The 55615-nt window shown below is 56.1% G+C and carries 60 protein-coding genes (2 of these 60 cut by a window edge); 21 read left to right on the forward strand and 39 right to left on the reverse strand.

The window, feature by feature from the left end:
- The 4 genes from G411_RS0108710 to G411_RS0108730 all read right to left on the reverse strand — a co-directional run.
- A protein-coding gene (locus G411_RS0108710) for an efflux RND transporter permease subunit (RefSeq protein WP_022958808.1) crosses the window boundary here: on the reverse strand, positions 1–94 show its 5' end (the start). 2375 nt of this gene lie to the left of the window's left edge; the window shows 94 of its 2469 coding nt (coding positions 1–94); its start codon is at positions 92–94; its stop codon lies beyond the left edge, outside the window.
- Positions 95–472: 378 nt separating this feature from the next.
- The gene (locus tag G411_RS0108720; RefSeq protein WP_022958810.1) at positions 473–2074 is read right to left on the reverse strand and encodes an AMP-binding protein; all 1602 of its coding nucleotides are present in this window, start codon (positions 2072–2074) and stop codon (positions 473–475) included.
- Positions 2075–2089: 15 nt separating this feature from the next.
- Positions 2090–3325 carry a thiolase family protein gene (locus G411_RS0108725; RefSeq protein ID WP_022958811.1) on the reverse strand — a complete coding sequence of 412 codons (1236 nt, stop codon included), beginning with the start codon at positions 3323–3325 and terminating at the stop codon, positions 2090–2092.
- 13 nt (positions 3326–3338) lie between these two features.
- Positions 3339–4667 (reverse strand): acyl-CoA dehydrogenase family protein, encoded by a 1329-nt coding sequence (locus tag G411_RS0108730; protein ID WP_022958812.1) that lies wholly within the window; start codon positions 4665–4667, stop codon positions 3339–3341.
- A 146-nt stretch (positions 4668–4813) separates the two neighbouring features.
- Here G411_RS0108730 and G411_RS21410 point away from each other — a divergent pair, with 146 nt between their 5' ends.
- Positions 4814–5863 (forward strand): AraC family transcriptional regulator, encoded by a 1050-nt coding sequence (locus G411_RS21410; RefSeq protein WP_084495390.1) that lies wholly within the window; start codon positions 4814–4816, stop codon positions 5861–5863.
- On the opposite strand, the gene G411_RS0108740 is transcribed toward G411_RS21410, so the two are convergent.
- Entirely contained in the window at positions 5833–6771 is a 939-nt protein-coding gene (locus tag G411_RS0108740) for an AraC family transcriptional regulator (RefSeq protein WP_169530648.1), read from the reverse strand. The genes G411_RS21410 and G411_RS0108740 overlap by 31 nt on opposite strands.
- Positions 6772–7013: 242 nt before the next feature.
- Here G411_RS0108740 and G411_RS0108745 point away from each other — a divergent pair, with 242 nt between their 5' ends.
- A complete protein-coding gene (locus G411_RS0108745; protein WP_022958815.1) occupies positions 7014–8126 on the forward strand; it encodes a saccharopine dehydrogenase family protein in 1113 nt (370 codons plus the stop codon).
- 499 nt (positions 8127–8625) lie between these two features.
- Here G411_RS0108745 and G411_RS0108755 read toward each other — a convergent pair whose 3' ends face one another.
- The 4 genes from G411_RS0108755 to G411_RS0108770 form a co-directional block, all read right to left on the reverse strand.
- Entirely contained in the window at positions 8626–9117 is a 492-nt protein-coding gene (locus tag G411_RS0108755; RefSeq protein WP_022958817.1) for a hypothetical protein, read from the reverse strand.
- 123 nt (positions 9118–9240) lie between these two features.
- Positions 9241–10065: a hypothetical protein gene (locus G411_RS0108760; RefSeq protein WP_022958818.1), complete on the reverse strand. Its 825-nt coding sequence runs from the start codon at positions 10063–10065 to the stop codon at positions 9241–9243.
- A 117-nt stretch (positions 10066–10182) separates the two neighbouring features.
- A complete protein-coding gene (locus G411_RS0108765; RefSeq protein ID WP_022958819.1) occupies positions 10183–10602 on the reverse strand; it encodes a hypothetical protein in 420 nt (139 codons plus the stop codon).
- Positions 10603–10657: 55 nt separating this feature from the next.
- Positions 10658–11104, reverse strand: coding sequence for a hypothetical protein (locus tag G411_RS0108770; protein ID WP_022958820.1), 447 nt, complete (start codon positions 11102–11104; stop codon positions 10658–10660).
- Positions 11105–11421: 317 nt separating this feature from the next.
- Between G411_RS0108770 and G411_RS0108775 the strand changes: the two genes are divergently transcribed.
- Entirely contained in the window at positions 11422–11829 is a 408-nt protein-coding gene (locus G411_RS0108775) for a DUF805 domain-containing protein (protein ID WP_022958821.1), read from the forward strand.
- Between the two features lie 23 nt (positions 11830–11852).
- Here the strand turns inward: G411_RS0108775 and G411_RS0108780 are convergent, their stop codons facing one another.
- The 3 genes from G411_RS0108780 to G411_RS0108790 all read right to left on the reverse strand — a co-directional run bounded on the left by G411_RS0108780 (position 11853) and on the right by G411_RS0108790 (position 13261).
- Positions 11853–12257, reverse strand: coding sequence for a putative signal transducing protein (locus tag G411_RS0108780; RefSeq protein ID WP_022958822.1), 405 nt, complete (start codon positions 12255–12257; stop codon positions 11853–11855).
- A gap of 21 nt (positions 12258–12278) precedes the next feature.
- The gene (locus G411_RS0108785; RefSeq protein WP_022958823.1) at positions 12279–12944 is read right to left on the reverse strand and encodes a nitroreductase; all 666 of its coding nucleotides are present in this window, start codon (positions 12942–12944) and stop codon (positions 12279–12281) included.
- Between the two features lie 74 nt (positions 12945–13018).
- On the reverse strand, positions 13019–13261 hold the full coding sequence (locus G411_RS0108790; protein WP_022958824.1) for a DUF2164 domain-containing protein: 243 nt from the start codon (positions 13259–13261) through the stop codon (positions 13019–13021).
- Positions 13262–13364: 103 nt separating this feature from the next.
- Between G411_RS0108790 and G411_RS0108795 the strand changes: the two genes are divergently transcribed.
- Positions 13365–14138, forward strand: a complete 774-nt coding sequence (locus tag G411_RS0108795) for a sulfite exporter TauE/SafE family protein (protein WP_022958825.1) — start codon at positions 13365–13367, stop codon at positions 14136–14138.
- 36 nt (positions 14139–14174) lie between these two features.
- Here G411_RS0108795 and G411_RS0108800 read toward each other — a convergent pair whose 3' ends face one another.
- A complete protein-coding gene (locus G411_RS0108800) occupies positions 14175–15113 on the reverse strand; it encodes a hydrogen peroxide-inducible genes activator (protein WP_022958826.1) in 939 nt (312 codons plus the stop codon).
- A gap of 134 nt (positions 15114–15247) precedes the next feature.
- On the opposite strand from G411_RS0108800, the gene G411_RS0108805 reads away from it, so the two are divergent.
- Both G411_RS0108805 and G411_RS0108810 read left to right on the forward strand, forming a co-directional pair.
- On the forward strand, positions 15248–15907 hold the full coding sequence (locus tag G411_RS0108805) for a carbonic anhydrase (RefSeq protein ID WP_022958827.1): 660 nt from the start codon (positions 15248–15250) through the stop codon (positions 15905–15907).
- Positions 15908–15919: 12 nt separating this feature from the next.
- Entirely contained in the window at positions 15920–17467 is a 1548-nt protein-coding gene (locus G411_RS0108810) for a SulP family inorganic anion transporter (protein ID WP_022958828.1), read from the forward strand.
- A 57-nt stretch (positions 17468–17524) separates the two neighbouring features.
- On the opposite strand, the gene G411_RS0108815 is transcribed toward G411_RS0108810, so the two are convergent.
- The 10 genes from G411_RS0108815 to ectA form a co-directional block, all read right to left on the reverse strand.
- On the reverse strand, positions 17525–18292 hold the full coding sequence (locus G411_RS0108815) for an SDR family NAD(P)-dependent oxidoreductase (RefSeq protein ID WP_022958829.1): 768 nt from the start codon (positions 18290–18292) through the stop codon (positions 17525–17527).
- Complete coding sequence (locus tag G411_RS19900) at positions 18276–19121, reverse strand: SDR family NAD(P)-dependent oxidoreductase (RefSeq protein WP_022958830.1); 846 nt, start codon at positions 19119–19121, stop codon at positions 18276–18278. Before G411_RS19900 ends, G411_RS0108815 begins: the two co-directional genes overlap by 17 nt.
- The gene (locus G411_RS21415) at positions 19118–19531 is read right to left on the reverse strand and encodes a nuclear transport factor 2 family protein (RefSeq protein WP_022958831.1); all 414 of its coding nucleotides are present in this window, start codon (positions 19529–19531) and stop codon (positions 19118–19120) included. The genes G411_RS19900 and G411_RS21415 overlap by 4 nt, the downstream gene beginning before the upstream one ends.
- 30 nt (positions 19532–19561) lie before the next feature.
- Positions 19562–20464, reverse strand: coding sequence for a TIGR03619 family F420-dependent LLM class oxidoreductase (locus G411_RS0108830; protein ID WP_022958832.1), 903 nt, complete (start codon positions 20462–20464; stop codon positions 19562–19564).
- Between the two features lie 45 nt (positions 20465–20509).
- Positions 20510–21175 (reverse strand): TetR/AcrR family transcriptional regulator, encoded by a 666-nt coding sequence (locus tag G411_RS21420; RefSeq protein WP_157581193.1) that lies wholly within the window; start codon positions 21173–21175, stop codon positions 20510–20512.
- Positions 21176–21327: 152 nt separating this feature from the next.
- Positions 21328–22215: a TPR end-of-group domain-containing protein gene (locus tag G411_RS0108840; RefSeq protein WP_022958834.1), complete on the reverse strand. Its 888-nt coding sequence runs from the start codon at positions 22213–22215 to the stop codon at positions 21328–21330.
- A complete protein-coding gene (locus G411_RS0108845; RefSeq protein ID WP_022958835.1) occupies positions 22203–23642 on the reverse strand; it encodes an aspartate kinase in 1440 nt (479 codons plus the stop codon). The genes G411_RS0108840 and G411_RS0108845 overlap by 13 nt, the downstream gene beginning before the upstream one ends.
- 58 nt (positions 23643–23700) lie before the next feature.
- Positions 23701–24084 carry an ectoine synthase gene (locus G411_RS0108850; RefSeq protein ID WP_022958836.1) on the reverse strand — a complete coding sequence of 128 codons (384 nt, stop codon included), beginning with the start codon at positions 24082–24084 and terminating at the stop codon, positions 23701–23703.
- Positions 24085–24174: 90 nt separating this feature from the next.
- Positions 24175–25446, reverse strand: coding sequence for a diaminobutyrate--2-oxoglutarate transaminase (gene ectB / locus G411_RS0108855; protein WP_022958837.1), 1272 nt, complete (start codon positions 25444–25446; stop codon positions 24175–24177).
- A gap of 52 nt (positions 25447–25498) precedes the next feature.
- Complete coding sequence (gene ectA, locus G411_RS19915; RefSeq protein ID WP_037509050.1) at positions 25499–26026, reverse strand: diaminobutyrate acetyltransferase; 528 nt, start codon at positions 26024–26026, stop codon at positions 25499–25501.
- 232 nt (positions 26027–26258) lie between these two features.
- Between ectA and G411_RS0108865 the strand changes: the two genes are divergently transcribed.
- The 6 genes from G411_RS0108865 (at position 26259) to G411_RS19925 (ending at position 32627) form a co-directional block, all read left to right on the forward strand.
- A complete protein-coding gene (locus tag G411_RS0108865) occupies positions 26259–26789 on the forward strand; it encodes a MarR family winged helix-turn-helix transcriptional regulator (protein WP_022958839.1) in 531 nt (176 codons plus the stop codon).
- Between the two features lie 173 nt (positions 26790–26962).
- Positions 26963–27922, forward strand: coding sequence for a YbgA family protein (locus G411_RS0108870; RefSeq protein WP_022958840.1), 960 nt, complete (start codon positions 26963–26965; stop codon positions 27920–27922).
- Positions 27919–29289, forward strand: coding sequence for a deoxyribodipyrimidine photo-lyase (gene phrB / locus G411_RS0108875; RefSeq protein WP_022958841.1), 1371 nt, complete (start codon positions 27919–27921; stop codon positions 29287–29289). Before G411_RS0108870 ends, phrB begins: the two co-directional genes overlap by 4 nt.
- 112 nt (positions 29290–29401) lie before the next feature.
- The gene (locus G411_RS19920) at positions 29402–29986 is read left to right on the forward strand and encodes an ATP-dependent zinc protease family protein (protein ID WP_051151266.1); all 585 of its coding nucleotides are present in this window, start codon (positions 29402–29404) and stop codon (positions 29984–29986) included.
- Positions 29983–31518 carry an inactive transglutaminase family protein gene (locus tag G411_RS0108885; protein WP_028968286.1) on the forward strand — a complete coding sequence of 512 codons (1536 nt, stop codon included), beginning with the start codon at positions 29983–29985 and terminating at the stop codon, positions 31516–31518. The genes G411_RS19920 and G411_RS0108885 overlap by 4 nt, the downstream gene beginning before the upstream one ends.
- Positions 31515–32627 (forward strand): alpha-L-glutamate ligase-like protein, encoded by a 1113-nt coding sequence (locus G411_RS19925; protein ID WP_022958843.1) that lies wholly within the window; start codon positions 31515–31517, stop codon positions 32625–32627. The genes G411_RS0108885 and G411_RS19925 overlap by 4 nt, the downstream gene beginning before the upstream one ends.
- Position 32628: 1 nt before the next feature.
- Here the strand turns inward: G411_RS19925 and G411_RS0108895 are convergent, their stop codons facing one another.
- Positions 32629–33777, reverse strand: coding sequence for an iron-containing alcohol dehydrogenase (locus G411_RS0108895; RefSeq protein ID WP_022958844.1), 1149 nt, complete (start codon positions 33775–33777; stop codon positions 32629–32631).
- 132 nt (positions 33778–33909) lie between these two features.
- Between G411_RS0108895 and G411_RS19930 the strand changes: the two genes are divergently transcribed.
- Positions 33910–34860 carry an AraC family transcriptional regulator gene (locus G411_RS19930; RefSeq protein WP_022958845.1) on the forward strand — a complete coding sequence of 317 codons (951 nt, stop codon included), beginning with the start codon at positions 33910–33912 and terminating at the stop codon, positions 34858–34860.
- Here G411_RS19930 and G411_RS0108905 read toward each other — a convergent pair.
- The 4 genes from G411_RS0108905 to G411_RS0108920 all read right to left on the reverse strand — a co-directional run bounded on the left by G411_RS0108905 (position 34814) and on the right by G411_RS0108920 (position 37616).
- Positions 34814–35719: a DMT family transporter gene (locus tag G411_RS0108905; protein WP_022958846.1), complete on the reverse strand. Its 906-nt coding sequence runs from the start codon at positions 35717–35719 to the stop codon at positions 34814–34816. The genes G411_RS19930 and G411_RS0108905 overlap by 47 nt on opposite strands.
- 135 nt (positions 35720–35854) lie before the next feature.
- Positions 35855–36526, reverse strand: coding sequence for a thiol:disulfide interchange protein DsbA/DsbL (locus G411_RS0108910; protein ID WP_028968287.1), 672 nt, complete (start codon positions 36524–36526; stop codon positions 35855–35857).
- 128 nt (positions 36527–36654) lie between these two features.
- Positions 36655–37281 (reverse strand): c-type cytochrome, encoded by a 627-nt coding sequence (locus G411_RS0108915; RefSeq protein WP_022958848.1) that lies wholly within the window; start codon positions 37279–37281, stop codon positions 36655–36657.
- Positions 37282–37319: 38 nt separating this feature from the next.
- Complete coding sequence (locus G411_RS0108920) at positions 37320–37616, reverse strand: c-type cytochrome (protein WP_022958849.1); 297 nt, start codon at positions 37614–37616, stop codon at positions 37320–37322.
- A 202-nt stretch (positions 37617–37818) separates the two neighbouring features.
- Here G411_RS0108920 and yihA point away from each other — a divergent pair, with 202 nt between their 5' ends.
- Positions 37819–38427: a ribosome biogenesis GTP-binding protein YihA/YsxC gene (gene yihA, locus G411_RS0108925; protein ID WP_022958850.1), complete on the forward strand. Its 609-nt coding sequence runs from the start codon at positions 37819–37821 to the stop codon at positions 38425–38427.
- A 14-nt stretch (positions 38428–38441) separates the two neighbouring features.
- On the opposite strand, the gene polA is transcribed toward yihA, so the two are convergent.
- On the reverse strand, positions 38442–41171 hold the full coding sequence (gene polA, locus G411_RS0108930; protein WP_028968289.1) for a DNA polymerase I: 2730 nt from the start codon (positions 41169–41171) through the stop codon (positions 38442–38444).
- Between the two features lie 260 nt (positions 41172–41431).
- On the opposite strand from polA, the gene G411_RS0108935 reads away from it, so the two are divergent.
- A complete protein-coding gene (locus tag G411_RS0108935; RefSeq protein WP_022958852.1) occupies positions 41432–41698 on the forward strand; it encodes a hypothetical protein in 267 nt (88 codons plus the stop codon).
- 24 nt (positions 41699–41722) lie between these two features.
- Here the strand turns inward: G411_RS0108935 and G411_RS0108940 are convergent, their stop codons facing one another.
- Complete coding sequence (locus tag G411_RS0108940; RefSeq protein ID WP_169530651.1) at positions 41723–42490, reverse strand: metal ABC transporter solute-binding protein, Zn/Mn family; 768 nt, start codon at positions 42488–42490, stop codon at positions 41723–41725.
- A gap of 172 nt (positions 42491–42662) precedes the next feature.
- On the opposite strand from G411_RS0108940, the gene G411_RS0108945 reads away from it, so the two are divergent.
- Genes G411_RS0108945 through G411_RS0108955 form a run of 3 tightly spaced genes read left to right on the forward strand, consistent with a single transcriptional unit; the run spans position 42663 to position 44698 of the window.
- Positions 42663–43151 (forward strand): Fur family transcriptional regulator, encoded by a 489-nt coding sequence (locus tag G411_RS0108945; RefSeq protein WP_022958854.1) that lies wholly within the window; start codon positions 42663–42665, stop codon positions 43149–43151.
- Positions 43144–43914, forward strand: a complete 771-nt coding sequence (znuC, locus tag G411_RS0108950) for a zinc ABC transporter ATP-binding protein ZnuC (RefSeq protein WP_022958855.1) — start codon at positions 43144–43146, stop codon at positions 43912–43914. The genes G411_RS0108945 and znuC overlap by 8 nt, the downstream gene beginning before the upstream one ends.
- Entirely contained in the window at positions 43877–44698 is an 822-nt protein-coding gene (locus G411_RS0108955; RefSeq protein ID WP_342664309.1) for a metal ABC transporter permease, read from the forward strand. The genes znuC and G411_RS0108955 overlap by 38 nt, the downstream gene beginning before the upstream one ends.
- A gap of 44 nt (positions 44699–44742) precedes the next feature.
- Here the strand turns inward: G411_RS0108955 and G411_RS0108960 are convergent, their stop codons facing one another.
- The 5 genes from G411_RS0108960 to G411_RS0108980 are packed head-to-tail and all read right to left on the reverse strand — an operon-like array spanning position 44743 to position 48785.
- Entirely contained in the window at positions 44743–45411 is a 669-nt protein-coding gene (locus G411_RS0108960) for an SCO family protein (protein ID WP_022958857.1), read from the reverse strand.
- Positions 45411–46343 carry a heme o synthase gene (gene cyoE, locus G411_RS0108965; RefSeq protein WP_022958858.1) on the reverse strand — a complete coding sequence of 311 codons (933 nt, stop codon included), beginning with the start codon at positions 46341–46343 and terminating at the stop codon, positions 45411–45413. The genes G411_RS0108960 and cyoE overlap by 1 nt, the downstream gene beginning before the upstream one ends.
- The gene (locus G411_RS0108970) at positions 46340–47392 is read right to left on the reverse strand and encodes a COX15/CtaA family protein (RefSeq protein ID WP_022958859.1); all 1053 of its coding nucleotides are present in this window, start codon (positions 47390–47392) and stop codon (positions 46340–46342) included. The genes cyoE and G411_RS0108970 overlap by 4 nt, the downstream gene beginning before the upstream one ends.
- Positions 47393–47427: 35 nt before the next feature.
- On the reverse strand, positions 47428–48045 hold the full coding sequence (locus tag G411_RS0108975; protein WP_022958860.1) for a hypothetical protein: 618 nt from the start codon (positions 48043–48045) through the stop codon (positions 47428–47430).
- A gap of 11 nt (positions 48046–48056) precedes the next feature.
- Entirely contained in the window at positions 48057–48785 is a 729-nt protein-coding gene (locus G411_RS0108980) for an SURF1 family protein (RefSeq protein ID WP_022958861.1), read from the reverse strand.
- Between the two features lie 50 nt (positions 48786–48835).
- Here G411_RS0108980 and G411_RS0108985 point away from each other — a divergent pair, with 50 nt between their 5' ends.
- On the forward strand, positions 48836–49093 hold the full coding sequence (locus G411_RS0108985) for a DUF2909 domain-containing protein (protein ID WP_022958862.1): 258 nt from the start codon (positions 48836–48838) through the stop codon (positions 49091–49093).
- Positions 49094–49166: 73 nt separating this feature from the next.
- On the opposite strand, the gene G411_RS0108990 is transcribed toward G411_RS0108985, so the two are convergent.
- Genes G411_RS0108990 through coxB form a run of 4 tightly spaced genes read right to left on the reverse strand, consistent with a single transcriptional unit; the run spans position 49167 to position 53503 of the window.
- A complete protein-coding gene (locus G411_RS0108990; RefSeq protein ID WP_022958863.1) occupies positions 49167–50150 on the reverse strand; it encodes a cytochrome c oxidase subunit 3 in 984 nt (327 codons plus the stop codon).
- Positions 50151–50192: 42 nt separating this feature from the next.
- Positions 50193–50759: a cytochrome c oxidase assembly protein gene (locus tag G411_RS0108995; RefSeq protein WP_022958864.1), complete on the reverse strand. Its 567-nt coding sequence runs from the start codon at positions 50757–50759 to the stop codon at positions 50193–50195.
- Positions 50760–50771: 12 nt separating this feature from the next.
- On the reverse strand, positions 50772–52328 hold the full coding sequence (ctaD, locus tag G411_RS0109000; protein WP_022958865.1) for a cytochrome c oxidase subunit I: 1557 nt from the start codon (positions 52326–52328) through the stop codon (positions 50772–50774).
- Between the two features lie 11 nt (positions 52329–52339).
- On the reverse strand, positions 52340–53503 hold the full coding sequence (coxB, locus tag G411_RS0109005) for a cytochrome c oxidase subunit II (RefSeq protein WP_022958866.1): 1164 nt from the start codon (positions 53501–53503) through the stop codon (positions 52340–52342).
- Positions 53504–53969: 466 nt separating this feature from the next.
- On the opposite strand from coxB, the gene G411_RS0109010 reads away from it, so the two are divergent.
- Together G411_RS0109010 and G411_RS0109015 are read left to right on the forward strand one after the other, a co-directional pair.
- Positions 53970–55292 (forward strand): MATE family efflux transporter, encoded by a 1323-nt coding sequence (locus tag G411_RS0109010; RefSeq protein ID WP_022958867.1) that lies wholly within the window; start codon positions 53970–53972, stop codon positions 55290–55292.
- Positions 55293–55465: 173 nt separating this feature from the next.
- On the forward strand, positions 55466–55615 hold the 5' end (the start) of the coding sequence (locus G411_RS0109015; protein ID WP_022958868.1) for a hypothetical protein. 165 nt of this gene lie beyond the right edge of the window; only the first 150 of its 315 coding nucleotides appear in the window; the start codon lies at positions 55466–55468; its stop codon lies off the right edge, out of view.

Genomic DNA, 55615 nt, shown 5'->3' on the forward strand with positions numbered 1-55615 from the left:
CGGCAAAGAACAGAGTTACTGCCAGGAATAACAGCGACGCAATAACGCGATGCTGTAATACGGCCATGGCAATTCGGCCTCGAATATTATTCATTTCGCCAGTCCTTCAACACCGTAAAGCAGGCAATGCTCTACGTATTATTTTTTTAGTTCATGCAAACCGGATGCATTCAGATTAGTCACTTCTTCACAAGTCGGTAATGCGCGTTCCCGACCCTTTTCCTGTTAATTTACGACAGGCCAAAAAGTGCTTATGAAATAAATGCTTGTGATGATTTTCACGCCGATTCTCTTCTTATATTTGTTATTCTTTTTAATCATTTTCGGGGCATTCTCCAGCCGCCAAAAACCCACAGCAAAGCCGCCGTTTTGGAAAATAGAGAAGTCCTTTTCGAAAAAAAAGTATGCGCCGCCTCAAGCGGAGCTAACACTACCCGTTAGGGTAGTCGTCAACTCTGCTCGACGTTCGCCGTCAGGAGGCGAAGTCATACACGTGGTTTTTCTGCTCTTTAAATAATTCAAAGCAAAAACGTGCCTGGGGCTTTTCCGATGCCGTTTTGGGAATTTCCGACAGCACCTGAATAAAGCTTGGCAACTCGGTGCGCCCCAACGACTGACGACAGTGCTGCAGCAGCTTTTCCGGCTGGAAAAGGCAGGCATCAACCGGCACCACCGCGGCAATCACATCTTTCTCACCCGGCACACCGCTCAGCGCGGGAATACCGTAGACAAAGACATCGGCCACATCGTCGTACTCGGCAATGGTTTTTTCGATTTTCGCGGTATCGATAAACTCGCCATTGCGACGAATTTCATCGCCTTTGCGGCTATCGAAATAGAACCAGCCATCTTGATCACGATGACCGATATCGCCCGTGAAAAATACACCGCTTTGCACTTTTTTCGCAGAGGCTTCGGGATTTTTGAAGTAGGTCACGGCCAGCTCCGGCAAGCCGGGAGCCGCTTCAAAAACAATTTCACCGCGCTCACCCGGCGCACATTCACGGCCATCCTCGTCAATCACCCGTGCAATCAGGTTTGCCGGTGGCTTACCGATACTGCCGACCGGGCCGCCCGGAGGATTGAAAATCATGCCGCCTTCGGCAGCGCCGTAGAACTCGAACAGCTCAACATCGAAGCGCTTTTTGAAATCTTCCCAGATCGCTGCGGGCATACCCGCGCTGAGGATATAGCGCACCGGATTGTCGGCGTCATCGGGACGTCGCGGCTCACTGTAAATGGCCGTGGTCATACCGCCCAGCAGATTGAACATGGTGCAGCCGTAGTGACGACAGATATCCCACAGTCGCGACTTGGAGAAACGACGGCTGATAACCCCGCGCATTTCCATTTTCAGTACATTGCCCAAGGTAATGAGCTGCGCATTGGCGTGGGTCAGCGACAGGCCCGTGTAGGGACGATCATCCTCACGCATATCAATCATCGGACCGATGGAGGCCACATTGTCGAAGCGCAGATACGGAGCGCGAATGGCTTTCGGATCGCCCGTCGTCCCCGAGGTGTAGAGCATCTGCATGACTTCTTCCGGGCTGTCTACCCGACATTCACGCTCGGTGTAATCACCGGCAATCACCTGCTCGTAGGCTTCAACGCGAGGGTCGCTGGGCAGCGTCACTTTTTCGCCGGTATCCATGACCCAGATCCAACGGATCTGCGGCATGTTTTTGCACACCTCGTACACGCGGTTAAAGCAGTAGTCGGCACAGAACACGCCGGAACATTCCGCCCAGTCGAGCATGTAGTGAAGACGATCCCCGCCGGTGCGTGGATCGATGGGAACGAATACCGTGCCCGCCAGTGAGCTGCCTACCATGGCGTCGATAAACTCGGGGTGGTTCTGCATTACCAGCGCAAAACTGCTGCCTTTTTCCATGTCTCGCTCGAGCAACGCCTGATTGATTCGCTGCCCTTGCTCCCACAACTGGCGATAGCTGCGGATTTCGTCTTCGAAATCACCGGCGGGATTGATATTGACGAAGGTCAATACATCCAAGTCCGGGTTTTTCTGCATCTTGGCTTCAATTAAGTTCGCCAGAATCGCTTGATCTTTCATTGCTTCCCCCCGCTTTTATTCTTTTGACAGAACGCTCAACACCAGCGCGGCGGCATCACTGCCGATATAACCACCGCCGTTCTCTGCCAGCGCATGTCGAGCACCATCGACCTGACGGTCTCCGGCCTCACCGCGCAATTGGGTGACCAGTTCAACAATCTGTGCAGCGCCGGTGGCACCAATCGGGTGCCCTTTGCGCATCAGGCCACCGGAGGTATTTACCGGCACCTTGCCGCCCAGCGTGGAATCTCCGCGAGCGACGAAATCGCCGCCCTCGCCATCGCCGCACAGGCCCAGATACTCGTAATATTTGATTTCAGAAATAGCGGAAGCGTCGTGCAGCTCCACGCAGTCAATATCGTCGGCGCCGACACCCGCCTGCTCGTAGATCGCGGCAGCGGCTTGCGGCACCATTTCATCTTCGCCTTCGGCACGGTCCCAGCCGCTGTGCAGGCTAGATGCCTTAACACGCACGCAACGCGACATGCCCAATTCTTTGGCTTTCTTCTCACTGACCAGCACAACCGCCGCCGCGCCATCGCCGATGGGCGCGCACATGGGCAAGGTCAGTGGCGAGACAATTTCCCGCGCCGCCAGTACCTGCTCAATTGAGACGCGATCACGGAATTGCGACAGGGGGTTGAGGCTGCCGTGGAAGGAGTTTTTGGCAGAAACCGCCGCCAACTGCTCGGGGCTGGTGCCGTAGCGGTGCATATGCTCCCGCGCCCAAGTGGCATAGATATCGATAAAGATGGAGCGCGTGATGCCTGCCTGACTCATGTCCAGTTCAGCACCAATCGCCTCGTTGCGGGTTTTCAAACCCGCTTTGATGGCGTCGATCTGGTCGACATCAATCGCACCGGTAAAAACCGAGAACGTCTTTTCTTTATCTTTGTGGTACAGCTTTTCATAGCCGCACACCAGCACCACGTCGTACACCCCGAGGGTGACCATCGTAGCCGCCTGTTGAAAGGCCGTTGCCGACGTGGCGCAGGCGTTTTCCACATTGATGACGGGAATACGGCCAATGCCCATGTTGCGCAGCACCACCTGACCCGGCACACACACTTGGCCGGTGATGACACCTGCAGCGGCATTGCCCATATAGGCGGCGCCGAGATCCTTGGCGCCGATACCGGCATCTTTTAATGCTTCATTAATCGCCGTAGTAGCCAGCTGGCTCAGACTTTGATCAATAGCATTCCCAAAGGGCGTCATACCGACGCCCGCAATATAGGCTTTCTGTTTCAAGGGAAACTCCGCGTTACTTACCCAGCTTCTCATCGTCGATCAGATAGCTTCCGCCCTTGATCGCGAGTACTTCGTTGCAGCCGTCCTCAATCAATGAGGCACGGGCATCACGCAGCATTTTTTCCATCGGGTATTCTTTGGTCAGGCCATTGCCGCCAAAAATCTGCAGCGCGTCGCTGCACACCTCGAAGGAGTTTTGAGTACCGGTGGTTTTGGAGAACATGGCCGCACACAATGAGGGGACGGCTGTCTCCGGATCATTGTTGTAGTCCAGCCCACGACGGGTTATCGCCCGTGAGGCTTCAACTTTGCGGAACATGTGGAACAGGCGGGATTTGACCGACTGGTGATTGATAATCTGCGTACCGCCCGCGATACGCTCGTGAGCGTAGTCCAGCGCCATATCGGCGGCGGCCTGAGCCAGACCGGTGAAGGTGGCGCCCATCAGAGCATTGGCTTCAGCATGAATGCAGTACACGGCACGCTGATAATCTTCCGGACCGGCCAGCAGGTACTTGCGCGGCAGCCGAACGTTATCGAAGAAAATTTCGCCCTGGTTCAGCGCGCGCTGACCCATTTTATCCAGCGGCTTGCCGCGGGAAATGCCGGGCAGGTTCATCGGGAACACCAGCACACAGCCGTTTTGCGGGTCCGGGCCATTACCGCTGTCGGCAGCGCAGTAAAGAATGCAGACATCGGCGATAACGCCGTTAGAAACCCACGCCGCTTTCTGACCATTCAGAATAATATCGTCGCCGCGCAGGTCGGCCACGATATTCGGGCGACCGTATTTGCCCCCGGGCTGGGCAGCACTCAGACTGGGGTCGAGCATGTCTGAGCCGTGGTCGGGCTCGGTGATACCCCAGCAGCCCAGCATGGTATCGGGGAATTCTTCCAGCAGGTCAGCGCGGCCAAATTTGGCGCTCAGCCACTGAGGCAGAATGCCGGCACCCACAGAAATCGCCAGGCCGGCGTCGCCGTAACCCAGCTCTTCAAATAGAATGCCGAACAGCAGTGCCGCCTCACGGGGGGGCATTTGGCTCAGCGCTTCAATGGTGACGCCAAGCTCGAGATATTTTTGACGGAATTCCCAAAATCGCGAATCTTTGGCAATTACCTCTTCGGGGCTCAGGCGGTCCAGTTCAATGCCGATGGGGCGCACCACGTTCACGGCAAAGTCGCGCAGGGTTTTCTGGAATTCAGCAATATCCTCTGGCAGCGTGGCTTCAGCGCCAGACGGGGTCAGCTTGCTCTTAGGCGTAGCAGGCCAGCTGTACGGGGGAGCATCCAGATTGCGGTAATCGAATTCTGTGGTGTTTTCGGCAAGGGCGTGATCAGTCATGACGTTTCCTCTACATCGTTATGTTTGTTATTGGCGAGCAATCGCGTTGATAGGATATTAGCCATCGCGGCCGAAAAGGCAGATGTTTACAGCAGACATTCTGATTGTTAATTTACGACAGCCTTAAATTATGTGTGTCGTGACCCATGGAGATCCGCTCTTCACTGTCAGTGCCACCGGCCCGTCATCTGGGCTATGGCCTGAACCCGCTGATTACTCTGCTGAAAGAGCACGGTATCGACCCCCTGTTGGTCATGGAAAAGGCCTCCATTCCAGAGGAGGCGCTGGATAGCCCCACCTATCAGCTAACGCCGCAGCAGGAGCTGAGCTTCACGTCTGAAGTCATTCGCGCGCTGAATAAGCCCGAGCTGGGCCTGATTGTGGGCAGCCGTTACCACCTGTCGGCCTACGGCCTGCTGGGGCTGGCGGTGATGACCAGCGAAAACCTGATTGCCGGCATGCAGGTGCTATACAAAAACATCCTGATGACCTGGACCTACATGCAGTGGATCACCGCGATTTGCGACGAGCGTGCCTATGTCAGCCTGGAGCCGTTGCGGGATTTGGGGGACAGTCACCAGTACATGATCGACCGCGGGCTGGTCGCGTCGCATATTATTTTCAAGGAAGCACTGGGGCGGGATATTCCCGTGCAGGAAGTCTTCTTGCGCCAGCCCGAGCCGGTGTACGCCGACGAGTACCGCCGCTACTTCAACTGCCCGGTACACTTCAACGCGGTGGAAAACTGCTACGTCTTTGACAGCAGCCTGCTTTACGAGCCCCTGTTGCAGGCCGAGCCGGAAACCGCCCGCATTTACGACAGCCAGTGCGAGAAAATTTGCGCGCAACTGGCGCGCAACTACACCTTCTCGGATGTTGTCCGCAATCAGATCCTGTCTTCACCGCGAGAGATTTTCACGCTGGAAACTATCGCCGATCAGCTCGGCATGACGGCCCGCACCGTGCAGCGCAAGCTCAGTCAGGAAGACAGCAGTTACAAGAGCATTCTCGAAGACGTGCGCAAGAATCTGGCCGTGGAATACCTGCAAACCACCTCGTTTACCCTCGAGGAAATTGCCGTGCGCCTCGGCTATGCCGACTCATCCAGCTTCTGCCACGCCTACAAGCGCTGGACCGGCGTGAATCCGGGCGAGCTGCGAAACGCTCAAGCCAGCGACAAGCCGTCGCGGAACTGAGAAGGCGCACATCCCGACCAGCGCCGAAAGGCATGGCAGAAATGCGCGGGATCGCTGTAGCCCAGCAGCGAGGCGATCTGCTCAATACGCATATTGGTACCCTGCAAATACTCTCTGGCCAGCGCAAACCGCAGGTCGTCGACGATCTTCTGATAGCCGATACCGTGCTCACGCAGGCGCCGCCGCAGGGTTCGCCCAGACATATTCAGCTTTTCCGCCACCACCTCAATGCCCGGAAAGTAACCGGGGCGCAGCAACAGCATTTCCCGCACTTCATCCACAATGCTGTTTTCCTCCGACAACCGCGCCTTGATGCGCTCGCCGCGCTCAATGCACAACGCCGCGGTGTCGCTGTCGCACTGCAACATGGGCACATCGAGAATATCCATCGGCAGACTGATGGCGTGGCGACTGGAGGAGAATACCGGCAGGCGCCCGAATACCTCCACATAACGCGATTCGGCAACCTGACGGGGATGTTTGAACTCCACACGGGAAGGCACAAAATCGTCCCCCAGCAGACCGCGTAGAATCATAAACGTCGCCACCATCTCCCGCTCACTGAGCATCGGCACATCGTCGCGATGGTAGTCGTCGGCATCCATCAGCATCACCACCTCGCCGTGTTCAACGCGCATATCGTGCTCGTAGAACGCAAAGCTGAGTTCGACGAAGTGATAGGCCAGCTTCAGCGCCTCGCGCATGGTCGAGGCGCTCATCAAGGCGTAGCCGTACAGGCCAAACAGGCTGAGCGGGTAACAGCTTCCCACGTACAGACCAATACCGGGATCGCCACAGACCTGGCGAAGATTGCGCAGAAAAATCAGCTCCTGACTCAGGCTGACATGCTGCTCGGGGCGCTCCAGAATCGACAGCGACAGTCCGGTGCCCGCCAGGGCCTGAGCCACGGTTATGCCCTCGCTTCGCAACCGCTGCAACGGTGCCAAAACGGTTTTTGCGGAATGATATTTCGGTTTCATAAGCGTCTTTATATTTACTTCACACTCACGCTGATGTCCACTTTTCGCAATTACCTGTCCGTTTTTCGCATTCCCGAAACTTTCCCACAGGATTACTTTTTGTCTCGACGTTCAGCGCTGTGCTCGCAGCGTCGGCCAAGCCTCACAAAAAAAATTATAGGAGCAAGACCATGTCAGACACACCGAAAATCCTTATCTATGGCGCCAGCGGTTACACCGGCAAACTCGTTGCCGAGTGTCTAGCTCAGCGCAATCTGCCGTTCTACTTCGTCGGTCGCAACCAGCAAAAACTGGAAGATGCGCTGGCCATTGTCGAAGAGCGACTGGGCCACAAAGCCCCAGCCACCATCGTTCGCGCCAACAACGACAAAGCCGAACTGGCTCCCCTGTTTGAAAAAGTCGAAGTCGTGATCAACGTTGCCGGCCCCTTCATGCAGCTCGCCTGGCCAGTTGTCGAAGCCTGCCTGGAAAACAACTGTCACTACCTCGACACCACCGGCGAGCAAGACTTTGTTATCGCGGTACGCGACAAGTACGGCAAAGCCTTTGCCGAGAAAAACCTGCTGTTGAACCCCGCCAACTCCTACATGTGGGCAGCGGGTGCGCTGGCGGCTGAAGTCGTGCTGGAAACTGAAGGCGTCGACACCCTGGACATCACCTACCAGATCAACAACGCACTGCCTTCACAAGCCTCAACCAAATCCTTCCTGCGCATGGTAAACAACCCGCAGTACATGATTAAAGACGGCGAAATGGTGGAATGGCAGGGCGACCGTCACTTTACCGTGAGCGTTCCCCACCTGTCGCAGCCCGTGCTGGCATTGCCGTGGAGCGGAGGCTGTGAACCCGCTTGGTACGAACACGACGACCGCGTGCGCAACTGCCGTGTACTGACCGCCTTCGGTGACGAAATCATCGAAAACGTGGTAGCGGTTATCCACCGCTTCCAAGAAGAATCCAAGGGCATGACCCAGGAGCAGAAAGAAGAGCTGACCAACCGCTACGGCGACGAAATGACCCCCGCCGAACCGCCGAAAGACTGCCGCGATCTGCACCGCACCGTCATCACCTGTATCGGTCAGGGTCGTCAGGTCACTACCGTGTTCCCGCTGTCGCTGAACGCGCCCTACACCTTCACCGGCGAAATCTGCGCCGAAGGTGCCGAGCGTCTGCTCAACGGCCAACTCAAAGCCGTCGGCTTCCAAAGCGCCACCGGCGCCTTTGGTCACCGCGAGCTGCTCCAGCGATTCCACGAACTGGGATATACCAACCTGCCCGGGTAAAACAACTCCACCCAACAAAAAAGCCCCGCGTCAGCGGGGCTTTTTTGTTGGGTGGAGTATTTGGCTGAGTCTTTCTAATCAGGTATGCCTACTTTTAAAGTCGTTCGCTCTTATTTTTATGAGCAACATATCAAATACTCACTAAAGCTATACCCGAGACTGAAAGCAAAGCCCAAACTAGCTGAAGCCAGTATTTTTTTGTCATCAACACAGACGTAAAAATTATCGGCAAGGCTAGCACTGCACTAAATATAAAAGCGTACCCTTTCGCACCCTCGAATGCAGGCTCATTGTACGCCACCAAAAAGCCAGCCAGGAAACTCAGCCCTGGAAAACTTAGTACCGCGAAGATAGCCCTGAACTTTAGAGTATTTCTTATTCTTTCCATCTAAACTAACTTCCTAGGGCTTTTGAGCTAGAAACCGCATCTATCATTCTTGGGTAACTCGGCCTTATTAAGGGGCCACAGGCGGCGAAGCCGCGCTTTAAGTAGTCCCATTTAAGCAATTTTTATATCATTTCGATAAGACTTATAATCTAGCTCTGATGCTTCAATTAAATCGTAGTATCTGTTAGTCGTAATCACTCGGCTTTTTGCGAAGTCTTTTATATTTGGATCATCAACCATAACATTCTCCCAGTATTTGATGACCTCATCTCTAGGGGACGTAGTGATTTCGCTAGCTGCATATGCAATAGACCTGCTCAAAGACTCCTTAATCTTATCTATTTGATAAAGGCTGCCTTTATAGAATGGATACTCCCCATCCAAGTAATCAGCGTAGCGCTCCAGATTTTCTCTAATCATGACATGATTTTGATTGATCTTTTCTTCGCTCACATCCTTATTGAAATTGATTTCATTTATGAGCATTGCTGTCTCAAAAGAAAGCCTATTCAAATCGGCTCTGTCCTGACCAAACAAATCGCCAAACCAAAATATAAGACCAGAAACAGTTATTACAGCTAACAATGAAAGTGCATTTTTCATTGTTAGATATAACACCTAAAATTACGATCGCTTGAAACGATACCCGCTCTTGTGGAAACAAAAGTGGGTGGCAGGTCAAACTTCAATTAAATCGATTTTTTAGATCCACTCTCGGCTATGCCCCTAGTCACTTTTTTCACCAATTCGAAGTTTCTTTCGAGGTATCGCGGCGCTATCGAGAAGTGCCTCTATGAGCCGGTTTGCGTTGGTTCTGCTTTGAGATTGCTTGCCTTCGACCCATAGGCTTAGTGATGAGAGGACAGCAAGTATGAAGTCCTTGGAAAATACGATAGCGATCATAAGAAACCAAAACAGCACAGCGACTATCATAATTAGGAGAAGCACATCAGACGGCTTCTGATAAATCTCGAAAATGAAGTCCACGGGAACTGCGGATGTTTCGTAAGCGCGCAGGAGCACAAGCGCTGAAACAGACAACGCAAAAATCATGAAAGAAACAACGCGGGCTTTAGAGTCTGGGTCGTAAATTGAGCGCGCCAATGACTGAAGCGAAGGACCCAACGTGCTCCTATGTTTTTCCTTCAGGTCAAGGGAGTCACTCAGCTCCTTAGCCAAAGAGAAATATTCAGTACGTGGGACATCAACAATGGCTTCCAACCATGCTCGCTTGGCATCGGACAGATCCCTGAAATTTCTGCCCATAGCCGTACCAACCTTTCGTTTGGCCCTTTGGTCTTTCAAAAAGTTCACTGCAAGCCACACGACAATGAATACGATCTCGGAGCCAAAAGCAAAGCTGGAAATCTCCTTTTCAGAAAAGTGAGCAGCCAATTCCTGTTTATAAAAAAGCATGCAAACCACACCGGCACTGAAGCATGCAAAGCTCAGTGCAACAGCCAATGTGTAGATGCTTACTAGGCCGATATGTGCACGATAACTGTAGAACGCTTCGTAATAGCGATGCGAAAGGGTGTGTAGATCCTTCATAGGCCTTGACGCCAACCGCAGCGCAATACAGAACTGAGCGCCTTTTGTGCTAACTTTTTAGCGCCAGTGAGTAGTATAAAACGCGCGCGGATATGACTATCCGACAGCCGATTTTCGTTAGGTGTGGCTGACTTGGATAAGAAACTCATTGATTGCTGACCTCAATTCCATGTTCTTTATTTTAGTAGCCTCTATTTTTGCTTCCGCTGCTAGACGCTTAGCTTCTTTTAAATTCTGGTTATCGAAGTGGCTTTCAGCCATTGCAAGTTTTATCGATGCGGAGTATTCAGCCAGCTTCAACCTAGATGAACAACTAAGTCCTTTTTCATAAGCGGTCTGTGCCTCGATATAACTTTCGGAGAAATCTCCTAGAGCTTCCCACTGAAGAGGATGATCCAGTTTTGTACCTTCATTACTTTCACACAACTCCTTTAGTACTGCGTAAGCTTCGGCACCGGAATTTTCATCATTTCTTGCCGAAGCATCCACTATCTTCAATGCTAAGCTGTGAATTACTTCGTATAGTGGTGCAGTCATTTTTTTACACCTAACGCTATGGTCACGCGCTCGTTGCGCACACCGTTTTATTAACTCATTTCCGAGCGGCGGACTTTAGATCCACAGCATCAGAAAAAGTTGAGCGATAACGCTCGGCCTTTTCTGCGTCCAATCCGATAAGGATGGTTGCGCTGCTATCCCAGCAAGCTATTTCAAAGCTAGCCCCGCCTAATTGAGGCACTAGCTCAGAGACATCCCAGTAGTTCGAGTTGCCATCAACAAATGGTGCGTCTCTAACATCGGCCCGCATTCCTTTAGGAAAGGCGCTGAATACGGCCCAAGAAAACTGAATATCGTCACTAGTGATCAGAAGCTCGAGTTCACTGCCGGAATACCATCCCTCGGCAAACTGAAAGCCATTCGTCTCAATATCGCTTAAGTACCAATCGTAATCAGAGCAACTAATGCCCAATGCCGCTATGACCTCACGTATATTTGTAAAAAAACGTACTTGGTCGGTTCGTTCCAAGATCAAGTTCATACTGGCTCTACAAGTTAACATCCTAATAACAAGTGCGCTCGGTAAACAGAATAGCGAGGGAGATCTGATATGCACTGCCTCAAAATCCCTATGTGGCGGTTTTTTGTACTTCGTTTCCGCGCCTGAGAAAAACGCGCCAATGCCTTTCAATTTAGGTCAGTTACTTACATTTGTATAGCCGACTTTCCAGCTACTCGCCCGCCGCTGACTAAAGGAACACTTATCAGGAGCACGACACCAGCAGTACCACTCTATCGATAAGCTGGCTACACTACGATGAACCCCGCAAAACAGCAGAGACACAGGAGCGTCTGAATATGTCGGAATCCATGCCCACCCCGTTTGAGTGTTACTTGAATGCCTGGCGACGCTATGTCGATTTCAATGGGCGCTCACGTCGTCGCGAGTACTGGTTTTTTGTGCTGTTCAATGTGCTGATCAGTATTGGCTTGGGCATCATTGATGGCATCTTCGGGCTGGGCAATATGGAGATGGGTGTGGGGCTGCTCAGCTCACTGTACGGTTTGGCAGTATTGCTGCCGTCACTGGGCTATGCCGTGCGCCGCTGCCACGATATCGGCCGCAGTGGCTTGTGGCTGTTGCTGCTGGTCATTCCTTTTCTGGGGCCGCTGATTATTCTGGTTTTCATGCTGATGGACAGTGAACCGGGCAGCAATGACTTTGGCCCGAACCCCAAGGGAGAAGAGACGGTCGAGGAAGTCTAGTCAGCGCAACACGCCGCCAGCCATTAGTCTGCGGCGTGTTTGTTGATGTGCCCGCAGTCGCGGCAACGGTGGGTATTTCTGGCGGGAAACAGCGGAAAATCCAAGCCGAGAAAGACCAGAAACGCCCATCGTCTTCCCCGCTGAAACGGCTCTGTGTTGCGACTGCCGCAAAGTTCGCAGGCCTCGGCTTCTACCCCCTGCTGCTCCTCAACCAGCTCGCTGCAATCTTCGCCCAACAGTGCCAACGCCTGCTCGACAAAGGGTGGCGGCACCTGCAAACGCACACCGCCCATGGCGTTGGAATACAACCACTGCATGTTGATGGTGTTTTCGTCAGCAACAAACGCGGGAATGCCCTCCGACTCCAGCTTGGCCCTGGCAATATGCGCCTCGTAGGGAAAGGAGTAGTGGGCAATGGTCTTAAGCATTGAGCCGACACATAGTGATGATCAGGAAATCAGCGTAACCGTATCTTCCAGCGGCGCGCGATCCATAATCACTTTATTGATCTGCTCGCCCTCGGCTTCATAGCCAAATGACAGGCCGCAGATAATGCCGTGCCCGTCGGGCAGCTTGGCAAGCTCCATTACCGGGTCAGGATAGAACGCCAGGGCGCCCTGGGGAATACTTGCCAGTCCGTAGTCGACCAGCAGCAACATGAGGGTTTGCAGGTAGATGCCGATATCGACGGCATTGACCGGCCCCATGTCGGTGGGCATGGAGATAAAGGCGACATGGGGGGCGCCGAAGAACTGCCAGTTCTTCAGCATCAGAGCCTGACGTTTGTCTTTTTCGTGACGCTCGATACCCATGGTGCCGTAGTAGGTCATTGCGCAGTCGTACTGACGCTCTTTGTACACGCCCTGCAGTCCTGCATCGCCGGGTTTGAACGCGGGTGAGGGCGCTTTGCCGCTGAGAATTTCGGTGACGATGGCGTCTTCGAGCTTTTTGCGCGCGTCACCGGAAACAACGGTGACGTGCCAGGGCTGGGTGTTGCAGTTGGACGGTGCATGGCGGGCGATGTCGAGGATTTCCCGCAGCGTTTCCTCGGGCACAGAGTCGGGCTTGAAGCCGCGGATGGAGCGGCGGGCTTTTACAGCGTCAGCAACGCGCATGATGTTATTGTCCTCTGGGCAAAATCCCAGTCTAAACGGGCGCGATGGGGCGGAACAAGCTCTGGTGGGCCAGCTTAGCGGCCGGGGGTCTTCTCCAGCGCCAGAATGGCGTCATTGAGTTCGTCGATGCGGCCACTCAGCACCGTCTGAGCATCGTAAAGGCCTCGGTTGTAGAAATAGGCGCCGAGATTGTCGCTGATGAAATCGAGCAGAAACTCCACTTCGAACTGCCCCAACTCCCGGTCCAGTTCCTCTGCCATATAGCTTTTAAGCGTCTCGCAGAGGGCTTCTCGCTCCTGTTTTGAAAATTGCATCATCACGCTATCTCCTTGGCTTGCCTATGTCTCGAATTCGCGCCCTGCCTCGCACTGTCGTTCTACCACCAGTACAATGCCGCCTCCGGCTCACACAGGAACGCCTATGAACGATCTCGCGCTGTACCAGTATATGCTCATTGGCCTGATTTTTATCTGGAGCGGGATTGTGCGCTCCGGACTGGGCTTTGGCGGCGCGGTATTGTCTTTGCCTTTTCTGCTGTTGGTACACAACGATCCGCTGGTCTTTCTGCCGCTGATCTCGGTGCATCTGCTGATCTTTTCCTCCATCACCATCAGCCTGAATCATCGCAAGCTGAAGCACAGCGGCTACTCGCAGCCGGGCTCGGTGGACTGGGCGTACCTGTGGAAAATTCTCGGCATTATGATTGTGCCCAAGCTGCTGGGCGTGGTCGGTTTGATTACCCTGCCGGGCGGCATACTCAGTGCGATTATTTTTGCGATCGTGATGGTATTTTCGCTGGGCTACATCTTTAACAAGCCGTTTCGCAGCAACAATCGCTGGGTCGACGCACTGTTTCTGATATTGGGTGCCTACATCAGCGGTACTTCGCTGATTGGCGCGCCGCTGATTATTGCGGTTGTTGCCCAGCATGTGGCGAAGGAGCGGCTGCGGGATACGCTGTTCGCCCTGTGGTTTATTCTGGTGACCATTAAAATGGCAGCCTTCGTGTGGGCGGGCGTCGACCTCCAGCTTCGTCATCACCTGTGGCTGTTACCCTGCGCGACGATTGGTCACTTTATTGGCCTGCGCGTCCACGACTATATGCTGCGCGCCGAAACCCCGTTGTTCTTCCGGGTTATCGGCACCGTTTTGTTCGGGGTCAGTATTGCGGGGCTGTGGCAGTCGGTTTTCTGAGCCGGTCCCATATAGTCAGCCCTGGCTTAGCCGGCCTTAGAAGACACTAACGACATCACCCAGCCGCTGCTTGATGATGTTTCTGAGATAGGCGGCCAGCTCCCGGTAGAATATCCGCCCCGGTGCTGACGCCCGCCAGACCAATGCATGCTGACGGTTGATGGGCATGGATTTAAGCTCACAGACGTGCAGCGCCTCGGGGATGTGCATTTCCGAGTGCACATATAGGCCCGGCAGAAATGCCACACCCAGCCCCATGACCACCATCTGCCGCAGGGTATCGAGACTGGTGCCTTCATAATCCCGCAAGACCGTCGCCCCCAGTTTGTCGCACAGGTCGTGCACCTGATGGTGGAAGTGGTGCTTTTCCTCCAGCACCAGCACGCTCTCGCCGCGCAGTTGTGAGGGGGTTACGACCTGCCTACCTGCCAGACGGTGTTCAGCGGGCACCACAAACTTTAAGGGCTCGGTGAACAGGGGTTCTATTGCCAGATCAGGCGAGACCAGGGGCAGAGGAACAATGGCGAGATCCAACCCGCCCTCGATGAGTTCCTGCTGCAATGCCCTCGGCGCCCCCTCTCGCACATAGAGCTTCATATCGTGATAGCGCTCGTGCAGCTCACCCAGTACGTTGGGCAACAGATACGGCCCCACCGTGGGCGGAATGCCCAGTTTGTAGGTGGTCTGGTGGCCGAGGGATAACAGTTCGGCACTGTCGCTGAAGCCACGCATGGCAAGCAATACCTCTCTCGCCTGTTGGAGTAACTCCCGCCCCTCTGGCGAGGGCAGCGTACCGTTACGTGAGCGCTCCAACAGGGTGAGCCCGAGCATGGCCTCCAGGCTGGCAATCTGGCTGGTCAGTGCGGGCTGACTGACGCCCAGCTCCTCAGCAGCACGCCGATAACTACCGAACTCAGCCACCGACAGGAAATACTGGAGCTGCCTCAGGCTGGGCGATTTCTTGGCGAGAATCACAGCGGCACACCCTCAATCTGGTGATAACTTTTAGTTATCATAAAATGGGATTTATTCTTATAAAGCTATCACGAAATAATAATCAACCGCCATTGTGGCGTTCAATTTACCCGCAACCTTGATGGAGAGTACCCGTGGATCACGTTATTTCCGGCGTTGCCAAGTTTCAGAAAGAAGTCTACCCCAGCAAAGAGACCACCTTCCGTAAACTGGCCGAAGGTCAGAACCCTGAAGTGCTGTTTATCACCTGTGCCGACTCGCGCATTGACCCCAATCTGGTGACACAAACAGACCCCGGCGAGCTGTTTATCTGTCGCAATGCGGGCAATATCGTTCCCCCTCACAGCAACCAGACGGGCGGCATGACTGCCTCTATCGAGTTCGCTGTTGCCGCACTGGGCGTGTCACATATCGTCGTCTGTGGCCACACGGACTGTGGCGCGGTTAAAGGCGCCATCAATCCCGAGAAACTGGACTCGCTGCCCCACGTTCGCGAGTGGCTGGGCCACTGCCGCGCCGCCACTGAGGTGGTAAAAGAGCGTTGCGGCGAGGACCAGCTCTGTCTTGACCACCTGGAAGCAGTGACCCAGGAAAACGTGGTTCTGCAAATGCAGCATCTGCGCACACACCCCGCCGTCGCCGCCAAGATTGCGACCGGGCGCGTCGCACTGCACGGCTGGATTTACAACATCAAAACCGGTGGTGTGACCTGCTACAACGAAGAAAGTGGTGAGTTCGAACCGATGGACTCTCGCTACGAAGCGTTTTCCCACAAAGCCGCTGTCACCGTCTAAGGAGACTTAGCAATGAAGACAGAGTTATCTCTCCGGGAGATCAAGAGTGATCTTCCGGCCAGTATCGTCGTTTTCTTTGTCGCCCTTCCGCTATGTCTCGGTATTGCGCTGGCCTCCGGCGCACCGCTGTTTTCAGGCATCATCGCCGGGATTGTCGGCGGCGTCATCGTCGGCGCTGCCAGTGGCTCCCGACTCGGGGTCAGTGGTCCCGCTGCAGGGCTGGCGGTCATCGTATTTGATGCGATTACCACGCTGGGCACCTGGGAAATCTTCCTCTGCGCCGTGGTGCTGGCGGGCATTATCCAGTTGGCACTGGGCTTTTTTCGCGCGGGGTTTATCGCCTATTTTTTTCCCTCATCAGTGATCGCGGGCATGCTCACCGGTATTGGTCTGCTCATTATCATCAAGCAGATCCCCTACCTGTTCGGCTGGCATAGCGACTTCCTCGGTGAGCAGACCTTCTTCCACGCCAACGGCGAGAACACCCTTTCAGCCATTTCCCACGCATTCGACATGATGTCGCCGATTGCGCTGACGATCTCGGCGGTATCGCTGGTGTTGCTGGTGCTCTGGGATAAGGTGCTGGCAAAACAGCACCGCATCTTCAAGCTGATTCAGGGCCCGATCGCGGTGGTTTTGCTGGGCATTCTGGTCTCATTCCTGCTCACTCAGAACGGTGCCGGACTCGATAGCAGTCAGCTCGTTGTGCTGCCAGAGCTGGGCAGCTTCTCCGCCTTCGCTCAGGAGCTGTCGTTCCCGGATTTCTCGGCGGTATTCAGCTGGGAAGTGATCAGCATTGCGTTTGTGATTGCCATCGTCGCCAGTATTGAAACGCTGCTGAGTGTCGAGGCCACCGACAAGCTGGACCCGCAGAAGCAGGTCACACCGACTAACCGCGAGCTCAAGGCGCAGGGACTGGGTAATATTTGTTCGGGCCTGATCGGCGGCTTGCCTATCACCCAGGTGATCGTGCGCAGCTCGGCCAATATCACCTTTGGCGCCAAGACCAAGCTGTCGTCCATCCTCCACGGCTTCATGCTGCTGATCAGTGTGGTCAGCATCGGTTCGCTGCTGAATTACATTCCGCTGGCGTCACTGGCGGCGGTGTTGATTATTGTCGGCTACAAGCTGGCAACCCCCAGCGTATTCGCGGTGATGTTCCGCAACGGTGCCGAGCAGTATGCGCCGTTTGTGACGACTATCGCGGTGATGCTGTTTACCGATCTGCTGACCGGTGTATTGGCGGGACTGGCAGTGAGTGTGTTCTTTACACTGAAACACAGCTACCGGAACGACTATCACTTCAAGGATACGGTGTCTTCTGACGGCGAGTATGAAACCCACCATATTGTGATGGCGGAAGAAGTCTCGTTCTTCAACAAGCCCAGCATTCTGAAGAAGCTGAATGAAATCCCCGAAAACTCCCAACTGATTCTGGACTTTTCCAATTCCAAATCCGTGGCCTTCGACGTGATCGAGCTGGTGCGGAATTATATTGATCAAGCCCAGTACCGGAATATCAAGGTCGAAACCATCAAGTTTCAACCCGATCCCCAGTAGGGCAGCGTAAGGCCGGCGCTACTCCCTGGCGTCGGCCCCACGGTCAATCCACATGAACTACAGCGTGTGTGGATTGACCATCACCCCGCCATCTACATCCAGCTTTGCGCCAGTAATAAACGACGCACGATCCGAGCAGAGATACGCCGCCGCATCGGCAATTTCGTGGGGCTCGCCCACCCGTCGCATGGCATGAACACCCGCCGTTTCCGCTTCGGCGTCCGCCACCGAATCGAAATACATCTGCAAGGCCGGTGTGCGTACCGCGCCGGGATTAATGGCATTTACCCGAACACCGCGCTGGGCAAATTCCGCCGCCGCCGTGCGCGTAGCGGCCAGCACACCCCCTTTTGCCGCACTGTAGGCAATTTGGAGGGCTTCACCGCGCACGCCGGAGAGCGAGGCAATATTAACGATCGCCCCGCCCCCGGCTGCCAGCATGGCGGGTATCTGGTATTTCATTCCCAGCCAGACGCCTTTCAGGGTTACGTCCTGCGCCAGTTGCCAGCGCTTTTCCTCAAACTCGGTGAGCGGCGCAAAGCCCCCGCCCAGCGCAGCATTGTTAACCGCACAGTGCAGCGCGCCAAAGTGTTCAACGCAATCGTTAACAGCCTGGCGTTGCTCGGCCTCTTTTGCCACATTGGCGTGGATCGCCAATGCCTCGCCGCCCGCCTGACGAACCAGTGCCACGGTCTCCTCAGCGCTGTCACGGTCGTAGTCCAACACCGCCACTCGCGCGCCATCGGCCGCGAAGGTCAGCGCACAGGCGCGGCCAATGCCGCTGCCCGCGCCGGTAATCAAGGCGACTTTATTCTGCAGCAGCATTGTGCGCCTCCCCAAACAGCTTTCCGTGAAGCTGCGGTGCAAAAATCACCGCCCGGTGATGATGCTCCAGTGCCGCATCGTCCTCCGCCAGCCAGCGAATAATAGCGGCGACGTGCTCTGGCGGCGTGGCATTGAACCGGGCAGCGATTTTTTCATCCAGACCATTGGCCCGCATCACTTCGGTGTAGACAAAGCCCGGCTCCACGGAGAAGAAACGCACACCGCTGTCGGCATGCTCGACGCGCAATGCCGGCATCAGACGGATCAGCGCTGCTTTGGAAGAAGGGTAGGCAAAGCCCCAGCCGCCCTCGTCAGCCGGGGCAGGAGGGTCATTGATTGCCGAACCGGAGACCATATTGATTACGGCACCGTTGCCCCGTGCCAGCATCCCGGGCAGCAGCTTTTGCACCAGCAGCACCGGCGCCTGCACATTCCCGCGGTAGATGTTGTCGATCTGCGCCAGCTCCACATCCAGCACCCGCTGCATATTGCCCGGCCCCTGATAGCAGGCGTTGTTAAACAGCAGATCCACGCGTCCGAAGTGCGCTAGTGCGTCGTCGGCGGCGGCCGCGACGGAGTCCAGATCGAGAATATCGGAACGCAGACAGAGTACCTGGGCCCCTTCGGCGCGGGCCCGCTCTGCGGTCGACTCCAGACTGCCGGGCAGCGGCGCAGTGTTACTCCGCCAACTGCCGTGTTCGTGGGATTCACCCTCACTCATGGTACGGGCGGTAATGGCCAGGTCGTATCCAAAGCGGGCTAGCTGGACAGCCGTTGCCGCACCGATGCCCCGGCTGGCACCGGTAATAAACGCCACTTTGCGATTCATTGAGCGACCTCCAGGGGCCGATCTTCCTGCCAGACCAGCGTCAGATCGCGGCTGAGGTACTTGCCGATGCCGTCACGCAGCACAATCACATCGTGGTAACGAATCCCCATATCCATTTTCCAGCGACGCCCGTCGCGCTCGTAAAAATGGGACGCGACGCAGTAGGTTTCGCCGCGGTATTCCTCGCCCTGCCATTCGCCGAACTGGCTGCCTAGCATATGAAAGGTGTGGGAGAAGTGCTCAAGCATGCCCAGATTACCGGTAAACTGCTCACGAGATTCTGCCGCAAAGCCCGGGCCGCGCTGGCTGAACTCGGGCCACATAATCTGTTCAAGCTCGCCGAAACAGCGCTGATCGATGCAGCGCACGTAGTGGTTAGCCAAGTGATTGGGAAGGGTATTTTTATCCATTTATGTTCTCCTTCAAGACCGCTTAGCAGCTCAGGCGCCCAGACGGCTTTTGACTTCCGCGAGGCGACCAAAGAATTCGTCGAAGGCTGCCGGGTCCTGCACGAAGTAGAGCGGCAGAATTTCAATATAGTTGGCACCGGCTTCCAACATGGCGGGAATCGTGTCGATGGTGGCCTGAAAATCCGGCACACCGTCGGCGCCAAATTTGTGGTCGACCATAGCGCGTACCGACAGCGCATCGGGGTCCCGCCCGGCGGCTTCAAATGCGCGTCGCAAATCCCTGACGCCTTGCCCAAAAATCGCGGGGTCCTGTTCGATAGGAATCCAGCCATCGGCGACGGCAGCAATAGACGCGCAGTTTTCCGGGGTGGCCTTGACGCCCACCCAGCACGGCACGTTCTCCGGCGCGGGGCGGCAGTAGATATCATCAAACGCAATGTGCTCGCCGTGATAGCTTGCCGGCGCGGATTTCCACAATGCCTTCATTGCTGCAATCTGCTCAAACATCAGTGCCTTGCGCCCCTTGAACGGCAAACCACTGGCGTCGAATTCCTCGCGCTGCCAGCCCGTTCCCAGCCCCATGACCATGCGGCCCGGTGCAAAAGCATTGAGCGTTCCGACCTGCTTGGCCAGCAATGCAGCCGAACGCAGCGGGGAGATGAGCACGCCCTGTGACAGCTCAATATGCTGGGTGGCCGCCGCAATGGCGGCCTCGGTGGTGATCGGCTCCAGCCAAGGGGTTTCCGGCGGGCTGGGAAATTCGCCGTAGGGATAGCGGTCGGTGCGGCTTCCCATCACCACGTGGTCGGTCATGCTGAGCTGGTCGATGCCAGCCGCTTCGGCTTTCTGGGCAACCTCAATCAAGCCCCGCGGATCACCGCCGTAGAGATTTTCCAGGCCATAGATGCCTATCGTGAGTTTGAACTTCGACATGGTTTTTCCTCGTTATTATCATTTTTTATGATTATTGGCTGGCGCTCAGCGCGCCGGTAGTTCCGCGCTGATCAGGGCTGCCAGACTTTTCAGCACAGCACTGATGGCGGCCGGACGATCCAACTCACCCCGGCCATAGGCCAGCGCGTAGTTTTTGGTAATGGCGGTGCAGTTTTCCAGCAGCAGCCGCGCGGCGTTATCGCCGATACCCAGCGCGTCAAAATAGCGCAGCCAGCGGTGTTCGTAGCGCGAAATCAGCGTTTGTTGATACTGCTGAAAGTCCTCGTTGAGCTCGGGAATACAACGCAGAATCAAGCCACCGCAGCCGTACTCATCCACCACGTCCCAAATCAGCGCCTCCATTTCAGCGCTGAGACGGCCATCCCCGGACAGTCCTGACACCAGACCGGAGTACTGCTGCTCGCAGGAAAAGGCAGCGTCCAGACGCTGGTAGAAGGCTTCGGATACCGCAATATATATATCGCTGCGGCGGGGGAAGTAGCTGTAGATCAGCGGTCGACCACAACCCGCCAGCTCTGCCAGACGCTGATGCTTGAGGGCATCTAATCCCTCAAACTCCACGATATAGCTGGCCAACTTAACGAGTTGAGTATGCCGCTCTTCGCGGCTGGCGCGCTGATTCAAATGCCCGATCAAGGCAAGACGCTGCTGGGCCGCAGAGGGCGCAGGACTGGCTTGTGCTGTGGTCACCGGAACGCCTTGTTGAATAAGAGATGTTTTCAGCATCCCTTCTTAATGACATTTTGTCAACAACAAGGCCGCACTTCAGTTATCAGTGAGTTGAGAGAAAAAAGAGAGGGAAGGGGCCGTCGCACATCGCGACATGCCCCGCAAGAAAAGACTTATACCGCCGAGTCGTTCAGCTGCGCGTCCAGCAGTTCGTGCAGCAGGGGGTGCTCACGAAGTTGCTCCAGCGCGGCGTCGCGCTCCAGTTCCTCGCGATAAACTTCGGTCTGCGCAACCGCCTTGGCAAAGTAGCGCGCGGCGTCATCAAGGTGGCCCATCGCGGAGTGAGCGCAGGCAAGCTGATAGAAGGCGTGGCCGTTGGTTTCATCGTGAGCGAGCGCTTGCTGGCAAAGGTTTACCGCCCATTGGGGCTCTCCCTGATCCAGCGCCGCATCGGCCTTGTAGGTTATGGCTTCGATGTCGTTGGGACGAATCGCCAGAATCTGGTCGTAGATGGCGATTTTGCCCCCCGGCGTGCTTTCCTGGCTCGCTCGCAGCCACAGAGAGTGGATCTCCTGGGTGCGACTGATTTCCTCGCGGTTCAGCTCGATATGTGCCGTTTCCTGCTTGAGCTGCTTCTCGATCACCCGCAGGCGTTTCTCATATTCCCCCACCAGCTCGGCCACCTGATCGTTGGCAACGCTGTGCACCTTCTCTTTGATATCGCGCAGCGAGTTCCAGCCAATCAAGACCAGCGCCGAACTGACGCCGGCGATGAGGTAGAAGAAATAGGTCACCGTATCGGTGGCATAACTCACCGCTTTATCGGCGGCTTCAAGCTCACGATCCACGACTTCCGCGGCCAGTTCACGGTGCTTGCGCTCCATATCGATACGCAGGGAACGCACTTCATCCAGCAGGTAACGCTCGATAAACGGCGAATACAGCGGTTCTTTCATTTCATTGATATGCGACTCCAGCTCGGCATCCCCGTCGGGGGTTGCCGGCGCTGCGGCGGCCAACAATGGCAGCCACAGACTCAGGAGTATGATCAGGCGACGCATATGGCTTCACCGTGGTCGTGAACCTCCACCAGACAGCGGTGCAAGTTCGCCACAGCGGCCTCGTAATCGTCCTCGTTGATCACGAACTGCATATCAACCTGGCGCATGGACTGATGCATGGCCAGCACGCTGATGTCTGCCGACGCCAACGCAGATACGGTTTTCGCCAGCATGCCCGGCACTTTCATATCGCTGCCAATCGCCGACACGATGGCAACTTTGCGGGTGCTGACTTCCGCCGTCGGGAATTCTTCGCTCACCACCTTCACAATGCGCTTGACGGTTTTCAGGCTGGTGCCCAGGTAGTGGGTGATCGTGTTGGCGTTGATATCCTTGGTGATCACGGTTGCCTTGAAACGCGAGATCGCACTCAGGATTTTCTGTTCGTATTCCCACAGCGAACCGACCATGTCCTGATCGAAGACTTCCAGCGCATAGACCTGCTTGCGCCCGGCGATGATTTCCACACAGGGGCTCTCGCTGTGATAGTCGCCATCGATCAGTGTACCGCCATGCTCAGGCTCAAAGGTGTTCTTCACGCGCAGGGGAATATTGTCCTGACGCAGGCCTTTTGCCGCACGGGGGTGAATCGCTTCCATACCGAGGTTGGCAAGCTGGTCCGCCACATCGTAGTTGGTGCGACCGATCGGTACGACCTTGTCGGCGCCAACCAGACGGGGGTCGGCACTGCTCAAGTGGTATTCCTTGTGAATGACCGCCTCGGCCGCGTTGCTGATCACCGCCATACGGCTGAAGGTCATCTCGCTGTAGCCGCGATCGAAGGTCGCCATCAGCCCTTCTTTACAATAGGCATAGCCAGTAACAATCGGCAGCTCACGATCCAGATTGATGCCTGCCAGCTCCTGACTGATATGCTCATCCAGCGGTACCGCGACTTCCATGCGCCAGCCGGAAAGGTCGACGAAGCGGGCGTTCACGCCATCCCGCTTGAGCAGATGGGCGGTATTCCAGGCACTGTGAACCTCCCCGATACTGGCCAGCATTTCGCGCACAGTCAGCAGGTGATCTTCCAGACCAAAGTGGCCGTGCTGACACAGGCGATGCAGATTGTCCATGCAGCGCTCGGCTTCAAACAGGCGACCATCGATAAAGGCATTGGCCTCGTTGAGCTGCTCGGTATTGTCGAACAGCTCGGCGTTAATGTTGTGCAGCATTTCGCCGACACCGCGCAGCGCTTCGCGCCACAGGGCCTCGCTGCCTTCCTCGTCGGCGAACAGCGCGTAGACGCCGGGGTTGCCGTTGCGCTTGTTCTCCAAGAGCAGGTCCGTAACGCCGCCGTAGGCCGACACCACGAAAATGCGACCGTAAAGCTCGTCGTCCTTGCGACCACCTTTGATGATATTGTCGCGCACGGCGACATAATCACTCATCGAGGTGCCGCCGATTTTTTCTACACTGTGTGACATGCTGTGCTCCATTCGTTGATCAGAAAAAAGGTTTGCGTTACCGCAACTTCTCTCGCAATCAGTCGATGGGATAAACACCGTTTTCGTCGTGGACTTCGCGACCACTCAGCGGGGGATTGAAGACGCAGGCCATCTGCATATCTTCGCTGCCACCACGCAGCAGGTGCTTGTCGTGTTTGTCGAGCAGGTAGAGGGTGCCCGGCTCAATTTTGTAGACCTTGCCATCGTCGACGGTTTCAATCTCGCCGTTACCCGCCATGCAGTACACCGCTTCCAGGTGGTTCTGATAGTGGATGGGCGTTTCGGTACCCGCATAGATAGTGGTGATGTTGAACGCGAAGCCCATATTGTCGTCCTTGAGGGACATACGCACGCTGCGCCAGTTGCCGCCTTTCACATCGCGTTCAGTGTTCTGACATTCTTCCAGGGTTCTAACAATCATTGTTTGCCTTCCAAATTCGGTTTGAATAAACGCGCCCGCTGCCGTAGCAGCGGGCGCTCAAATATGTTTTGCCGAATAGTGCCGGGTGGATCAGGAGGCTTTCTTAACCTCTTTCAACATCACCTCGGCGACCGCTTCAGCCATGATGTCCAGGCCGCGGATCAGTGCATCTTTCTCGATGGTCAGCGGGCAGAAGCACTTCACGATGTGACCGCGGTTACCGCAGGTCTCGATGACCAGACCACGCTCAAAACAGGCGCGGGCCACGGCATCGGCGGTGTCACCATCGTTCATCACCAGGCCCTGCATCATGCCGCGACCTTTCACACCGACTTTGGTCACGCCATAGCGGTCAGAGATTTTCTTGAAGCGGTCGCTGACAATCGCCGCCTTTTCAATGACCTGGTTGGCGAAGCTTTCGTCCTGCCAGAAGTGGCGCAGTGCGGCGGCCGCGGTGATAAAGGCATGGTTGTTACCGCGGAACGTACCGTTGTGCTCACCCGGCTCCCAGACATCCAGATCGGGGCGCAACAGCACTACCGCAAAGGGCAGGCCATAACCACTGAGCGACTTGGACAGGGTCACGATATCGGGCTTGATGCCGCTGGGCTCAAAGCTGAAGAAGGTGCCTGTGCGACCACAACCCGCCTGAATATCATCGACAATCAGCAGAATGTCGTGCTTGCGGCAGAGTTTTTCCAGACCGCGCAGCCAGTCGGCGTTGGCCACATTCAAGCCGCCCTCGCCCTGCACACACTCGACAATCATGGCGGCAGGCAGATCGACACCAGACGACGGGTCGCTGAGCAGCTTGTCGATCATTTTCAGGCTGTCGACATCGCGACCGTGGTAGCCACAGAACGGCATCCGAGAAATATCGCCCAGCGCCACGCCCGCACCACCGCGGTGATGGCTGTTACCGGTAGCCGCGACACTGCCAAGGGTCACGCCGTGGAAGCCATTGGTGAACGACACAATAGTGTTGCGACCGGTCACTTTACGCGCCAGCTTCATCGCCGCCTCAACAGCGTTGGTGCCGGTGGGGCCCGTAAACTGGAAGGTGTACTCCAGATCACGAGGCTTGAGAATGTGCTCGTTGAAAGCGCTCAAGAACTCGGCCTTCGCTGCCGTGTGCATATCCAGACCATGCGTGATGCCGTCACGGCTGATGTAATCCACCAGCGCTTTTTTCAATGCGGGGTGGTTGTGGCCGTAGTTCAGCGTGCCCGCGCCGGCAAGAAAGTCCAGGTACTTGTTGCCCTCGGTGTCGTAGAGGTATTCGCCCTGGGCTTTGTCAAAGGTAACCGGGAAAGACCGGGCATAACACTGAACTTCAGATTCAAGCTGATCAAAAATAGTCATGGTTTGTCCTCGTAATTTCGTTAGTTGTTCTAAATCGACGACGGAAAAGTCTTTACGCGCGCTGACCGAAGGGACCGATGCGCAGCAGTGCCTCACTGTCGTGATGGCCCTGAAAGTGCGCCTCGCGCTCAAACCAGATGTGGTGGTTGAGCTCGGTGTCCATGTCCCGCGCAAAGCTGCGAAACAGGGCCCAGGAAGCGTCGTTGTCCGGGGTGATGGTGGTTTCGAGATAGCGCACATTCTCACAAGCCGGGCGCCGCACAATTTCTTGCATCATGCGTTTGGCCAGACCGCGTCCGCGCTGACTTTTATCCACCACAACCTGCCATACGAACACAGTGTCGGGCTTGGCAGGGGGAATGTAGGCCGAAATGAATCCCACCAGTTGCCCGTCTTCTTCAACGGCAACCGAGGTATCGGCAAAGTGGGTGCACTGCAGCAAATTGCAGTAGACCGAATTCGGGTCGAGGGGTGGACTGTTCTCCACCAACTTGTTGAGGGGATAGCCATCTTCGGCCGTTGGCTGGCGAAAGACGAGCTGGAAAGCGTCCGCTTGCGTCGCTTCTTTTGATTTCAACACAATTGATTTGTGTTCATTATAAATCGGGATTGCCAACATCGCTTAAATACCTACAAATCAACGCGATGCACCGATTTCTGAACCCAACCTCCTAAATAATTAGTTAGTACACGATGAATTATAACGCGATAGCTGGGTATTTTTCAAACAGATAGCGGCTTATTGCTGCATCAATGCGATGCATTTTCCCGGCGAGAGCCCTAAAATAGCGCGATCAAGAGGGAACACCACCATGAATGCTGACGCTAATATCGAGGCTGTTTTGATCGCCCTGCGACGGGTGACCCGTGCCGTCGACCTGCACTCCAAACACCTGATGAAAACCTCGGGCCTGACCGCACCACAGATGTTAATTTTGCAAACACTGCGGGATCACGGCGACGCCATCATTTCGGACATCGCCAAGCAAGTCAGCCTCAGCCAGGCTACCGTGACCAGCATTATCGACCGCCTCGAAAAGCGCCAGCTGGTGGTGCGCGAGCGCTCCAGCCAGGATAAACGCAAAGTATTTGCCTGCCTGACCGACGAGGGCGCCGAAATCATTCGCAATGCCCCCACCCCGCTGCAGGAATATTTCAAGCGCCAGTTTCGCGATCTGCAGGACTGGGAGCAGATGCAGATCATCAGCTCCCTGCAGCGCGTCGCCCAGATGATGGATGCCCAGCACATCGATGCCGCACCGCTACTCGACGTGGGTGCAATCGACCGACAAAGCGAGCACGAGCCCTCGCGCTTTGGCTTTGACGATAAAGACGAGAAGTAAATCGCACACCGGGCAGCCACTGGCTTGCCCATTTTCCGGAAACACCACTACGCTTAATCCGCCTGCAGCTGATCTGTAAGGCGGGTCGACGCGTAATGCCTACACAGGCGACCAGCTGCCCCCGCCCCGGATATCAGCGCAGCCATAAATGTCAGCCACGGCAGGAAAAATCCATGGACGAACCACAACGCATTCGAATCGGTATCAGCGCTTGCCTGCTGGGCGAGCCCGTTCGCTACGATGGCGGCCACAAACGGCTTCCCTTTGCGACCGATGAATTAAGTCGGCATTTCGATTTCATTCAGGTCTGTCCCGAACAGGCGATTGGTCTCGGCGTGCCGCGCCCCACGATTCGACTGGTTGGCGATCCCGACAACCCGCGCCTGCAGGGCAGTAAAGAAGGCCCTGCACTGGATGTCACCGAAGAGATGCAAGTCTTCGCCAGCGACACCGCTGCCAAGCTGCAACACATCAGCGGCTATATCTTCTGCGCCAAGTCACCGAGCTGCGGCATGGAGCGGGTGCCGGTGGTGTCGGACAGCGGTCAGGGACTGGGCAAAATCGGTGTCGGCGTGTTCGCCCGCAAATTAATGGAGGCACTGCCGCTGCTGCCGGTAGAGGAAAACGGCCGCCTCAATGACGTCGCCCTGCGCGAAAACTTCGTCCTGCGCGTCACCGCTTACGCGCGCTGGCAGTCACTGCAACAGCATGGGCTGACCGTTGCCCAGTTGCAGGAATTCCATCGTCGGCACAAGTTTTTGCTGTTGGCCCACAACCAGGCACTGTACCGAGAATTAGGTCCACTGGTCGCAGAGACCGACAAACAAAACCTCGACGATAACAGCCAGCGCTACATCGCGCTGTTTATGCGGGCGCTGGGCAAACCCGCGTCCTTGCGCAACCACCGCAACACATTGATGCACATTCAGGGCTTCTTTCGCGATCACCTGGAAAGCGATGACCGCCAACAGCTCAGCAAGGTGATTGAAGACTATTCGAATGGCCTTCTGCCGCTGCTGGTGCCACTGGAAATGTTCGCCATGTTCCTGAAGAAATATCACGTGGACTACCTGCTGGATCAGTATTATTTCGACCCCTACCCCCGCGACCTGAAATTGCGAGTTGGCTTGTGACAGCGCTGGTCTGGTTTCGCAACGATCTTCGCAGCCTTGATCACCCGGCACTGTCTGCGGCCGCCGCCAAGGGCCACTGCCGCGCCGTATGCTTTCTGTGCCCCGAGCAGCTCGACGAGCATGTTATTGCACCGATTCGTCGGCACTATCTGCGGCGGGCGCTAAACGCACTGGCCGGGCAACTGGCCGACCTTGGCATTCCCTTCGATATTATTGATGCTGGACACTTTCGAGCACTACCGGCGGCGCTCGTCGACTACTGCCAGCAGCACAACATCAGCGAGGTATTCGCCCACGAAGAGCTGCTGGTAGATGAGCGGCGGCGCGACCGTGCCTGCCAGCAGGCGCTGACTGTTCCACTGACGCTGCTGGACGACTGCCTGCTGCACCCACAGCGCGTACTGAAAGATGATGGCGGTCCGTACAAAGTTTTTACCCCTTACGCACGGCGCGGACGCGCCCTGCTGCAAAGTGCGCCACCAAACTGCCTGCGACGCCCAAAGGCTATTGGCAGCCAACTCCCGCCGGCAGAGTGTCCGGTCTTTGGCGAAGAAAAGGATTCCGGCGACTGGCCCGCGGAGGAAGAGGCGGTGCTGAACCAGCTGCGCGACTTTTGCCGGGAACGCGCGGAAGCCTATCGCGAGCAGCGCGATTTCCCGTCGGTGCCCGGCACCTCGAAGCTGTCTGCCGCACTGGCCCTCGGGCTGCTGAGTCCGCGTCAGTGTCTTGCCCGCCTGCGCGCGGAGGCGGGCAACGATATCTGGGACCCGAAATCCAATCCCGGCACCTGGCTGAATGAATTACTGTGGCGGGAGTTTTATCACCAGATCGCCTTCCACTTCCCCCGCGTGGTTATGGGCCGGGCGTTCCAGGCAGACACCGAAGCGATTGCCTGGGGCAATGACGCCAAACTGTTTGCCGCCTGGCAGCAGGGCCGCACCGGTTACCCCATTGTGGATGCCGGCATGCGACAACTGGCTGAGACCGGCTGGATGCATAACCGCCTGCGGATGATTACCGCGTCGTTTCTCTGTAAGCACCTGCACATTGACTGGCGATGGGGCGAGCGCCATTTTCTGGAACAATTGATCGACGCCGACTTTGCCTCGAATAACGGCGGCTGGCAGTGGGCTGCCTCAACAGGCACCGATGCCGCGCCGTATTTCCGTATCTTCAATCCCACCACCCAGAGCCAGCGCTTTGACGCGCAGGGCCAGTTTATCCGTCACTATGTGCCAGAACTGGCGCAACAGTCTGATAAAGCCATCCACCAGCCCGGTGAAGTAGGGAATTATCCGGCACCGATTGTGGATCATCGCGCAAGTCGCGAAACAACTCTCGCACTTTTCCAGCAAATTAAGGACTAAAGGCATTCAGCAAACCAGTGTCAGTCATTTTGATAGCGACTGGCGCAGTTCCGGCGCGCTATTCTATGCTTGGCATGGCATAGCGCGCCGCCACTCAACACTGGGAGGAAAAGTGAATAAAACTCGACGTAGCCTGATTGCATTAGTCGCCGGCGTATCACTGTCGGCCTCAGCCATGTCCGACCCTGCTCCGGCAAGCGCCGCCCCTAAAACCATATTCGGCCTCAGTGAATATGTGTACATCGAGGAGCTCGGGGTTCGCTACAAGGCCAAGATTGATACCGGCGCAGAGAGTGCATCGATCAACGCCATCAACGCCGAGGTGAAAGAATCCCGCGACGATGATGAACCCGACATGGTGCACTTCGACCTGGTGCTGCCCAACGGCGATCTGCGCGCGGTGTCCCTGCCGCTGGAAAAACACATTCGCATTATCCGCCGGGCAGGGGACATGGACGAGGGGGACAAGTATTATCACCGTCGTCCGGTGTTGGAAATGACACTGTGCATTGGTGGCCAACGGCATAAAACCGAGGTGAACCTCGCCGACCGCCGTCAGTTCTCAAAAGCCATGTTGATCGGCGCGCGGCCAATCAGCGCTTTCAACGCGATGGTTGACCCCGGCGCCGAATACCTTCAAGACAAAAATGCCTGCGGAAAAGGCGCCAAAGACGACAACAAGGAGAGCGGTGAATGAAGGGCGTAAAACTGCATGTCAAAGTGCTGGCCTTGGCGCTACTGCTGATCGGTGCCGCCAGCATCGCATGGCAGATTTTTGTCCTGAATATTCCGGTCAGTGCAGAGACCACTGAACCGGTCTGGGTCATCGATAGCCGGGTCAGCTTTTCGGCCCGGGAGAACAGCCCGATCAAAGTGCAGATGTTTCTTCCGCCGAGCTGGAGCAAGTTTATTACCCTCGACGAGACCTTCATCGCACGCAACTATGGGGTCAATATCGACGAACTGGAGCAAAACCGTCGCGCCGTGTGGTCGGCGCGACGGGCCGAAGGCCAGCAACAACTGTTCTACCGGCTGATGCTGACCCAGCGCAGTAACCGCCGTCTGTCGAATGAAGAGCCGGGACCGCAGTTCCGCGAAAGCCCCAATCTGCAGGGCGCCGAGAAGGTTGCCGTTGAAGCGCTGCTCAAGCCGGTCCGCGAGCGCTCGGCAGATATCGAGACCTTTATCCGCGAGTCGATCAAACTGATCAACGACAAGAGCAACGACAACGCCCGATTGCTGCTGCGCAACGACTACACTGAGCTGAACAAAGCACGTGTGCTGGAGCTGCTTCTGTCCTCAGCGCATATCCCCGCCGAGCCGGTACACACCCTGCGACTGGTCAGCGGATCAAACCAGCAACCAGAGCTGTGGATGCGCAGTTACAACGGGCAGCGCTGGCTGTACTTCAATCCTCAAACCAGCGATTTCGGCTTGCCCGACGACCGTATTATCTGGTGGACCGGCAGCGAGCCGCTGGCGAAGGTCGATGGAGGTCATCGACTCAATGTTGAGATCAACGCCACCCAGCAGACCGTCAACTCGATCATGCTGGCCAAGAACATCAGCGAAAGCCGACAGGCCAATAACTGGTCGCTGCCGATGTACAGCCTGCCGGTGCAAAGCCAGCAAACCTTTGAAATTATTCTGATGATTCCGATTGGCGTCATGCTGATCCTGTTTCTGCGCAATATTATCGGCATTGAAACCCTGGGGACTTTCACCCCCGTGCTGATCGGTCTCGCCTTCCGCGAAACCGAGGTGGTTTGGGGCATTATTCTGTTTACGACCATCTCGGCGCTGGGGCTGGGGCTGCGTTCCTATCTGGAGCATCTGCACCTGCAACTGCTGTCGCGCTTATCGGTGGTGCTGACTTTTGTGGTGATGGTCATGGCGCTGATCAGCGTGCTCGGCCACCAACTTGGCCTCGATCGCGGCCTCGCCATTGCGCTGTTCCCGATGGTCATCCTCACCATGTCGATAGAACGGCTGTCCATTGTCTGGGAAGAGCGGGGCGGTCTGCACAGCGTCAAGGTCGGTATCGGCACCCTGATTGCGGCTACCCTCGCCCACGTGATGATGAGCTACGGCCCGTGGATTTACTTTGTTTTCACCTTCCCCGGCATCCTGCTGATGATGATGGCCATCATGCTGGCCATGGGCCACTACCGAGGCTACCGCATCAGTGAGCTGCTGCGCTTCAAGGCATTGCTGAAGGAGGGACAATGATCTCTCTGGTAAACACCTGGCGCACCCTGCGGCGCAAAGGGATTATGGGCATCAACGAGCGCAACGCGGATTACGTGCTGCGCTACAACGAGCGCCATCGCTATCCATTGGTGGACGACAAAATCCTCACCAAGCAGAAAGCCATTGAAAACGGCATACACGTGCCGCCCATGTACGGCGTGATCGATTCCGAAAAGCAAATTGCTCAGCTGCAAACGCTGGTCAGTGGTCACCGCGACTTTGTCATCAAACCCTCACAGGGGGCCGGTGGCGACGGCATTATGGTGATTGCCGATCAGTTTGAGGGCTTTTATCGCAGTGCGGGCGGCCGGCTGCTGACCCTGGAAGATCTGGAATTCCACCTGTCCGGCGTACTCTCCGGTATTTACTCGCTGGGCGGGCACCGGGATCGTGCGCTGATTGAGTACCGGGTCATTCCAGACCCGATTTTCAGTGCCATCAGCTACGAAGGTGTGCCCGATATTCGCATCATTGTGCTGAAGGGCTACCCCGTCATGGCGATGTTGCGCCTGCCCACCCGGCAATCTGGCGGCAAGGCGAATCTCCATCAGGGCGCAATCGGAGTGGGGGTAGATCTTGCCACCGGTATTACACTCGACGGCACCTGGCTGAATCGGAAAATCCAGACCCATCCCGATACCACCAACCCGGTACGCGGCGTGCAACTGCCATTCTGGGACGGCTTTATCTCGCTGGCGACGCGCTGCTATGAGCTGACCGGCCTGGGTTATATCGGCGTGGACATGGTGCTGGATAAAGACCTGGGACCGTTGATGCTGGAACTGAATGCCCGCCCCGGGCTGAATATTCAGATCGCCAACGACGCCGGACTGAGCGCCCGTTGCCACGAGGTTGAAACTGAAATCGAACGACTGGCCGCCAAGGGAATCCGCAAAGCCCCTCCGGAAAAGCGTCAGAAGTTCTGCCAGCAGCACTTTGCCAACGCCGAGTGCGCGGCCTTGCGAAAGCAGCGGGATGAAGAGCAGGCCGCTGCGGAAGAAGCCGCCATTCTGGCGGCGGCCAAACGCGACGGCAACCAACCTGAGGTCGATGCCGGGATTCGCATTCCCGGCAATCGCACACCCTGACTCAGGCCACCGCCTGCTGGAGAATCTCCCGGCTCTCCGCAGGGGTGATCGCGCGGCGCTCACCCAGCTTCACCATTCCATGAGACTCCAAACGCGCAACGATGGTATCGATGGCAGCAGCCTTGTCGCCATCGTGCTCCGTTAACTGCGTGGCCACCCCAAGCGAGTGATAGAACGCCTCGATGGCATCAACACAGCGTTCAGCCAAGGCGTCGCCGTCGGAAAGCTCAAAGACATTCCTCGCCATTTGCTCGAGCTTGGCGCGCTTGTACTCAATCTGGTGGCGCAACAGCGAGGGCTGCACTATCGCCAGTGAGCGGCCATGATCTACCCCATACAGCGCCGTCAGTTCATGACCGATCATATGGGTTGCCCAATCCTGCGGCACACCGCTGCCGATAAAGCCATTCAATGCCTGATTGGCCGCTAACATCAGATTTGCTCGCCAGGCATCGCTGTCTCGCTGGGCAAACTGTTCGCCCAGTGTCTTCAAGCTGCGCAGCAGCACTTCAGCGTAGCCTTCCTGCACCATCGCCTCGGTCGGCATGGTGAGATACTGCTCGCAGGTATGGACCCAGGCATCGACCAGGCCATTCGCCAACTGGCGCTCAGGCAGGGTTTTCATCACATCGGGATCGAGCACCGCGAAGTGAGGCTGCACCAGCGGCGAGACAAAATTCAGTTTTTCCTGTGTCGCCGCTTTGGTAACGACCGAACCACCGTTGGACTCCGCCCCCGTTGCCGGGAGGGTGAGCACCGCGCCAATCGGCAGGGCTTCTGCAACACGATGCTTGCCCAGCAGAATGTCCCAACCATCGCCGTCGTAACAGGCCGCTGCAGCAACATACTTGGCGCCGTCAATGACGGAACCCCCTCCCACCGCGAGAATGTAGCTCAAGCCTTCCGCTTTCACTTGCTCCACTGCGCGATTCAGGGTCTCTACCGTGGGATTAGGCTCAACGCCAGCAAACTCCTGCCACGTGAATCCTTCCATTGCGGCAACCGCCTGTTCATAGACGCCATTGCGCTTGATCGAGCCGCCGCCGTACAGCAGCAGCACGCGCGCATCCCTGGGGATCGCACTGGCAATGCGGGCTATCTGGCCCTGACCAAAGTGGATTTGCGTGGGGTTAACAAACGAAAATTTCATGGCAGACCTCACTGATCAATTAGCGTTAACGAGCTGGGCGTCGCCCTCATGAAATGCACAATACTGCTTATCATGGCAGACAAAAACCGAAATATGTGGATTTCTATTGCCTAATCCTGTCAACATCGTCCTATGAATGCTATGACACCGCCGGATAACGTGACAGACATCGCCAGCCAGATACAACAGTATCTCGACCGCAATGGCCTCAGCCAACTGGAGGGAAGCCAGCGGACGGCCATTCCGGGTGTGCATATTTATCGCGCCAGCCGGGGGAGCCCCCGGCAGCCGTTTGTCTATCAGTCCGGCATTATTGTTATGGGCCAGGGTCGCAAGCGCATTCACTTAAACGGCCAGAAGGTCGATTACGGCCCTGGCCGCTATTTGGTTCAGGGTGTTCCATTACCCCTGGAATGCGAGGCACACAGTGATAAAGGCATGCCCTTGCTCGGTGTATCTGTCAGCATTAACACCCCGATGCTTCAGGAACTGATAAGCCAACTGGCACCGCCGGATACCCGTCGACGGGATAGCGACAACCGGGACTGCAGCCTCAGCTCCGATCACCTTACGCCAGGCATGACCACCGCCGTTCATCGGCTACTCGATGCCCTGCTCAACCCGCAAGACGCGGCAATCCTGGGTGTTAGCATTGTGCGTGAGTTGATATATCGCGTTCTTATTGGCCCCAAAGGCCATGTGCTCACCGAGCTTGCACAGCACGATAGCCACTACGCCCGCATTGCGACGGTACTGATCCACATTCACCGACATTTCGCCGACCCGCTCACGGTGGAATCGCTGGCAGCCCAAGCCAATATGAGTCCGTCTGGCTTTCACCGCGCCTTTCGGCAGGTCACCCGCGAAACCCCGCTGCAATACCTGAAGAAGCTGCGCCTGAGCAAGGCGCGCGATTTGATGCTGCACGACGGTCGGCGAGCCAACGAGGCAGCGTGGCTGGTCGGCTATCGCAGCCCGTCGCAATTCAGCCGCGAATTCAAACGCCACTTCAAACAAGCGGCCAGCCATGCCGACGCTACGACGAGCCCAGCCGCCGCTTTTCCACTCGCTGGGACTTACTGAATATCACCATCGCCAGACCACCAATAATTGCCGACGACACCATGAGAAAGTGCAAGGTGAAGGGCTCTGATAACAGCAAAATACCGCCAAAAGCGGTCATCAGCGGCACGCTCAACTGAACACTGGCGGCCGTCGTTGCTTTCAGTTCCGGCAACGCTGAATACCAGACAATGTAGCCCAGCGCAGACGCTCCCGCTCCCGATAACACCGCATACATGACACCCTCTGCCCCCAGTTGCGGGGGCTCGACCGCCAACATCAACACGCTGAGCAAAGCCGCAAAGGGCAAGGCATAGAGAAAATTGTGCGCCGACACCACGCGCGGATCTCCCGCTCTGCGTCCCAGCAGCGAATAGACGCCCCAGGCGGCTCCGGATACCAGCATGATCAGATAGGCAAAAAGTGAAGGGCTGTCGGCGGAAGCGCCCAGCGCACTTGGCAACATCAGCGCCAGCAAACCGGCATAGGCCAGCATCAGCCCCAGCCACTGGAGGCCATTGAAACGCTCACCGCGAAAAAAGCCATAACCGATCATCACGGTCTGCACTGCAGCAAACAGAATCAGCGCCCCAGCACCTGCCGATACGCGGGCATAGGCATAGGAAAAGGCCGCCGCATAGGCGAACAGCACAAAACCGGAGGTAAGGCGCTCGGTCATCGAGGGCGATACCGCCCGATGAGGGATGTTGCGCAGGAGAATAATCAGCCACAGCATCACGGCTCCCGACAGTAGCCGGAGCAGGGTGAAACTCGCGGCGTCTATCGAACCGCCCAACAGCGCCGCGCGGCAAATCAGCGCATTGCCCGTAAAGGCAAGCATGGAGAGGGCAGTGAAAATAACGAGGCGATACGGCGCCATAACGCAATCCAACAATGGACGAACAGGCATTATGCAGAGCTCGCGCACTGCACCATAGACGACTTTAGTATGGCGCGAACAGCCACAAAAAAGCGCGGCCCGGCCGCGCTTGCTTAATTACCGCTCATGGGCGGATTACTTTTTGGCGGCGCGCTCTTGAGCGATCAACTGTTCAGCGACCTTCAGCATATTGGCTTTACTGCCTGCAGACCGGCCCGTTACACGGTACTTGCCATTGACGATGATCTCAGGGGTGCCGGCAATACCGTAGCTGCGAGCGCGGGCATCAGCTTGGCGTACCTGGCTTTTCACCCCGAAGGAGTCAAAAGCCTTACGGAAATCCTCCGCGCTCACCTCAGTATGAGCCAGGAAGACTTTCTCAATGGCATCGCGGTCACGCAGCGGATTTTTCTTGAGATTAATCTCGTCAAACAGTGGCTGGTGGACTTTATCCAGTACACCCAGTGCCTCTGCGGCATAGAACGCTTGAGCGTGGGTCACCATCAGCTCATTCCACATGGCCGGCGAGCGCACAAATACGACATCGCTTGGCAGTTTTTCTGCCCAGGCGTGCACCATCGGCTCAAAACTGAAGCAGTGGCTGCAGCCGTACCAGAACACTTCCGACACTTCGATTTTGTTCGGATCAGACGTTCTCACAGGCTGGGCAATCTTGATATAGCTCTCGCTGCTGGCTGGAGCGAGAGCCGGCTTGGCATCACCACTGGCCTCAGAGCCATTGCTGCATGCCAACAGAAAGAACGTGGTCAACGACAGTACCCACAGAGACAGGTTTTTCTTGATCATGATTCCCCCAGAGTTTGGTCCACCGGACACAATGTGTTTAAGACCCTCGGCATGGCTGGCGGTTCCGACACCGCTGCCACAAATAAAAAAGGCGGCCACAGCCGCCTTTTTATCTCAAGTCTGCTCGCTTAATTATGCAGGCCTTGGATGAAGCTGGCTACGGCTTCGATCTCGGAGTCGCTCATCTTGAAAGCAATGGTGCGCATGATCTTGGCTTCGCCGTCGTTGTCACGACCTTCTCGACCGTCCATCGCCGCACGGAATGCCTTAAGCTGCGCGACCGTGTAGTCAGCGTACTGGCCAGCCAGTCGGGGATAACCCGCTGCCGCCATACCGGCGCCGGTGGGCGAATGGCAGGCGGAACATGCTGGCACGCCGCGCTCGGCAACGCCGCCACGGTAGATCGCTTCACCCTTTTCAACCAGCTCGGGATTTGCCTGACCGGTGCTGCTGGTCTGGCTGGCATAGTAGGCCGCGATATCGGCAATGTCCTGGTCACTCAGATTATCGGTCTGACCCGCCATCATGGGCACAGGACGTGCGCCGGATTTGATGTCGTGAATCTGCTTGGCCAGGTAACGCTCACCCTGACCAGCCAGTTTCGGGAACGTCGGGGCAGGGCTGTTGCCGTCCGCACCGTGACAGGCAGCACAGGCAGCGGTCTTCGCTTTACCTGCTGACGCGTTTCCTTCCAGCGCGACGGCAGCGCTGCTCAGCGCAACAGAGGCGAAAAAAGCTAGCAGTGTTTTTTTCATGATCACTTACTCTTTAAAGACAGAAACTCTGGCGAGCCTTACTGAGGCTTGGCCATATACTCAATCAGGGCCTGGTAGTCGGCATCGCTACAATCAAAGCACAGACCTTTTGGCGGCATGGCATTGAACCCGTCGCGCGCATGCTTGACCAAGGTCTCCATGCCTTTCTCCATGCGTGGAGCCCACTGTTCGGCGTCAAACGATTTTGGCGCACCGTTGGCACCAAAGCCGTGACAGGCGTAACAGGATTTTTTGTAACGTGCTTCGAGATCCGCGTTGGCGCTGGCAGCGACGCTGATGGTGGCAAGAAGTACTGCGAATAAGCAATTTTTCATGGATTACCCTCTCTCTTCTGACCGGCGTCCGCGCTGTAACTGCGATCCGCTGGGTGATGACCCCCCGTAAAAACTGCGGCATTATACACAACATGCTGGAGTCGGGGCCATTTTTTGCCCGGCTTCGCCCAGCCACCCGAGAAATTCCCCGGATTTATCGAGCATCATGTCCAATACCGTAAATTATAGACGCGCCACGTATATGAAAAGTGCCCCAAAACTGGCGCAATGCCCTGAGGACAGCGGTGCGGAAGTCGCCTTTGCCGGGCGCTCTAACGCTGGCAAGTCCAGCGCCATCAATCGCCTGACCGGCAACAGCAAAATGGCGAAGACCAGTAAAACACCGGGACGCACACAGCTTATCAACTTCTTTTCCGTAGACGAACACGACGGCATGCGATTGGTAGACTTGCCCGGCTACGGCTTCGCCAAAGTACCACTTAAGGTGAAGCAGGAGTGGGAGCGCAACCTGGAATATTACCTGCAACACCGTCAGTCGCTGCGTGGCCTAGTGTTGCTGATGGACATTCGTCACCCGCTGACCGACTTCGACACCACCATGATCAACTGGGCTCACGAAGCGGGTATGCCGGTACGTATCCTGCTCACCAAGGCGGACAAGCTAAAACGTGGCCCGGCGATGTCCACACTCCTGTCGGTTCGCAAAGCCCTTGAGCCCTACGGTGCATTGGTAGAAGCCCAGTTGTTTTCAGCGACACGCGGCGACGGGCTTGAAGACCTGCAGGAGCAGCTCGACGTCTGGCTGCTGACCCGCTTTGAGGACGAGGACGAAATCACGCCTGCAGAGTAGCTGCGACGGGCGCCTTAGTGCGCCTCGTCCCAGTTGTCGCCCACACCGACCCCGACTTCCAGAGGTATGGCCAGTTCAGCCGCCCCCGACATCAACGCGACGACTCGCTCGCGCACAGCGTCGAGCTGCGCCTCGGCAACTTCGAGAATCAATTCGTCGTGGACCTGCATGATCATTCGCGCATCCGGCTGCTCAGATAGCAGATAGTCGTCCACAGCGATCATCGCGCGCTTGATAATATCGGCGGCCGTGCCTTGCATCGGCGCATTGATGGCTGTGCGCTCGGCGGCCTGACGACGCTGACCGTTGCGGGCATTGATTTCCGGGAGATGCAGGCGGCGACCGAACAGCGTTTCCACGTAGCCCTTTTCCGCTGCCAGCTTGCGAGTGTCTTCCATGTAGCGATGCACACCGGGGTAACGCTCAAAGTACAGATCGATATATTGCTGCGCCTCATTACGTCCGATATGCAGTTGCCGCCCCAAACCAAACGCCGACATGCCGTAGATCAAGCCAAAATTAATCGCCTTGGCATTGCGGCGCTGTTCGTCGCTGACCGCCTCGGGGGCAACGCCGAATACCTCGGCGGCCGTGGCGCGGTGGATATCCTCACCGTTCTTGAAGGCGCGAATCAGGCCCTCGTCACCCGACAGATGCGCCATGATGCGAAGCTCGATCTGAGAGTAGTCCGCCGCCAGTATTTTGTAGCCCTTCGGCGCAATAAAGGCTTTGCGGATACGGCGCCCTTCGGCGCTGCGAATGGGAATGTTCTGTAAATTCGGGTCCGACGACGACAGTCGTCCCGTTGCCGCGACCGCCTGGTGATAGGAGGTGTGAACCCGCCCGGTGTTTTCATCAATCAACTGCGGCAACTTGTCGGTATAGGTCGACTTGAGCTTGGCCAGGCCGCGGTATTCCAAAATGACCTGGGGCAGGGGGTAGTCGTGAGCCAGCTCCACCAGCACCTCTTCGGCCGTCGACGGAGCGCCTTTAGGGGTCTTGCGGATGACCGGAATATTCAGGCGCTCAAACAGGATTTCACCGAGCTGCTTGGGCGATGACAGGTTGAACTCACCGCCGGCAATGTCAAAGGCCTGCTGCTCCAGCACTTTCAACTTGTCGGCTATTTCCAGGCTCTGCTGAGCCAGCATCGCCTTGCTGATCAGCGCGCCGTTTCGTTCGATCCGCGACAGCACGGGCACCAGCGGCAGCTCGATATCGCGATACACGCGCTCCAGCGCCTCATCCCCGCACAGCATGGGCGACAAGGCCTGGTGCAGGCGCAGTGTGATATCGGCATCTTCGGCGGCATAGGGCCCGGCCTGCTCCAGCGCAATCTGGTTAAAGCTAAGCTGCTTGGCCCCCTTGCCGGCGATATCCTCGTAGTGAATGGTGGATTCACCCAGATATTTTAGCGCCAGGCTGTCCATATCATGCCGACTGCCGGTGGAGTCCAGTACATAGGACTCCAGCATGCTGTCCTCGGCAATGCCACGCAAAGTGATACCGTGGTTTTTAAGCACATTGGCATCGTACTTGAGGTTTTGCCCCAGCTTGGCCTTGTCCGGGTCTTCCAGCAACGGCTTGAGTGCACCCAGTACCTGCTCTTCACTCAACTGCTCAGGTGCGTCGATATAGTCGTGACCAAAGGGTACATAGGCCGCCGTTCCGGCTTCCACCGCAAAAGACACTCCCACAACGCGGGCCTGCATATAATTCAGACTGGTGGTTTCGGTATCAAAGGCGAATAGCGCTGCCTTGCGAAGGACGTCCAACCACGCCTCAAACTGCTTGGCATCAGTAACAACCTGGTAGTCTTTCTCCAGTGCGGCAGGCGCCGTGCTTACCTCATCATCAATACTGGCGTCGGCATCGCGCAGCAGTTCGTCCGTCCAGCCTTTGAATTCCAGCTCGCGGAACAGCGTCAAGAGACGGCTATTGTCTGCCGGCTGATGCTGCAAATCCGCAATACTGACATCCAGCGCCACATCGCACTTGATGGTCGCCAGTTCATAAGACAGCTCGGCAGCATCGCGGGAGTCCTCAAGCTTCTTAGCCAGACTCTTGGCACCGCGAATCTCCAGGGTAGGCACCTCATCCAGGCGCGCATAGATATCGCGGATACCACCCAGTGCCTGGAGCAATGCCAGCGCCGTTTTTTCCCCCACGCCGGGCACGCCGGGAATATTGTCGATCTTGTCTCCCATCAGGGCGAGAAAGTCGATGATCAGTGAGGGCGGAATACCAAATTTAGCCTCTACGCCCGCCTCATCCATCCGCGTGTCGGTCATGGTATTGACCAGCGTAACGTGGGCATTTACCAGTTGCGCCATGTCCTTGTCACCGGTCGACACCACCACTGGGCGATCCGCTTCGGCCTGTGCAGCCAAGGTCCCGATCACGTCGTCGGCCTCAACCCCCTCAATCACCAATCGAGGCAGGCCCATAGCGTCCACAATGTCGTGAATAGGCTGGATCTGCGCCCGCAGATCATCGGGCATGGGGGGGCGATTAGCCTTGTACTCGACAAACAGCTCGTCGCGAAATGTTTTGCCCTTGGCGTCAAATATCACCGCAATGGGGCTATCCGGATAATCCTTTTCCAGACGTCTCAACATGCTGATCACCCCTTTAACCGCCCCGGTGGGATGTCCCTTGGAGTTCGTCAGTGGTGGCAGCGCGTGAAAGGCGCGATAGAGATAGGAGGAGCCGTCAACCAGCACCAGAGGAGTTTTTGCTGTCATGCCTGCAAATTCGTTGTCGTCGGGGAAGGCGAAGTGTAGCACGGCGGTGATAACGACCGTGCAACGTCACAACTCAGCACTCAAAGTGTTACCCAATGTTTACACGGGTAACACTAAAAAACCCTTTATGTATGGGTTATTACCAAACAATGAACAAAAATTAAGCAAGACTTGGCATCCCACATGTGTTACCTTACGTAACACAAGGTGACAGACACATCTTGTGCGGGGAAAACTCCCCACTTAAAGGAGAAAGAGTGATGAAAAAGTTAACCAGCGCCATCTTAATTTTGGTTGCCAGTGCCATGGCGACTGCTGCTGAGCCGGATGCCGGCACGAAACAGTCGCTGGTATTGGCTTACAATGACGCCGCTATTGGCAGCAACGACCGCAGCGATATCGCGGTGAGCCACGTCAGCGAGGAATCGGCAGCCCGCGTGCTGAACCGCACCCTCGATGTGGTTTCTGCCTCGCTGAGTGTTGAGCTTGACAGCTTTGATATGCCCGAGCTGAGCAGCTCACGCTAAGCAATCTCATCGCAGCGCTGCGTATTACGCAGCGCTGCGATCTGTCGATTTCTGAAAGCACTGCAAGAAGGCCTCACCCAACCGCCGGTAAAGACCCAGAAAACCCTCTGCAGCCTCTGAGTTCAGCCCTATCGGGTCCAATTCAATGACTGTCACGTCCACGCCATCCGTCAGCGTTCTCAGCATCGCACCAGGATACTGTGGCTCACGAAATACGCAGGCAAACTCGCCGTTCTGAATCTGACGACGAAGCTCAACCAAATGCCTTGCTCCCGGCAAGCGATCGTCGCCAGTCATCAGCGCCTGCCCACCCTCCAGCCCGTAGTGGGTTTCGAAACGCTCAAAACCATCGTGCAGTAAAAGATAAGGCGACGCCCCCAAACGCGAGAAAACCGCCATCAACTGCTTGTCGTAATGACGCAGCGCCGTCACAAAGCGGGCTGCATTGGCGTGGAAGTAAGCGCTTCGGCTAGGCAGCTGCTCCGACAACATCCGCGCCACTCGTCTGGCCAAATCCTGCATGATCGCGGCGTCCAGCCAGAAGTGGGCGTCGTCCTTTCCGGACTGCGCGTCGGGAAACAAGGCCACAGCCTGCTTATAGCGGCGTATCGGTCGCCGCAGGTTGGTTTCCAGCACGGGGCCAAACCACAAAATCAAATCTGCACGCTCCAGCACCTCCATATCCGACGGTTTGAGCTGCAGGTCGTGAGGCGAAATCTGCGGGGATTGCAGCAGCACAGCGTCTATTGCATCACCGCCGATCTCCGCGACCAGCAGATGCAGAGGATTCACGCTACTCACCACCCGCAGCTCAGGGCCAGCAAAGACCGGCAGGGCAATTAACATCGAGAGCAAAAGCAAGCAGCGGCGTAACATAAACGACAAAAACCTCGTGGAGCGGCGGTGTTCACAGAAACGTAATTGTAATATTATAACATTTAAATTTCACCCAGATTCCTCAACCATGAATAACCGCGCAAGCGAGCGCCGCCATAATCATCAGCACTGTATCGACAGCGCACTGGAGAGCGCTCGCGTACTGTGTCGCGAGCGGGGCGCACGCCTTACCCCCAATCGTGAGCAAGTGCTGCGACTGGTCTGGGCCAATCACCAACCCGTTGGTGCCTATAGCCTGCTGGAGGCCCTGGCGGAACAGGGGAAAGGGCGCATTACGCCACCCACGGTGTATCGCGCCCTGGATTTCCTGCTTGAACAGGGGCTGATTCACCGTATCGCGTCATTGAACGCCTTTATCGGCTGCACTGACCCAACTCATGGCCACGCCGGGCATTTCCTTATCTGCCAGCACTGCAATACCGCCATAGAGTTGCAGGAGCCACCTATCAGCGACGCGATTACACAGAGCGCAGACGCGCAGGGCTTTCGCATTCACCAACAATGCGTGGAAATTATTGGCAGCTGCCAGCGCTGTCAGGAGCAGGGCGATGAGTGATAGCAGCGCATTGTTAAGTCTGCACGATGTCTCTCTGGTACACGGCCAGCAGACCTTGCTGGACAGGGTCAATTTAAGCCTGAGTGCGCGCCAGATTATGACGATCATCGGCCCCAACGGCGCCGGCAAAAGCACTCTGCTGCATATCGCCCTCGGCCTTCAAAAGCCGAGCAGCGGCACTGTATCGCGGCAGCCGAAATTGCGGGTCGGCTACATGCCGCAAAAGCTGCGCATCAATCCGCTGATGCCCGTCACCGTCAGCCGCTTTCTGCGAATGTCCAGCCAGCGCCGGATGAGCATCAAACACGCCCTGGCACGAGTGGGTATCAGCCACCTGGCCGATCGGCCTCTCCAAGGTTTGTCCGGTGGAGAAACCCAGCGCGCCTTGCTCGCCCGCGCACTGCTTTGCAAGCCACAGCTACTGGCCCTCGACGAACCCGCGCAAGGTGTCGACATTACCGGACAGACTGAACTCTACGAGCTGATCAGCGCGCTGCGCGACGAACTGGGTTGCGCGGTGCTGATGGTCAGCCACGACCTGCACTGGGTCATGGCGCAGACAGATACGGTTATCTGCCTCAATCAGCACGTGTGCTGTCACGGACACCCTTCAGCCGTCAGCAATGACCCTGCTTACCTGGAGTTATTCGGACGCCGCCACGCGGAAGCGCTGGCGCTATATCAGCACGACCATGACCACCGCCATAACATGCATGGTGAGGCCGTTGATCTCGACACCGGGTGCCACCACCATCATGATTGATATTCTGCAACACGCGCTGATCGCGGGCCTGATTCTCGCCACCCTTTGCGGACCGCTAGGCGCGCTGGTCACCTGGCAACGGATGGCCTACTACGGCGATACATTGGCTCACTCCTCCCTGCTGGGACTCGCGCTGGGACTTGCCTGGCAGATTCGGCTTGAGGTTGCTGTACTGCTGGCCTGTGTAACGATCGCCGTGCTGCTGTTTGCCCTGCAACGCTGGCGGAATACCTCTCTGGACAGCTTGCTGGGCATCCTGTCGCACAGCAGCCTTGCACTGGGTCTCGTGTGCCTATCCTTTCTCGACGGCCCCGCGTTTGACCTGAACAGCTTCCTGTTCGGCGATCTACTGGCGGTCATGCGCGATGATCTCTACCTGCTTGCCGGTATTGCCGTGGTCGTGCTCAGCCTGCTGTTCGCGTTTTGGACACCGCTGGTGGCCATTACCACCAATGCCGACATAGCAGCCGTTGAAGGGCGGCCTGTCGATGCCTTGAAGCTGCTGCTAATGCTGCTTATTGCCGTGACTGTTGCGGTAGCCATGAAGGTCGTCGGTGTACTCCTGATTACCGCAATGCTGATCATTCCTGCATCGGCAGCCGGCCGACTGGCACGCAGTCCCGAGCAATGCGCGCTGCTGGCCATCGTAGGCGGGTGTCTGGCCGTGGCACTGGGACTACTCAGTGCATGGCACTTCGACAGCCCCGGCGGCCCGAGCGTGGTACTGGGTGCCGCGGTGATTTTCCTGCTTGCACAGCTCGCCAGTCAGTTTCGCCGGACATAAAAAACGCCGCATAAGGCGGCGTTTTTACCCTGCCAGACCCACACTCAATAATAGTGCTCACGAATAGTCAGGAAGTTACGCTGCATTTTGCTGATGTCCAACGGCGCTTTGAAGAAACCCACAGAGTGCCCCTCAGGATTTACCAGCGCGACATTGGCGCTGTGATCCACCATATATTCGTCACCGCCACCGGGCACCTTGGCGAAGGGGATATTCAACGCCGTCGCGAAGCGGTGAATTTCCAGAAAGTCGCCCGTCATGCCACGAAATGCCGGATGGAAGAACTCCAGGTAGCTGTCCAACTGCTCGGGAGTATCCCGCGCGGGATCCACGCTCACCAGCCAAATCTGGGTATCGGCCTGCACCTCGGGATCCAATTCCTGATAAAACAGCTTGAGCTGAGCCAATGTGGTCGGACAGATATCAGGGCAGTATGTGAAACCAAAAAACATCAGGTTCCATTTTCCCTTCAAGCTATCCGGCGTCAGCGTCGCATTACTTTCGTCAACCAGGCTGAAGCCCGGCAGCATGCGCGGATTTTCGTAGAGGTAGGCACCCTGTTCTCGCAACTCATCGCGAGTCATTACCCGAGCCTGCGTGAAGGAATAGAAAAAACTGCCCACCAGCACACTGGCAACCACAAAAATCGCCAGTACTGTGAGGCGAATACCGCGCTTTTGTTGGCTGTTCGCCGGAGTATTTTCACCACTCATTAGCCAGAGACCTCATATATCACCGTTGCTGGCAGCATGTAGTGATCGAGCAGCATCACAATGAACAGTGCCATCAGGTAAATGATCGAATACTTGAATGTCGCCATCGGCGCCTTGGGATCATTACCGCGCAACAGCACGATGGCCCAATAGATAAAACCAGCACCCAGACACACCGCACCTAGCAGGTACAGCGGGCCACTCAAACCCGTGGCGAAGGGTAACAGCGTTACAACAAACAGCAAAATAGTGTAGAGGAAGGTGTGCAGCTTGGTGTACCCAATGCCGTGGGTGACCGGCAGCATGGGAATGTCGACTTTGGCGTAATCATCCCGACGGTGAATCGCCAGCGCCCAGAAATGCGGGGGTGTCCACACAAAAATAATTAACACCAACAACAGAGCATGACCGTGAATTTCGCCGGTTACGGCCGTCCAGCCGAGCAGCGGGGGCGCCGCACCGGCAATGCCACCAATCACGATATTTTGCGGTGTCGCCCGCTTCAGATAGAGGGTGTAAATCACTGCATAACCCAGCAGTGAAGCAAAGGTCAGCCACGCTGTCAGGGCGTTGATTTCGACAAACAGTATCGCCATACCGATCACGCACAACGCACCGGCGAAAATCCCGGCGTTAAGCGTTTTCACTCGCCCTTGGGCAATCGGCCGGTTGTGGGTGCGCGCCATGATAAGGTCGATACGACGGTCCACCAGATGGTTTACCGCTGCCGCCGAGGCGGCGCACAGGGCAATACCGAGGTTACCGAATACCAGCACTCGCCAGGGCACCATACCGGGCACCGCCATAAACATGCCGATTACCGACGTCAGCAGCATCAACAGCACCACATTGGGCTTGCACAGCTCGTAGTAGTCCCGCCAGCTCACCGCCTCGTGATGCCTCCCGGCAGCCGCGGCGTTTTCTTCACTCATACTTTCGTACCCCCGCGATTCACCTCAGTGGTGAAAACGCAATAGTTCGTGGTCACCATCACCAGCAGCAGCAGCGCACCCACAAGATTGTGCGTTACGGCAACAGCGATGGGAAAATTGAAAATGATATTGCTGATACCCAGCATGACCTGCGCGGCCAGTACCAGCAACATAACAACGGACAGACGGCTGGCCGGGGCGGTGCCCAAACCACGCAAGCGAACAAACAGGAAGAGAAGATATGCAGTGGTGACGATCGCGCCAAAGCGGTGCATGACATGGATGGTCACGCGCGCATCATTGTCCAGCACTCCTCCCAGATAATTAGGCCCTACGTGCTGTGCGATATTAAAACCATTAGCGAAGTCCATCGGCGGTAGCCACGCTCCCTGGCAGCGCGGGAAGTCCGGGCAAGCGATATCGGCATAGTTCGATGTCGTCCATCCGCCCAGCGCAATCTGGCAGACCACAATGATTAATCCCAGCACCGCCAGTTTACGCAGCGCCAAGAGGCGCGCTTCGCTGATCGCCGGAACCTGCCAACGCTGATTGTTCAGCCGCAATGTCAGCAGCCACAGCAAACTCAATGTTGTGAACCCACCCAGCAGGTGCGCGGTGACCACTTGCGGCCACAGTTTCAAGGTGACCGTCCACATACCAAACATGCCCTGCAAGATAATGAAGGCAAAGATAAAAGCGGGCAGCTTGAGCGGCTGCTCGGGGCTGCGGTTGCGTACGGCGAATACCAGTAGACCAATGGTGAACAGTCCCAAGCTGGCTGCAAGGTAGCGGTGGATCATTTCTGGCCAGGTCTTGTCATGCTCAACTGGCATATCGGGGAACGCTTCGTTCGCGCGAGCCACTTCATGATCGGCTTTTGGCCACAAGGCATGGCCATAGCAGCCAGGCCAGTCGGGACAACCCAAGCCAGCATCGGCAAGGCGGGTAAACACCCCCATTCCCAATACAATAACGGCCACCAGGCAAGCGAGCAGGGCAAGCCTAAAACCGGGCTTGCGATATTCAGGAGCGTTAAATAGCGTCATCATTGTTGTTCTACCACTATGTCGTCATTCGCCCTCTGCTATTTCAGCAGGCGTTTCATATCTTTGAGGATATCCTTACCCAGTGTCGTAAGCGTGTCGGTTTCCGTGTCCTCAGCCCGGTACGTCATCATCACCCACCCTTTAGGGTCCACCACAAAGAAGCTCAGCGGATCGAGCGGCGAGGTCGGCAAATGCTTGAGCGAAGCAACGAATTCCGAGCCATCCACACTTAACACCGTCATGTCTTCGTGTTCGGCTTCCAGAAAATCGCGCAGCTCGGGCGAAATAGCGCCATCGGTCGCAAGATACACCCGCTCAACCCGGTTGGTTTTTTTACCCAGTGCAACGTGAGTCTGACGAGTCAGGTAGAGCATGCGTTCGCAGGTACCTTCACAGGTTTTGCCACCCACGACCATATATACCCATTTAGATTCGGGCTGGTTGAACAGAAACTCTCCGCCGTCAATGCGATGTGGGTGCAACGAAGAAAGCTGAACCGGAGGACGGATCAATGCACCGCGATTGACCGTTCCGAAATCCAGCACATTGCGCTGCGCCAGCATAAACAGCAGGCTGGACAGCAGAATGACCACCACTGGGATCGCCAATATCAGGGCAACCTGCTTTTTGTTGCCGGATGTAGCCTCTGAAGTCATGAATGTTTCCTTTAGTCTTGTCGCTTTTTTCGGCGCGACAGGATATTACTGTTGCGGATGATGAAAATCACGCTTAACACCGCCGCCATAGCAAACCATTGGACGGCATAGCCCTGATGCTTTTGCGGCGACACATTAATTAATACCCTGTTGGTACGCAATGCAGCCGGACTCAGCTCACTCAACATGAGTGCGGTAGGCAACAAAGCGGGAAATTCCTCGTGAAGCCGTTCTTCCTGCAGCCACTGCTGACGGCGAGGCCATCCTTGCGGCACTTCTTCGCCCAGACTGAAGGGCTTTTCCGTAGAGCGATACAGCTCACCCTGCAAGCGCACCTTGCCTTCTGGCCAATCAAGCACTGGTAGCGTTTGGCGCGAAGGATCCGCCGCCACCCAGCCGCGTTCGACCAGCAACTCACGCCCATCACTGAGCACAAAAAGTGCGATTATCTCATAACCGAATTGGCCCTGCCTGATCCGGTTATCCAACAACCAATAGCGCTCGCTATCGAACTCGCCATCAGCATAAACCGGCAAATAATTGGGAAACGCCTCCAGCTGAGCAACATCCACGGCAGGCTGGCCTCGACGAGCCTGGGCGGCATCCAGCAAGGCCTGCTTCTCATCGGCCCGACTCAGCTGCCAAAACCCCAGACTGACCAACACCGGGAGTATCAGCACGGTCGCCAACAGGGATTTCCAATCCAGGTGCCACTGCAAACGTTCCGGTCGATCAGACATAGCAAGAATCCGATTGTGTATACTGCGGCAAAATCCGAGGGAGACGATCTATGTGGTTAAAAGTGGTCATCGTTGTGCTGTTTATTGCACTGTGCATCAGCCTGTTCAGCGGCCTGTTTTTTCTGTTTAAGGACCGCGGCACCACGATGCGGACCTGGCAGTCACTGAGTGTTCGTCTTGCCTTGGCAACGGCGCTGATGGGCTTTTTGTTTTACGGTGTTTATACCGGCCAACTCGGCTCTAAAGCCCCTTGGGATCAACGCTATCTCGACAGCGGAGAAGCCCAACTCACTCAAGACTCAGAATAAAAAATCGGCCGGAGCCGTTCATTTGCAGAGCAAATGTACGAGTCCGGCCGTTTCGGCACCCCTCAGAGAAAACTCAGAGGATGTAAACGAACAGGAACAGGAATACCCATACCACGTCAACAAAGTGCCAGTACCAGGATGAGGCCTCGAAACCAAACTGGTCTTCAGCGCTAAAGTGACCTTTGGTTGTTGAGCGCAGCCACTGGATCAACAGCATGATAGTACCCATTGCCACGTGGAAGCCGTGGAAGCCGGTCAGCATGAAGAACGTCGTACCGTAGACACCGCTGTTCAGCTTGATGCCGTATTCAAACAGCGCTTCGTGATACTCCATGTACTGCAGGTACAGGAAGATCGCACCCAACGCCACAGTGATGAACAGCCACAAGTTAAACTTCTTGCGATTGTTTTCTTTAATACCCATATGGGCAATGTGGCAAGTGAAGCTGGAAGTCAGCAGGATAAGCGTGTTGTACAGCGGCAGCCAGTGGCCAATGTTTGCAAAGCCCGGGAAGGACAAGTGCTTTTCTGCGCCGGTGAAAACACCATTGTTAGCCAGGTGACCGGCAGCTTGCTGCGCAGCAACACCGCCGATGGCATCCTGAGGCGTTTCGAGCAGCGGCCAGCTGTACTCAAAGCCCGGCCACAGCAGTTCGTTCATCGAGCCACCATCGCCTTCGCCTGCCAGCCAGGGACCCGCCAGGTTGCGGATATAGAAAAGGGCACCGAAAAACGCGGCGAAGAACATCACCTCAGAGAAAATGAACCACTGCATGCCAATCACGTAGGAGTGCTTGAGCTGCCCGCTGTTCATACCCTGTCGGTTTTCGCGGATAGTCGTGGCAAACCACATCCACAACGTAGCGGCGAAGTACGCCAGACCCGCAAACAGAATGAAAGAAGAGTTGGTCTCTTCACCGGGGCGATATGTGTGGTCGTTAATCACCGACGCAGCACCATAAACCGACGCGACTAGACCAATCGTTGCGTTTACAGCCAAGCTGCTTTTTTCAGGCACGTAATACGTTTCGTGCCCGGCGTTGCTTTGACCCGCCATGTGTATAAGTCTCCGTTTTCTCGTTAGAGAAAAATCTCTTTCCTATTGTGATGCCGCAACAGAGTTCTGCTCTGCGGCCATCTCGGTTACGTCAAAAATAGTGTAGGACAGGGTGATGACGTGAACATCTTTAGGCAAATCGCGATCGACAATAAAGCGCAGCGGCATGTCGGCTTTTTCACCAGCCTCCAGCGGCTGCTGGTTAAAGCAGAAGCACTCCGTTTTATGGAAGTACTCCGCCGCGCGTGATGGCACGATGCTGGGAATAGACTGGGACACCATAAATTTGTCCTGCGTATTCTTGGCATGGAACGTCACCGTTGTCGCCTCACCGGGGTGAACAACAACCTGGCTGATATTCGGGCCAAACTCCCAGGGCATCTGCTCGTTGTTTTGAGCAACGAACTGCACCTTCACTGTACGCTCAGTATCGATATTGCTCTCGACGACTTCATAGCGGCCGCCGGTCTTGCCATTGATGCCCAGCACTTCGCACAAGGCGTCGTACAAGGGGGGCATCACCCACATGGCAAACGCAAACATTGCAACCACCAAGACCATCAGCTTACCGCTGGTTTTAATGATGTTGTTCTGCGTTGTGTTTGCCATGACTGACCTCTCTTACTTAACTTCCGGCGGCGTGCTGAAAGTATGGTAAGGCGCGGGGCTGGGCACCGTCCACTCAAGGGTGGTAGCACCATCCCATACTTTCGCATCAGATACTGGCTTGCCGTGGGTAATAGTACGAACCACGTTGAACAAGAACAGCAGCTGGCTGGAGCCGTAGATGAACGCACCGATGGACGAGATCATGTTGAAATCTGCGAACATCAGGTTGTAGTCAGGAATACGGCGCGGCATGCCTGCCAGACCCACAAAGTGCTGCGGGAAGAAGGTCAGGTTGAAACCGATGAACGAAATCCAGAAATGGGTTTTACCCATGGTCTCGTTGTACATACGGCCAGTCCACTTGGGCAGCCAGTAGTATACCGCTGCAGACAGCGCAAAGATCGCACCCGCCACCATGGTGTAGTGGAAGTGAGCAACAACAAAGTAGCTGTCGTGGTACTGGAAGTCCGCGGGCGCCATTGCCAGCATCAGGCCAGAGAAACCACCGATGGTGAACAGGAATACCTTGGCGATCGCAAACAGCATCGGCGTTTCAAGGGTAATAGAGCCCTTGAACATGGTGGTAATCCAGTTAAACACCTTCGCGGCTGTCGGAACGGCGATCAGCATGGTCGCGTACATGAAGAACAGCTCACCGGCAATCGGCAGACCCACCGTATACATGTGGTGAACCCACACGATGAACGACAGGAAAGCGATCGACGCTGTAGCGTAAACCATAGAGGCGTAACCAAACAGCGGCTTGCGGGAGAAGGTCGGAATGATCTCGGACACAACACCGAAGGCCGGCAGAATGATGATGTATACCTCGGGGTGACCAAAGAACCAGAACACGTGCTGGAACAGAACCGGGTCGCCGCCACCTGCTGCGTTAAAGAAGCTGGTACCGAAGTGGATATCCATCAGCATCATGGTCACCGCGCCAGCCAGTACGGGCATAACCGCAACCAGCAGGAAAGCCGTGATCAGCCAGGTCCATACAAACATCGGCATCTTCATGTAAGTCATGCCCGGAGCGCGCATGTTTACAACGGTTGCGATGATGTTGATGGAGCCCATGATCGACGAAATACCCATCGCGTGAACCGCGAAGATAAAGAAGGTTACGCTCGGCGGCGCATAGGTCGTCGACAGCGGCGCGTAGAACGTCCAACCGAAGTTAGGACCGCCCCCTTCCATGAACAGGGTAGATGCCAGCATCAGAAAGGTCGGAGGAAGAATCCAGAACGACCAGTTGTTCATCCGCGGCAGCGCCATATCGGGCGCACCAATCATCATCGGAATCATCCAGTTCGCCAGGCCAACAAAGGCCGGCATGATGGCGCCGAAAACCATGACCAGACCGTGCATGGTGGTCATCTGGTTAAAGAATTCCGGCTCTACAATTTGCAGACCGGGTTGGAATAGCTCAGCGCGAATAACCATGGCGAACGAGCCGCCCAACAGGAACATCGCGAAGCTGAACCACAGATACATCGAGCCGATGTCTTTGTGGTTGGTGGTGGTTAACCACCGGGTGAAACCTTTAGCAGGTCCGTGAGCACCCATGTTGAATCCTCCTACTGACCTTTCTTGAAGTTGTAAACATCGATCGGCTGTACTTTGTCACCCATGTTGTTGCCAAAGGCATTACGGGTGTAAGTCACTACTGCCGCGAGATCGACATCGTTCAGCTGACCACCAAAGGCCTGCATGGCAGTGCCTGGTACGCCGTTAACCAACACATTGATCTGCTGGGCAACTTCGCCGGTCGCAATCGGGCTGTTGGCAATAGGTTTACCCACGCCACCTTCACCGTTAGCGCCGTGACAAGCAACACAAGAACGGTTGTAAACGGTTTTGCCGCGCTCAACCAGCTCATCCATGCTGAAGGTCTGTTCCATCAGCTTTTTGATTTCTGCTGCTTCGGCCTGCTTATCAGCCATCCACGTCTTGTAGTCGGCTTCTTCAACAACGTTGACAACAATGGGCATGAAGCCGTGGTCACGACCACAAAGCTCTGCACACTGGCCGCGATACACGCCGGTTTCGGTGGCATTTGTCCACGCTTCGTTAATAAAGCCGGGAATCGCATCGCGCTTAACTGCCAGGGCGGGAACCCACCAAGCGTGGAGCACGTCGTTTGCAGTGACGAGGAAACGTACTTTTTTGCCAACCGGCAGAACCAGGGGCTCATCAACTTCCAGCAGGTAGTTGGACCCTTTGTCTTCGGTATTGCCGATCTCAGCTTTGTCCGTCAGCAGCGAGGAGAAGAAACTGACATTGTCGCCTTCGGGGTTGATGTACTCGTACTTCCACTTCCACTGGTAGCCGGTAATCAGAATGTCCAGCTCAGCGTCGTCAGTGTCGTAGATCTCGATCAACGTGTTGGTGGCCGGCACTGCCATGAGGATCAACAGCAGGAAAGGCACAACCGTCCACGCGATTTCCAGTTTGGTATTTTCGTGGAAAGTCGCCGGCTCCTGGTGACGATCGCGGCGGTACGCAAATACCGAGTAGAACATCACGGCAAAAACAATGACACCGACGGCAACGCAGATCCAAAGTACCAGCATATGCAGGTCATAGATCTTGGCGCCAACTTCAGTGACGCCTGGCGTCATATTGGTTTGCCAACGCTGGGGGCTACCATCATTCGCCCACGCGCCAGTACTAAACAGGCTAAGCAGCATCAGCACAGGACTAAGCGCCAGCTTATACAGCCGTTTCGCTTGTAGATACATCTCCCGTGTCTCCGTATAAGTTATAAAAACCCCTCTGCTTACCTACGGCTGGCAATACACAGCGGTTTCCACTCTTTGGAACGCCTTCGCGATTTAAGGAGGGTTACCAAAAAAAGACGAGCAGCGGCACCGCTCAGTGAAGAACGGAAGTCCCCTCATCTTTCTTTATAATTGTGTATAAACCCGCGCTGAGTCAGCTTTGGGTGCGACAAAACGCCGCAATTATAAACCTGAAGAAAGCAGCAAGGCTACTCCGAAGCGGCGCAAATCCGAGTGCACAGCATTAAAGCCGAAACACCCCTGAATGCACTCAACACAAATTAGGCGCCCACATAGCCTTCAGAACCACTATATATTGCGAATTTTCGCCAGTTTGGCAACGCCAAAAAAGTTGGTCAAATTTGCACCGGTCTTGTGCAAAACCCTCACACACCCCGTACACTGCGCGCTCAACGGGAAATCAGCCATGTCGTCGCAAACCAAAAGCCTCAACGCCGAAGCCTGGTCGCTGTCCTGGCCGATGATTCTGGCCAATTTGTCGATTCCGCTGTTTGGTCTGGTTGATACCGCCATCCTGGGCCACTTGCCAGACAGTCGCTACCTGAGCGCAGTCGCCATCGGCAGCAGCCTGCTATCCCTGTGTTATTGGGCATTTGGCTTCTTGCGTATGGGTACCACCGGCGCGAGCGCCCAAAGCCATCACGAAGACAGCAGCGCCCTGTTGGTAAAAGCACTGGGAGCCGGAATACTGCTGGGCTGCCTGATTTTCCTGGCAGGCCCAGCATTGCGAAGCGTCGGCCTTTCACTGATGAATGCCAGTGACTCCCTGCAACCGATAGCCAGCGACTACCTTTATTGGCGCCTTTACGGCGCTCCGGCGGTGCTTTGCAGCTACGCGATCACGGGCTGGCTGCTGGGACAACGCCAAGCGCGATGGCCTCTGCTGATCGCCGTATGCGGCAACTGCGCCAACATCCTGCTGGACTTGCTGTTTATTATCGGACTGGAGATGAACAGCACTGGCGCAGCCATCGCCAGCACAATCAGCGAGTACCTGGCACTGATTCTTGGCCTCTGGGCCACCCGCAAGCCGCTCAGCCAAGCGATTCGCAGAGGGCTCAAACAAAGCCTTCAGCAAGGACCCACGATACGCCGGTTCGCAAAAAACAACTTCGAGATTTTTGTGCGTACCGCCTCGCTGCTTTTCAGCCTCAGCTTTTTCACGGCACAAGGGGCATCGCAGGGCGCAACCACACTGGCAGCGAACGCCATTTTGATGCAATTGGTCATGGCCGCCGCTTATGGCATGGACGGCTTCGCACATGCCGCCGAAGCACTGGCTGGCAGAGCCTTTGCCGATAGCGATCGGCAGCGCTTCATAGCAGTATGCCGCTGCTGCGGGCGCTGGGCACTGTATTCGGCGATTGCCGCCAGCCTGCTTTTACTCGTAGCCGAAACACCTCTGCTCGACACCATGACTGACCTTCCCGATGTCCGCAGCGCAGCCAGCGAATACTACAACTGGCTGATTATCCTCCCACTAGCAAGCGCAGCCTGCTATTGCTACGACGGCATTTTCATTGGCGCGCTACGCACCAAGGCACTGCAATATTGCATGCTTGTCAGTGTCTTCGGGCTCTATTTGCCTATCTGGTACACCAGCCAGAGCTGGGGTAATCACGGCTTATGGTTCGCCTTTACCTGCCTGAATATCGCCCGAGGGGTAACACTTGCCCTATGTTTTGTGTGGATATTTTCCCCGTCACGCTGGCAAAACATCCTCCGGTAACACTTCTCCGCCCACCAAAACCCACCGAAAACCCGGATTTTCCCCGCACAATCTTTAAATTTGTGTAATTTTTCATCGAATCCGACATTTAAGTCGTAACACTTCGTGCATTTAGTGTGTATTTTGGTAGCATACAACTACACACCCTTCCACATCAGTAACGAGGCAAGACCATGAAACGTTTATCGATGGGCGCGATCGCCCTGGTGATGTATGTCTCGGCCAGCAGCGCACATGCCGCCTGCGCGATGGCTGCCATTATGGGCGCACCCGCACTGCCCGCTTTTTCGGAAAGCAGCATCGAAGAAGTCGCCGCTCTGCGC

Origin of the sequence: Spongiibacter tropicus DSM 19543 (genome assembly GCF_000420325.1) — a bacterium.
Taxonomy (GTDB): domain Bacteria; phylum Pseudomonadota; class Gammaproteobacteria; order Pseudomonadales; family Spongiibacteraceae; genus Spongiibacter; species Spongiibacter tropicus.

What these genes read in the sequence shown, in the direction of transcription:
- polA (WP_028968289.1), bottom strand. Translation starts at nt 41,171, where the DNA reads ATGACAGCAAAAACTCCTCTGGTGCTGGTTGACGGCTCCTCCTATCTC.
- G411_RS0108745 (WP_022958815.1), top strand. Translation starts at nt 7,014, where the DNA reads ATGTCAGACACACCGAAAATCCTTATCTATGGCGCCAGCGGTTACACC.
- G411_RS0108830 (WP_022958832.1), bottom strand. Translation starts at nt 20,464, where the DNA reads ATGTCGAAGTTCAAACTCACGATAGGCATCTATGGCCTGGAAAATCTC.
- G411_RS0108995 (WP_022958864.1), bottom strand. Translation starts at nt 50,759, where the DNA reads ATGGCAAACACAACGCAGAACAACATCATTAAAACCAGCGGTAAGCTG.
- G411_RS0108720 (WP_022958810.1), bottom strand. Translation starts at nt 2,074, where the DNA reads ATGAAAGATCAAGCGATTCTGGCGAACTTAATTGAAGCCAAGATGCAG.
- G411_RS0108975 (WP_022958860.1), bottom strand. Translation starts at nt 48,045, where the DNA reads ATGACTTCAGAGGCTACATCCGGCAACAAAAAGCAGGTTGCCCTGATA.
- G411_RS0108730 (WP_022958812.1), bottom strand. Translation starts at nt 4,667, where the DNA reads ATGACTGATCACGCCCTTGCCGAAAACACCACAGAATTCGATTACCGC.
- yihA (WP_022958850.1), top strand. Translation starts at nt 37,819, where the DNA reads ATGAAAAGTGCCCCAAAACTGGCGCAATGCCCTGAGGACAGCGGTGCG.
- G411_RS21410 (WP_084495390.1), top strand. Translation starts at nt 4,814, where the DNA reads ATGGAGATCCGCTCTTCACTGTCAGTGCCACCGGCCCGTCATCTGGGC.
- G411_RS0108760 (WP_022958818.1), bottom strand. Translation starts at nt 10,065, where the DNA reads ATGAAGGATCTACACACCCTTTCGCATCGCTATTACGAAGCGTTCTAC.
- G411_RS19925 (WP_022958843.1), top strand. Translation starts at nt 31,515, where the DNA reads ATGATCTCTCTGGTAAACACCTGGCGCACCCTGCGGCGCAAAGGGATT.
- G411_RS0108780 (WP_022958822.1), bottom strand. Translation starts at nt 12,257, where the DNA reads ATGCTTAAGACCATTGCCCACTACTCCTTTCCCTACGAGGCGCATATT.
- znuC (WP_022958855.1), top strand. Translation starts at nt 43,144, where the DNA reads ATGAGTGATAGCAGCGCATTGTTAAGTCTGCACGATGTCTCTCTGGTA.
- G411_RS0108775 (WP_022958821.1), top strand. Translation starts at nt 11,422, where the DNA reads ATGTCGGAATCCATGCCCACCCCGTTTGAGTGTTACTTGAATGCCTGG.
- G411_RS0108910 (WP_028968287.1), bottom strand. Translation starts at nt 36,526, where the DNA reads ATGATCAAGAAAAACCTGTCTCTGTGGGTACTGTCGTTGACCACGTTC.
- coxB (WP_022958866.1), bottom strand. Translation starts at nt 53,503, where the DNA reads ATGTATCTACAAGCGAAACGGCTGTATAAGCTGGCGCTTAGTCCTGTG.
- G411_RS0108985 (WP_022958862.1), top strand. Translation starts at nt 48,836, where the DNA reads ATGTGGTTAAAAGTGGTCATCGTTGTGCTGTTTATTGCACTGTGCATC.
- G411_RS0108895 (WP_022958844.1), bottom strand. Translation starts at nt 33,777, where the DNA reads ATGAAATTTTCGTTTGTTAACCCCACGCAAATCCACTTTGGTCAGGGC.
- G411_RS0109010 (WP_022958867.1), top strand. Translation starts at nt 53,970, where the DNA reads ATGTCGTCGCAAACCAAAAGCCTCAACGCCGAAGCCTGGTCGCTGTCC.
- G411_RS0108785 (WP_022958823.1), bottom strand. Translation starts at nt 12,944, where the DNA reads ATGCGCGTTGCTGACGCTGTAAAAGCCCGCCGCTCCATCCGCGGCTTC.
- G411_RS0108920 (WP_022958849.1), bottom strand. Translation starts at nt 37,616, where the DNA reads ATGAAAAATTGCTTATTCGCAGTACTTCTTGCCACCATCAGCGTCGCT.
- G411_RS0108915 (WP_022958848.1), bottom strand. Translation starts at nt 37,281, where the DNA reads ATGAAAAAAACACTGCTAGCTTTTTTCGCCTCTGTTGCGCTGAGCAGC.
- G411_RS0108960 (WP_022958857.1), bottom strand. Translation starts at nt 45,411, where the DNA reads ATGAGTGGTGAAAATACTCCGGCGAACAGCCAACAAAAGCGCGGTATT.
- G411_RS0108870 (WP_022958840.1), top strand. Translation starts at nt 26,963, where the DNA reads ATGGACGAACCACAACGCATTCGAATCGGTATCAGCGCTTGCCTGCTG.
- G411_RS21415 (WP_022958831.1), bottom strand. Translation starts at nt 19,531, where the DNA reads ATGGATAAAAATACCCTTCCCAATCACTTGGCTAACCACTACGTGCGC.
- G411_RS19930 (WP_022958845.1), top strand. Translation starts at nt 33,910, where the DNA reads ATGAATGCTATGACACCGCCGGATAACGTGACAGACATCGCCAGCCAG.
- G411_RS0108845 (WP_022958835.1), bottom strand. Translation starts at nt 23,642, where the DNA reads ATGTCACACAGTGTAGAAAAAATCGGCGGCACCTCGATGAGTGATTAT.
- G411_RS0108810 (WP_022958828.1), top strand. Translation starts at nt 15,920, where the DNA reads ATGAAGACAGAGTTATCTCTCCGGGAGATCAAGAGTGATCTTCCGGCC.
- G411_RS19900 (WP_022958830.1), bottom strand. Translation starts at nt 19,121, where the DNA reads ATGAATCGCAAAGTGGCGTTTATTACCGGTGCCAGCCGGGGCATCGGT.
- G411_RS0108885 (WP_028968286.1), top strand. Translation starts at nt 29,983, where the DNA reads ATGAAGGGCGTAAAACTGCATGTCAAAGTGCTGGCCTTGGCGCTACTG.
- ctaD (WP_022958865.1), bottom strand. Translation starts at nt 52,328, where the DNA reads ATGGGTGCTCACGGACCTGCTAAAGGTTTCACCCGGTGGTTAACCACC.
- G411_RS0108980 (WP_022958861.1), bottom strand. Translation starts at nt 48,785, where the DNA reads ATGTCTGATCGACCGGAACGTTTGCAGTGGCACCTGGATTGGAAATCC.
- G411_RS0108795 (WP_022958825.1), top strand. Translation starts at nt 13,365, where the DNA reads ATGAACGATCTCGCGCTGTACCAGTATATGCTCATTGGCCTGATTTTT.
- G411_RS0108990 (WP_022958863.1), bottom strand. Translation starts at nt 50,150, where the DNA reads ATGGCGGGTCAAAGCAACGCCGGGCACGAAACGTATTACGTGCCTGAA.
- G411_RS0108815 (WP_022958829.1), bottom strand. Translation starts at nt 18,292, where the DNA reads ATGCTGCTGCAGAATAAAGTCGCCTTGATTACCGGCGCGGGCAGCGGC.
- G411_RS0108970 (WP_022958859.1), bottom strand. Translation starts at nt 47,392, where the DNA reads ATGATGACGCTATTTAACGCTCCTGAATATCGCAAGCCCGGTTTTAGG.
- G411_RS0108840 (WP_022958834.1), bottom strand. Translation starts at nt 22,215, where the DNA reads ATGCGTCGCCTGATCATACTCCTGAGTCTGTGGCTGCCATTGTTGGCC.
- G411_RS0108850 (WP_022958836.1), bottom strand. Translation starts at nt 24,084, where the DNA reads ATGATTGTTAGAACCCTGGAAGAATGTCAGAACACTGAACGCGATGTG.
- G411_RS0108755 (WP_022958817.1), bottom strand. Translation starts at nt 9,117, where the DNA reads ATGAAAAATGCACTTTCATTGTTAGCTGTAATAACTGTTTCTGGTCTT.
- G411_RS0108790 (WP_022958824.1), bottom strand. Translation starts at nt 13,261, where the DNA reads ATGATGCAATTTTCAAAACAGGAGCGAGAAGCCCTCTGCGAGACGCTT.
- G411_RS0108770 (WP_022958820.1), bottom strand. Translation starts at nt 11,104, where the DNA reads ATGAACTTGATCTTGGAACGAACCGACCAAGTACGTTTTTTTACAAAT.
- G411_RS0108905 (WP_022958846.1), bottom strand. Translation starts at nt 35,719, where the DNA reads ATGGCGCCGTATCGCCTCGTTATTTTCACTGCCCTCTCCATGCTTGCC.
- G411_RS0108935 (WP_022958852.1), top strand. Translation starts at nt 41,432, where the DNA reads ATGAAAAAGTTAACCAGCGCCATCTTAATTTTGGTTGCCAGTGCCATG.
- G411_RS0108765 (WP_022958819.1), bottom strand. Translation starts at nt 10,602, where the DNA reads ATGACTGCACCACTATACGAAGTAATTCACAGCTTAGCATTGAAGATA.
- G411_RS0108865 (WP_022958839.1), top strand. Translation starts at nt 26,259, where the DNA reads ATGAATGCTGACGCTAATATCGAGGCTGTTTTGATCGCCCTGCGACGG.
- ectB (WP_022958837.1), bottom strand. Translation starts at nt 25,446, where the DNA reads ATGACTATTTTTGATCAGCTTGAATCTGAAGTTCAGTGTTATGCCCGG.
- cyoE (WP_022958858.1), bottom strand. Translation starts at nt 46,343, where the DNA reads ATGAGTGAAGAAAACGCCGCGGCTGCCGGGAGGCATCACGAGGCGGTG.
- G411_RS0108945 (WP_022958854.1), top strand. Translation starts at nt 42,663, where the DNA reads ATGAATAACCGCGCAAGCGAGCGCCGCCATAATCATCAGCACTGTATC.